The organism is Gemmatimonadales bacterium, assembly GCA_030697825.1.
In the GTDB taxonomy this organism is placed as follows: domain Bacteria; phylum Gemmatimonadota; class Gemmatimonadetes; order Gemmatimonadales; family JACORV01; genus JACORV01.
In genome coordinates this window covers 1-57671 of the sequence record JAUYOW010000214.1, presented here as the reverse complement: position 1 = coordinate 57671, position 57671 = coordinate 1, and the positions used below count along the sequence as shown (strand labels likewise).

The 57671-nt window shown below is 70.8% G+C and carries 50 protein-coding genes (1 of these 50 running past the window's edge); 17 read left to right on the top strand and 33 right to left on the bottom strand.

Annotated features, from left to right (window positions below; genetic code table 11):
- From fmt to Q8Q85_11355, 12 genes are all read right to left on the bottom strand, one after another.
- On the bottom strand, positions 1–184 hold the 5' portion of the coding sequence (gene fmt / locus Q8Q85_11410; protein ID MDP3774862.1) for a methionyl-tRNA formyltransferase. Its footprint begins 752 nt before the window's first position; the window shows 184 of its 936 coding nt (coding positions 1–184); its start codon is at positions 182–184; its stop codon lies beyond the left edge, outside the window.
- Positions 185–207: 23 nt separating this feature from the next.
- A complete protein-coding gene (gene def, locus Q8Q85_11405; GenBank protein ID MDP3774861.1) occupies positions 208–747 on the bottom strand; it encodes a peptide deformylase in 540 nt (179 codons plus the stop codon).
- Positions 744–1100 (bottom strand): preprotein translocase subunit YajC, encoded by a 357-nt coding sequence (yajC, locus tag Q8Q85_11400; GenBank protein ID MDP3774860.1) that lies wholly within the window; start codon positions 1098–1100, stop codon positions 744–746. The genes def and yajC overlap by 4 nt, the downstream gene beginning before the upstream one ends.
- The gene (locus tag Q8Q85_11395) at positions 1064–2296 is read right to left on the bottom strand and encodes a tRNA guanosine(34) transglycosylase Tgt (GenBank protein ID MDP3774859.1); all 1233 of its coding nucleotides are present in this window, start codon (positions 2294–2296) and stop codon (positions 1064–1066) included. Before Q8Q85_11395 ends, yajC begins: the two co-directional genes overlap by 37 nt.
- Positions 2297–2359: 63 nt before the next feature.
- Positions 2360–3421 carry a tRNA preQ1(34) S-adenosylmethionine ribosyltransferase-isomerase QueA gene (gene queA, locus Q8Q85_11390; protein ID MDP3774858.1) on the bottom strand — a complete coding sequence of 354 codons (1062 nt, stop codon included), beginning with the start codon at positions 3419–3421 and terminating at the stop codon, positions 2360–2362.
- 7 nt (positions 3422–3428) lie between these two features.
- Complete coding sequence (locus Q8Q85_11385; GenBank protein MDP3774857.1) at positions 3429–4367, bottom strand: SMP-30/gluconolactonase/LRE family protein; 939 nt, start codon at positions 4365–4367, stop codon at positions 3429–3431.
- Between the two features lie 68 nt (positions 4368–4435).
- Positions 4436–6568, bottom strand: coding sequence for a GWxTD domain-containing protein (locus tag Q8Q85_11380; protein ID MDP3774856.1), 2133 nt, complete (start codon positions 6566–6568; stop codon positions 4436–4438).
- 5 nt (positions 6569–6573) lie between these two features.
- On the bottom strand, positions 6574–8628 hold the full coding sequence (locus tag Q8Q85_11375; protein MDP3774855.1) for a GWxTD domain-containing protein: 2055 nt from the start codon (positions 8626–8628) through the stop codon (positions 6574–6576).
- Positions 8625–9656: a Holliday junction branch migration DNA helicase RuvB gene (gene ruvB / locus Q8Q85_11370; protein MDP3774854.1), complete on the bottom strand. Its 1032-nt coding sequence runs from the start codon at positions 9654–9656 to the stop codon at positions 8625–8627. Before ruvB ends, Q8Q85_11375 begins: the two co-directional genes overlap by 4 nt.
- Position 9657: 1 nt before the next feature.
- Entirely contained in the window at positions 9658–10245 is a 588-nt protein-coding gene (gene ruvA, locus Q8Q85_11365) for a Holliday junction branch migration protein RuvA (protein ID MDP3774853.1), read from the bottom strand.
- Positions 10242–10742 carry a crossover junction endodeoxyribonuclease RuvC gene (ruvC, locus tag Q8Q85_11360; GenBank protein ID MDP3774852.1) on the bottom strand — a complete coding sequence of 167 codons (501 nt, stop codon included), beginning with the start codon at positions 10740–10742 and terminating at the stop codon, positions 10242–10244. The genes ruvA and ruvC overlap by 4 nt, the downstream gene beginning before the upstream one ends.
- Entirely contained in the window at positions 10739–11482 is a 744-nt protein-coding gene (locus Q8Q85_11355; GenBank protein ID MDP3774851.1) for a YebC/PmpR family DNA-binding transcriptional regulator, read from the bottom strand. Before Q8Q85_11355 ends, ruvC begins: the two co-directional genes overlap by 4 nt.
- Before the next feature lie 235 nt (positions 11483–11717).
- On the opposite strand from Q8Q85_11355, the gene Q8Q85_11350 reads away from it, so the two are divergent.
- The gene (locus Q8Q85_11350; protein MDP3774850.1) at positions 11718–12014 is read left to right on the top strand and encodes a hypothetical protein; all 297 of its coding nucleotides are present in this window, start codon (positions 11718–11720) and stop codon (positions 12012–12014) included.
- On the opposite strand, the gene Q8Q85_11345 is transcribed toward Q8Q85_11350, so the two are convergent.
- Together Q8Q85_11345 and Q8Q85_11340 are read right to left on the bottom strand one after the other, a co-directional pair.
- Entirely contained in the window at positions 12011–12874 is an 864-nt protein-coding gene (locus tag Q8Q85_11345; protein MDP3774849.1) for a DnaB-like helicase C-terminal domain-containing protein, read from the bottom strand. The genes Q8Q85_11350 and Q8Q85_11345 overlap by 4 nt on opposite strands.
- Entirely contained in the window at positions 12874–13272 is a 399-nt protein-coding gene (locus tag Q8Q85_11340) for a hypothetical protein (GenBank protein ID MDP3774848.1), read from the bottom strand. The genes Q8Q85_11345 and Q8Q85_11340 overlap by 1 nt, the downstream gene beginning before the upstream one ends.
- A gap of 67 nt (positions 13273–13339) precedes the next feature.
- Between Q8Q85_11340 and Q8Q85_11335 the strand changes: the two genes are divergently transcribed.
- The 8 genes from Q8Q85_11335 to Q8Q85_11300 all read left to right on the top strand — a co-directional run bounded on the left by Q8Q85_11335 (position 13340) and on the right by Q8Q85_11300 (position 27490).
- The gene (locus Q8Q85_11335) at positions 13340–14911 is read left to right on the top strand and encodes a bifunctional response regulator/alkaline phosphatase family protein (GenBank protein MDP3774847.1); all 1572 of its coding nucleotides are present in this window, start codon (positions 13340–13342) and stop codon (positions 14909–14911) included.
- 1 nt (position 14912) lies between these two features.
- A complete protein-coding gene (locus Q8Q85_11330) occupies positions 14913–16748 on the top strand; it encodes an ABC transporter ATP-binding protein (protein MDP3774846.1) in 1836 nt (611 codons plus the stop codon).
- Positions 16745–17629, top strand: a complete 885-nt coding sequence (locus Q8Q85_11325; GenBank protein MDP3774845.1) for a hypothetical protein — start codon at positions 16745–16747, stop codon at positions 17627–17629. Before Q8Q85_11330 ends, Q8Q85_11325 begins: the two co-directional genes overlap by 4 nt.
- A gap of 218 nt (positions 17630–17847) precedes the next feature.
- Complete coding sequence (locus tag Q8Q85_11320; GenBank protein ID MDP3774844.1) at positions 17848–19056, top strand: hypothetical protein; 1209 nt, start codon at positions 17848–17850, stop codon at positions 19054–19056.
- Positions 19057–19129: 73 nt separating this feature from the next.
- Positions 19130–20590: an ATP-binding protein gene (locus Q8Q85_11315; GenBank protein MDP3774843.1), complete on the top strand. Its 1461-nt coding sequence runs from the start codon at positions 19130–19132 to the stop codon at positions 20588–20590.
- Positions 20590–23970 carry a sigma 54-interacting transcriptional regulator gene (locus tag Q8Q85_11310; GenBank protein ID MDP3774842.1) on the top strand — a complete coding sequence of 1127 codons (3381 nt, stop codon included), beginning with the start codon at positions 20590–20592 and terminating at the stop codon, positions 23968–23970. Before Q8Q85_11315 ends, Q8Q85_11310 begins: the two co-directional genes overlap by 1 nt.
- Positions 23964–26012, top strand: a complete 2049-nt coding sequence (locus tag Q8Q85_11305) for a hypothetical protein (GenBank protein ID MDP3774841.1) — start codon at positions 23964–23966, stop codon at positions 26010–26012. Before Q8Q85_11310 ends, Q8Q85_11305 begins: the two co-directional genes overlap by 7 nt.
- An 8-nt stretch (positions 26013–26020) precedes the next feature.
- Positions 26021–27490 carry a cytochrome c3 family protein gene (locus tag Q8Q85_11300; GenBank protein MDP3774840.1) on the top strand — a complete coding sequence of 490 codons (1470 nt, stop codon included), beginning with the start codon at positions 26021–26023 and terminating at the stop codon, positions 27488–27490.
- Here the strand turns inward: Q8Q85_11300 and Q8Q85_11295 are convergent.
- Positions 27487–28578 (bottom strand): patatin-like phospholipase family protein, encoded by a 1092-nt coding sequence (locus Q8Q85_11295; protein ID MDP3774839.1) that lies wholly within the window; start codon positions 28576–28578, stop codon positions 27487–27489. The two genes, Q8Q85_11300 and Q8Q85_11295, sit on opposite strands and share 4 nt — an antisense overlap.
- A gap of 51 nt (positions 28579–28629) precedes the next feature.
- Here Q8Q85_11295 and Q8Q85_11290 point away from each other — a divergent pair, with 51 nt between their 5' ends.
- Positions 28630–29817: an aminotransferase class V-fold PLP-dependent enzyme gene (locus Q8Q85_11290; protein ID MDP3774838.1), complete on the top strand. Its 1188-nt coding sequence runs from the start codon at positions 28630–28632 to the stop codon at positions 29815–29817.
- Between the two features lie 17 nt (positions 29818–29834).
- On the opposite strand, the gene tyrS is transcribed toward Q8Q85_11290, so the two are convergent.
- The 5 genes from tyrS to Q8Q85_11265 form a co-directional block, all read right to left on the bottom strand.
- The gene (gene tyrS / locus Q8Q85_11285; protein ID MDP3774837.1) at positions 29835–31034 is read right to left on the bottom strand and encodes a tyrosine--tRNA ligase; all 1200 of its coding nucleotides are present in this window, start codon (positions 31032–31034) and stop codon (positions 29835–29837) included.
- A gap of 103 nt (positions 31035–31137) precedes the next feature.
- Positions 31138–32070, bottom strand: coding sequence for a hypothetical protein (locus Q8Q85_11280; GenBank protein MDP3774836.1), 933 nt, complete (start codon positions 32068–32070; stop codon positions 31138–31140).
- Positions 32067–34094, bottom strand: a complete 2028-nt coding sequence (locus Q8Q85_11275) for a bifunctional serine/threonine-protein kinase/formylglycine-generating enzyme family protein (protein ID MDP3774835.1) — start codon at positions 34092–34094, stop codon at positions 32067–32069. Before Q8Q85_11275 ends, Q8Q85_11280 begins: the two co-directional genes overlap by 4 nt.
- Before the next feature lie 105 nt (positions 34095–34199).
- Positions 34200–34610, bottom strand: a complete 411-nt coding sequence (locus Q8Q85_11270) for a PIN domain-containing protein (protein ID MDP3774834.1) — start codon at positions 34608–34610, stop codon at positions 34200–34202.
- Positions 34607–34828 carry a DUF6364 family protein gene (locus Q8Q85_11265; GenBank protein ID MDP3774833.1) on the bottom strand — a complete coding sequence of 74 codons (222 nt, stop codon included), beginning with the start codon at positions 34826–34828 and terminating at the stop codon, positions 34607–34609. Before Q8Q85_11265 ends, Q8Q85_11270 begins: the two co-directional genes overlap by 4 nt.
- Before the next feature lie 234 nt (positions 34829–35062).
- On the opposite strand from Q8Q85_11265, the gene Q8Q85_11260 reads away from it, so the two are divergent.
- Together Q8Q85_11260 and Q8Q85_11255 are read left to right on the top strand one after the other, a co-directional pair.
- Positions 35063–37249 (top strand): PBP1A family penicillin-binding protein, encoded by a 2187-nt coding sequence (locus Q8Q85_11260; protein ID MDP3774832.1) that lies wholly within the window; start codon positions 35063–35065, stop codon positions 37247–37249.
- Between the two features lie 4 nt (positions 37250–37253).
- Positions 37254–38576, top strand: coding sequence for an amidohydrolase family protein (locus tag Q8Q85_11255; GenBank protein ID MDP3774831.1), 1323 nt, complete (start codon positions 37254–37256; stop codon positions 38574–38576).
- Here the strand turns inward: Q8Q85_11255 and Q8Q85_11250 are convergent.
- Positions 38573–39544, bottom strand: a complete 972-nt coding sequence (locus tag Q8Q85_11250; GenBank protein MDP3774830.1) for a hypothetical protein — start codon at positions 39542–39544, stop codon at positions 38573–38575. The genes Q8Q85_11255 and Q8Q85_11250 overlap by 4 nt on opposite strands.
- A gap of 44 nt (positions 39545–39588) precedes the next feature.
- Between Q8Q85_11250 and Q8Q85_11245 the strand changes: the two genes are divergently transcribed.
- The 5 genes from Q8Q85_11245 (at position 39589) to Q8Q85_11225 (ending at position 44317) form a co-directional block, all read left to right on the top strand.
- A complete protein-coding gene (locus Q8Q85_11245) occupies positions 39589–40044 on the top strand; it encodes a hypothetical protein (protein MDP3774829.1) in 456 nt (151 codons plus the stop codon).
- Between the two features lie 70 nt (positions 40045–40114).
- Positions 40115–41344: an argininosuccinate synthase gene (locus tag Q8Q85_11240; protein ID MDP3774828.1), complete on the top strand. Its 1230-nt coding sequence runs from the start codon at positions 40115–40117 to the stop codon at positions 41342–41344.
- Positions 41341–42186 carry a sugar nucleotide-binding protein gene (locus Q8Q85_11235; GenBank protein MDP3774827.1) on the top strand — a complete coding sequence of 282 codons (846 nt, stop codon included), beginning with the start codon at positions 41341–41343 and terminating at the stop codon, positions 42184–42186. Before Q8Q85_11240 ends, Q8Q85_11235 begins: the two co-directional genes overlap by 4 nt.
- Positions 42179–43561 carry an argininosuccinate lyase gene (argH, locus tag Q8Q85_11230; protein MDP3774826.1) on the top strand — a complete coding sequence of 461 codons (1383 nt, stop codon included), beginning with the start codon at positions 42179–42181 and terminating at the stop codon, positions 43559–43561. Before Q8Q85_11235 ends, argH begins: the two co-directional genes overlap by 8 nt.
- 198 nt (positions 43562–43759) lie before the next feature.
- Positions 43760–44317, top strand: coding sequence for an HNH endonuclease (locus Q8Q85_11225; GenBank protein MDP3774825.1), 558 nt, complete (start codon positions 43760–43762; stop codon positions 44315–44317).
- Between the two features lie 70 nt (positions 44318–44387).
- Here the strand turns inward: Q8Q85_11225 and Q8Q85_11220 are convergent, their stop codons facing one another.
- From Q8Q85_11220 to Q8Q85_11165, 12 genes are all read right to left on the bottom strand, one after another.
- On the bottom strand, positions 44388–45047 hold the full coding sequence (locus Q8Q85_11220) for a universal stress protein (GenBank protein ID MDP3774824.1): 660 nt from the start codon (positions 45045–45047) through the stop codon (positions 44388–44390).
- 162 nt (positions 45048–45209) lie between these two features.
- Complete coding sequence (locus Q8Q85_11215; GenBank protein ID MDP3774823.1) at positions 45210–46640, bottom strand: sigma-54 dependent transcriptional regulator; 1431 nt, start codon at positions 46638–46640, stop codon at positions 45210–45212.
- A complete protein-coding gene (locus tag Q8Q85_11210; GenBank protein MDP3774822.1) occupies positions 46637–47713 on the bottom strand; it encodes a PAS domain S-box protein in 1077 nt (358 codons plus the stop codon). Before Q8Q85_11210 ends, Q8Q85_11215 begins: the two co-directional genes overlap by 4 nt.
- A gap of 65 nt (positions 47714–47778) precedes the next feature.
- On the bottom strand, positions 47779–49194 hold the full coding sequence (locus Q8Q85_11205) for a cytochrome c3 family protein (protein ID MDP3774821.1): 1416 nt from the start codon (positions 49192–49194) through the stop codon (positions 47779–47781).
- Positions 49191–50582 (bottom strand): hypothetical protein, encoded by a 1392-nt coding sequence (locus Q8Q85_11200; protein ID MDP3774820.1) that lies wholly within the window; start codon positions 50580–50582, stop codon positions 49191–49193. Before Q8Q85_11200 ends, Q8Q85_11205 begins: the two co-directional genes overlap by 4 nt.
- Positions 50579–52231, bottom strand: a complete 1653-nt coding sequence (locus Q8Q85_11195; GenBank protein ID MDP3774819.1) for a NapC/NirT family cytochrome c — start codon at positions 52229–52231, stop codon at positions 50579–50581. Before Q8Q85_11195 ends, Q8Q85_11200 begins: the two co-directional genes overlap by 4 nt.
- Positions 52232–52718: 487 nt before the next feature.
- Positions 52719–53936 carry an NrfD/PsrC family molybdoenzyme membrane anchor subunit gene (gene nrfD, locus Q8Q85_11190; GenBank protein MDP3774818.1) on the bottom strand — a complete coding sequence of 406 codons (1218 nt, stop codon included), beginning with the start codon at positions 53934–53936 and terminating at the stop codon, positions 52719–52721.
- Positions 53937–53950: 14 nt separating this feature from the next.
- On the bottom strand, positions 53951–54757 hold the full coding sequence (locus Q8Q85_11185) for a 4Fe-4S dicluster domain-containing protein (GenBank protein MDP3774817.1): 807 nt from the start codon (positions 54755–54757) through the stop codon (positions 53951–53953).
- The gene (locus Q8Q85_11180) at positions 54757–55524 is read right to left on the bottom strand and encodes a cytochrome c3 family protein (GenBank protein ID MDP3774816.1); all 768 of its coding nucleotides are present in this window, start codon (positions 55522–55524) and stop codon (positions 54757–54759) included. Before Q8Q85_11180 ends, Q8Q85_11185 begins: the two co-directional genes overlap by 1 nt.
- Before the next feature lie 16 nt (positions 55525–55540).
- Positions 55541–55885 carry a c-type cytochrome gene (locus Q8Q85_11175; GenBank protein MDP3774815.1) on the bottom strand — a complete coding sequence of 115 codons (345 nt, stop codon included), beginning with the start codon at positions 55883–55885 and terminating at the stop codon, positions 55541–55543.
- Positions 55882–57147, bottom strand: coding sequence for a cytochrome bc complex cytochrome b subunit (locus Q8Q85_11170; protein MDP3774814.1), 1266 nt, complete (start codon positions 57145–57147; stop codon positions 55882–55884). The genes Q8Q85_11175 and Q8Q85_11170 overlap by 4 nt, the downstream gene beginning before the upstream one ends.
- Positions 57148–57150: 3 nt before the next feature.
- The coding region (locus Q8Q85_11165; protein ID MDP3774813.1) for a ubiquinol-cytochrome c reductase iron-sulfur subunit at positions 57151–57671 on the bottom strand (521 nt) is incomplete at its 5' end.

Genomic DNA, 57671 nt, shown 5'->3' with positions numbered 1-57671 from the left:
GGAGCACGGGGATCTCCTCGGCGAGCGCCGCGATCTTGACCGATGATGGCGAGGCCTTCGAGCGGTGGCGGCCGGTCGGCTGGTCGGGGCGGGTCACGACGCCGACGACGTCGAACCCTTCGCCCAAGAGCGCCAAGAGCGAGGGGACGGCGAACTCCGGAGTGCCGAAAAAGAGGACCCGCACGGAAACCTCTGCGTTGGCCGGGCTCAGCCCTGCGCCGCGCCCTCGGCCGCGAGCTCCTTGATGTAGCCGGTCTGCCCCTTGCGGCCCTTCTCCCAGTCCTTGATCAGGCGCCGCCGCTTGAACGGCCCCACCCGGTCGAGGAAGAGGATGCCGTCGAGGTGGTCTATCTCGTGCTGGATCGCGCGGGCGAGGAGCCCCGTGCCCTCGATGCGCCGGCGCACGCCGTTCTCGTCCCCCGCCTCGCACACCACGCGCTCGGCCCGCTCAAGGTCGCCATAGATGTCGGGAATGGAGAGGCAGCCTTCCTCGTCCTTCACCGAGCCCTGGCGCTCGAGTATGACCGGGTTGACGAGCGCGTACGAGTGCTGCTCGTCGGTCTCCACCACCGCAACGCGCCGGGCGAGGCCGACCTGGTTGGCCGCGAGGCCGACGCCCTTGGAGAAGCGCATCGTCTCGAAGAGGTCGGCGATGAGAGTGCGCACCTCGTCGTCCACCGTGGTGATCTCGGGGGAGCGCTGCCGGAGGACCGGCGAGCCGAAGAGATGGATGTTGCGCAGGCTCACGACGCCGCCTTCTCCTCCGCCCGCGGGATAACGCGCGTCACGCGCTCGCGCTCGATCACCAGCTTCGACTCGCCGGACTTGATGGTGAGGCGGTCATCCTTGATGTGCACGATCTCGCCCACCACGCCGCCCGCGGTCACGATCTCGTCACCCTTCTTCAGCTGCTTCAGCAGCTCCGCGTGCTTCTTCTGGGTTTGGCGCTGCGGCCGGATGAGCAGGAACCAGAAGATGCCGATGAACGCCGCGATCTGGAGCACGAACACCACCATCGAGCCGCCGCCCTGCTGGCCCGATGGCTGGAACATCGCAAAAACATTCACTTCGACTCCCTGCTCGTGTATCGGGCGAGCCACGCGCGGCTCCACCCGTCGAACGTCCCTTCCACGATGGCCGACCGCGCGCGCGCCGCGAGCCGGATCAGGTATCGCACGTTGTGCAGCGACATCAGCTTGAGGCCGAGCAACTCCTCCGCCGCGAAGAGGTGGCGGAGATAGCCCCGCGAGAAGGTGGTGCACGTCTCGCAGTCGCAGCCGGCGTCGAGCGGTGCGTCGTCCTCCCGGAACCTGGCGTTTCGGATGTTGAGCGGCCCGTCGTCGGTGAAGGCGGTGCCGTTGCGTCCCATCCGGGTCGGTGCGACGCAGTCGGCCAGGTCCATCCCGCGGCCGATGGCCAGGACCACGTCTTCCGGGAATCCGACCCCCATAAGATAACGGGGAATGCCCTTGGGCAGCACGGTTTCCAGGTCTTCGAGGACTGCCTGCATTTCCTCCTTGGGCTCTCCGACGGACAAGCCGCCCACCGCGACGGCTTTCCAGTCGCCGATCCGGAGGATGCCTTCCAGGGCGCCGCGGCGGAGGTCACGGAAGATGCCGCCCTGGATGATGGGGACGAGGGTTTGAGGGAGCGGGACGTTGGGGAGCGGTACCTGGGGGAGCGGTACCTTTGGTGTGGAGTGAGACTCCGGTGCCGACCCCGCGGCTCCAAAGGTACCGCTCCCCGCTCCCCGCTCCCCCTTCACCAGTTCCTCAAACCTCCTCTGCGCCCTCACCAGCCACCGTTCCGTCCTCGCCAGGGCATCCTCGGCATCGGCGCGGCCGCTCCGGCCCGGAACGACGTGATCGAACGCCATCGCGACGTCGGGGCCCAGGGCGCACTGGATCTCGACCGCGCGTTCGGGCGTGAGGTGGCGGAGCGATCCGTCGATATGGCTGCGGAACTCGACTCCCTCTTCGCTCACCTTCCGCATCGTCTCGAGCGAAAAGACCTGGAAGCCGCCCGAGTCGGTGAGGATGGGGCGTTGCCATCCCATGAAGCGGTGCAGCCCGCCGAGTTTTGCCACGACGTCCTCGCCGGGACGGAGGAAGAGGTGGTAGGAATTGGCCAGGATGAGGCTCGCGCCGATGGATTCGAGGTCGCGGGGCGAGAGCGCGCGCACCGAGCCCTGCGTCCCGACGGGCATGAAGCACGGCGTCTCGACAATGCCGTGGGGCAGCCTCCACCGGCCGGCGCGCGCCGGGCCATCGGTCGCCGTGAGCTCAAACTCGAACACCCACCCTCCGCAACTCTGAACCCCGGTGCGCCTTGGGCTGCAACTCTGCAACTCTGCAACTCTTCAGAGGACCAACATCGCGTCACCGTACGAGTAGAACCGATACCGCTCCCGCACCGCCTCGGCGTACGCCGCGAGCACCCTCTCCCTTCCCGCGAACGCGCACACCAGCATGAGCAGCGTCGAGCGCGGCAGATGGAAGTTGGTGAGCAGCCGGTCCACGACGCGAAAGGTGTAGCCGGGGCGGATGAAGAGCGAGGTCCAGCCCGCGCCGGGCGTGACCGCCCCGTCGGACTGCGCGTTGGCCTCGAGGGTGCGGACGGCGGTCGTGCCCACGGCCCAGACGTGGCGGCCCGCGGCGCGCGCGTCGTTCACCGCTGCGGCCGTCGCTTCCGGCAGCACGTACGCCTCGGCGTCCAGATGATGTTGGGCCGGATCATCGGCCGTGACGGGCCGGAAGGTGCCCGGCCCCACGTGCAGCGTTAGGCGCGAGACAGTGGCACCCCGGACCTGGAGAGCGTCCAGCGTTTCAGGCGTGAAGTGCAGGCCGGCGGTGGGCGCGGCCACCGAACCCGGTGCGTCGGCGTACACGGTCTGGTAGCGCTCACGGTCGAGGTCGGTGGGCTCGCGCGCGATGTAAGGCGGGAGCGGGACCCGGCCGTGCCGGGCGATCACGCCATCGTCGCCGCCGTCGCCCACCAGGCGTACCAGCCGCTCGCCTTCGGCCAGCCGATCGACCACCTCGATCACGTCGCCCCCGCCGAGACTCAGCATGGCGCTCGGCTTGATGCGGGCGCCGGGCCGAACCAGCGCGCGCCAGGTGCCGTCGTCCTGACGCGCCACGAGCAGCACTTCCGCCTCGCCGCCGCCGCGCCGCTTCGCGAGCAGTCGCGCCGGGATCACCCGCGAATCGTTGATGACGACCACGTCGCCGGGTTCCACGAGCGAAGGGAAGTCGCGGAAGCGGCGGTGGCTCACCGCCGGTTCGGCCCCGGACGAATGGTCCCGCTCCCCGCTCCCCGCTCCCCTTCTCACCACCAGCATCCTGCTCCCGTCCCGTCGCTCGGCGGGGGTCTGGGCGATCAGCTCGGGGGGGAGGCGATAGTCGAAATCGGCGGTCTTCAGGACGGTCTTACCGCCGCATCGTCTCCGCCCCCTCCATGATCGGGAGCGGCCGGATCTCGATGCGATTCCCCAGGAAGCTCGGGATGAGCAGACGGTGGCGCCGGGAGTCGTAGCCGATGTCGGCCGGTGACGCCACTCCGTGCACGGTCATCATGTACGTGTCGTTAGGCGGCGTCACGGACATGACGGACGAGTCCTCCCAGCTCGAGACGTAGAACGGGCCGCCCGGCACCTGCACGATGCCGTCGAGCTGGCCGTGCGGCGGCTTGGGGAAGGAAGAGCGCCGGCCGTTCGCGTCGAGGTGGTACGCCTCGCCCGTGCCGGAGGTGACGACGAACGCTCCCGACCCGTCCACCACGATGCCGTTCGGCCTCCCGAGGCTGTCGCCCCGGATGATGGCGACCGCGTTTCCCGAGGCGTCGAAACGGTAGACGGCATCCGTGCCCGAGGACGCGAAGCCGCTGGTCCCCGCCTTGAGGCCGCTGTCGGTGAAGTAGACCGTGCCGTCGGGCCCAACCGCGATGTCGTTGAGGAAGGTCGCGCCGCGCACCGCGCGCGAGCCGAGTTGGCGGCCGGTTCCCAGGTCGAAGAGGCGCACCGCGTCGATGTCGGCGACGAAGAGCGTGTCGCCCTTGATCGCCATGCCCTTGGGCGCGTTGAGCGTGACGCTGTCGGAGGCGCCGTCGATCCAGTGGAGCGCGACGACTCGGCCCTCGGGCGAGACGCGCGCGATGAAACCGTTGTCGTCCTGGGCGAGCGGGCTGCCGTTGATGTTGGAGACGAGGTAGACGTCCGCCGCGGAATCGTAGAGCACCGACTCGGGCGTCTTGAAGCTATCCACGACGCTCATCGCCGAGTCGGATGCCGCCGCGGCCGACTGCTCCCGCTTCTGGCACGCCGTGAGGATGGCCAGCGTGATAGCCAGTCCTGCGGTGGTCCGCTTCATGGTCCGCTCCCGGTTTCAACGTCTTTTTCTCTTCAACCCTCAACGTCTTCTATTCTTCAACCGTTGCTTCAGTCCTGCAGCCGTTTGGGAATGTCCTCCGGCCTCGTCGTGACGATGAACTGGCGACGCGAGGTCGCGGTCTGCCCGCTGACGAGGTCCGTCACGGTGAGCGCGACGCCGTACGTCCCCTCCGGCGCATCGCCCAACTGTACCTGGAGGTACTCCGGGAACGCGGTCCGGCCGCGGACCGGCGCCTGCCGCTCGAAGCTGATCGTGGCGAGGGAGTCGCCGCGGGCCGAGAGGCCGACCGCGTCCGCGACGCCGCCGACGATCCGCGCGCCGATGCCGCGGCGTTCGAGCGCCCTGCTGTAGACGGCGAGCTCCACGCGGTAGCGGCCCACGCCGGAGCTGTCGGCCGTCAGGTTGTACGTCTCCCAGAGGAACGCGACCGGCTCGCCTCTCCGGATGCGGCCCACCGACGGATCGATGAGGAAGTCGGTCCAGCGGCGCGGCGACGAGTCGCGCGGGGCGACCCGATCGGCGACGACGAGGTCCGAGAGTGCCAGCACGCCGGGGCCGAAGCGCCGGACCTCCAGGCCCATGATCGCGCGGGCCGAACGCCCGGTGGCCTGCTGCCGCGCCTCGAGGCGCAGCAGGTATTCCCGCGCCGGGAAGAGGTCGAAGCGCCAGGTCTGGGTAGCGAGCTGCGACGAGTCGCCCAGCGTAAGAGTCTGCGTGGCGACGCGGCGCGACACGTCGCGCAACCGCCCATCCTGCACGAACGCCGCCAGCTCGACGGGGACCGACTGGAGCTGGACGCCGGCGAACATCCGGCCCGCGGGCACGAAGCCGTAGACTGCGAGCGTGGTGCCGCCCGAGGGGCCGCGGAACTGCGCGATCTGCGCCAGGATGGTGTCCATCGCCGCGATGCCGGGTACGTTGTCGAAGCGCACCGGCGCCATCTCGCGCACCTCGCGAGCGAACAGCGAGAACTCGCTCGCGTAGCTCGCCGCCGTGTAGCCGCGCTGATTCTGGAAAATGAAGCGCGCATGGCTCTGCCGGTACAGCCAGACCGTCGTGACCCGGCCGCCGGCGAGCGGCGTGAGGTCCTCCGCGTCCATGGTGAGCTCGCTCCCGGCGGCCAGCGGACCGAGCGTCGCCCACACGTCGGGCGGACCGTACCGCAGGTATGTGAGCCCGCGGTCGGTCTCCCAGCCCGCGACGCCCTCGTCCGGCGCGGTCCAGCGCAGGTCCACGTACGTCGTGCGGGCGTAGAACTCGAGCAGCACGCGGTTGACGGAGTCCAGCGCTAGCGGCTTCGCCACCGCCCAGTACATCAGTCTCAGCTCCGCGCGCTGCTCGGCGTTGAGCGAGTCGTAGTGGGCGGCACCGGCGCGCCGCAGCAGCAGGCCGAGGTTCTCATACGGGCGACGGCGCACCGAGTCCATCCGCGCCAGCGCCTGCTCGAACGCGACGGCCGCCTCGCTCAACCTGCCGGTGCGCTGGAGCGCCAGCCCCAGGATCCGGTAGCCGTCGGGCTCACGCGGGAACGCCCGGATGGCGGCCCGCGCCGGCGCCTCCAGCTCCTCCCACCGGTCCTGGTCGCCGAGGATGGTCGCGAGGAGGCCGGTCGCGACGAGGTGTCCGGTCACGACCGCGAGCGCGGCGCGGGCGTGGTCCTCCGCGGCGCGGAAGTCCCCCGCGCCGATGCCGGTGTTCGCGAACGCGTACGTCCGGAAGAAGTGCTCGACGTACTGCCAGTCGTTGATGGCGCGCATGGGATCGATGGACGTCACGTCGCCCAGCAGGGTGTAGCGGTGCCCGAGCTGCTCGTAGCGGATGAATGCGGTGCGGCCCAGCTCCGTCTCGGCGTCGGCCTCGACGCGGCGGTTGCCCTGCGCGCGGGCCATGGTGAGGGCTTCGCGGAAGTAGCGATCCGCGCGGGCGCGCATGAAGGCGTAATGGTGACGGCGGTACCATCGCCCGACCTCCACGCGCAGCGCGGCGTTGGAAGGCTCGCGGCGCAGGAAACCCTCGATGGCCGCTTCGGTGAGCAGGGTATCGCGGCGGGCCACGGCGGATTCCGCCGCGGCGGGGATCTGCGCGGCGGCGGGCGTCACGACGAGCCCGAGCGCGAGCGCGGCTGGGGCCACGACGGTGCGGACCATGCGTTCCATTCCGGGGGCGCTCTCCCAGTGCATGGTGCTCAGTCCTCGCGGTCTCTCGGCCGGTCGCCGGGCCGGGTCGTGACGACGAAATCCCGCCTTCGCTGCGCTGCCTGCCCCGTCCGCAGGTCGGTCACCGTGACCGTCGCGGTGTAGTCCCCATCGGGGGCACCCCGCAGCTCCACGTCCACCTGGGTCGGGAGGCCCGCGCGTCCCCGCACGTTCGTTTCCCGCTCGAACGATAGCGCCACGAGCGTGTCGCCGAGGGCGGTGACGCCGACCGCGTCCGCCACTCCGCCGACGATCCGCGCCGCGAAGCCGAGCCGCTCGATGGCCCGCACGGCGATGCCCAGCTCCACCCGATAGCGCCCGACTCCCGCCGAGTCGCCCGTCAGGTTGTACAGCTCCCACAGGAAGGCGATCGGCGCGCCGTGGCGCACCCGTCCCGCCGAGGGATCGATGAGGTAGTCGGTCCAGCGCAAGGGCGCGCTGTCGCGCGGCTCGATCCGGTCGGCCAGCACCACGTCCGAGAGCGCCAGCGCACCGGCGCCGAACCGCTCGACCGTGAGCTCGGTCATCCCCCGCGCGGCGCGTTGCGTGGCCGGAGGGCGCGCTTCCAGGCGGAGCAGGTACGTGTCGGGCGCAAGATCCAGCCGCCAAGTCCGGGTTTCGAGCTGGGCGCTGTCGCCGACGTGCAATCGTTCCGTGCGTACCCTGCGCACCACGTCGCGCATCCGCTGATCCTTCACGATGGCGCCGATCTGAAAGTCGGCGGTCGCGAGGTCCACGCCTCGGAGCATGCGCCCCACCGGCACGAAGCCGAAGACCGCGAGCGTGGTGGCACCCGCGGGACCGCGGAACTGCGCCAGCTGCGCCACGATCGTGTCCATCTCCACCACGGCCGGCACGTTGTCGAAACGCACCGGGGCCGCGGCCCGCGCCTCGTCGGCGTACCAGGCGTAGTCCTGTGAGAACGTCGACCGCGCGTAGCTGGCCATGCCCTGGAAGACGAAGCGGCTGCGGCGCTTCGGATACACCCAGATCGTGAGGAAGTTGCTCTCGCTCATGCCGCCCGGGAGTGTGGCCCAGATCTCCGGCGGCCCATAGCGCAACCAGATCACGCCGCGGTCGCTCTGCCAGCCCACCAGCTGCTCCTCGGGCACCGTCCACCTGAGGTCCACGTAGGTCGCGCGCGCGTAGTACTCGACCTGTGCGGGATTGACGGAGTCCAGCGCCAGCGGCTGCGCGACCGCCCAGTAGAGCTGTCGCAGCTCCGCCTGCTGGTCGGGGGGGAGGGAGTCGTAGTGTGCCTGATCCGCGCGGCGCAGGATGGCGCCGAGGTTTTCGTACGGTCGGCGCTGGTCCGCCGTCATGCGCGCGAGGGCGTTCGCGAAAGCGCGCGCCGCCCCGGCGATATGGCCCCCGTGCTGGAGCGCTAGGCCCAGGACGCGGTACCCGTCCGGTTCCGCGGGGTGCGCCCGGATCGCGGCGCGCGCCCGGGTCACGATCTCCTCCCAGCGGCCGTGGTCGCCGAGGATCACCGCGAGCAGGGCGGTCGCGCCGAGATGACCCGGCTGCGCGGCGAGGGCGGCGCTCGCGTGCTCTTCCGCCGTGGCGTACTCCATCTCGCCGCGGTCGGGCCGGAGCGGCTGCGCCCGGTTCGCGAAAAACTCCTCCACGTAGCGCCACCTGGCGAGGCTCTCGGGGATGTTGAAGGCGGTCGTGGTACCGATCAGTTGATACGTCCGTCCGAACCGCTCGTAGGAGACCCAAGCGGCCTTCGCGATCTCGGTTTCGGCATCGGCCACCAGCCCGTGATCGCCCGTTTGGGTCGCGAGCCGGATCGCTTCGCGGAACTGAGGGGTCGCCTGCATGCGCATCCACGGCGTCGGCTCGCGCCGGTACCAGCGGCCGAACTCGAGGTGCAGTCTCGCGTTGCCCGGGTCCCGCTGGATCGCGATCCGGTAGCGAGTGTCGGGCAGGACCGCGTCGCGACGCGAGCGCCGGTCGGCGCGGGCGCTGTCCTGGGCGGCGGCGCGACCGGCGAGCGCCACGGCGGCGAGCAGCGCGGTGCCGGTGCGGGCGAGGCGGGTCACGACCCGAAGAGGGTGGACTGCGCGCCGGGCGGGACGGCGAACCCGAAGTGCCGGTACGCGGCCGCGGTGGCCATCCGGCCGCGGGGAGTGCGCTGGAGGAACCCCTGCTGGATGAGGAACGGCTCGTACACCTCTTCCAGCGTACCCGCGTCCTCGCCCACCGCGACGGCGACCGTGCCCAGGCCCACGGGCCCGCCCTCGAACTTCTCGATGATGGTGGTGAGGATGCGCGCGTCCATGTCGTCGAGGCCGAACTCGTCCACGTCGAGGCGCGCCAGCGCCTGCTTCGCGACGTCGCAGGTGATGACGCCGTCCGCGCGCACCAGGGCGTAGTCGCGCACCCGGCGGAGCAGGCGGTTGGCCACCCGCGGAGTGCCGCGGCTGCGCCGCGCGATCTCCGAGGCGCCGTCGGCGTCGGTCGTGACTCCCATGATCCCCGCCGAGCGCGTCACGATCGTCGTGAGGTCCTCCGGCGGGTAGAAGCTGAGCCGCTCCACCATGCCGAACCGCGCCCGCATCGGCGGGGTGAGCAGCCCGTAGCGCGTCGTCGCGCCGATCAGCGTGAAGGGCTCCAGCGCCATCGGGATCGTCTCGGCGTGTGGGCCCTCGCTGATGCGCACGTCGACGCGCCAGTCCTCCATCGCCGGATAGAGGAACTCCTCTAGCGTCGGCCGGAGGCGGTGGATCTCGTCGATGAAGAGGATGTCGCCCTTGCGGAGGTTGGTGAGGAGACCGACCAGGTCGCCGGGCCGCTCGAGCACCGGGCCGGACGACGTCCGCAGGTTGACGCCCATCTCCTTGGCGAGCAGGATGGCGAGCGTCGTCTTGCCGAGGCCGGGCGGGCCGAAGAAGAGCGCGTGGTCGAGCGGCTCCTTGCGGTGCCGCGCCGCGTCGATCGCGATCTGGAGGTTCTCGCGCACCTTGGGCTGGCCGACGAACTCGTCGAGCCGCGACGGCCGGAGCGAGGCCTCAGCCCCGTGCTCCTCGGGCAGGATGTCCGGCGTGGTGATCTGCGATCGCGCCGGCACGTCAGCCTCCCGCCAGGTAGGCGAGCGCCGCCTTGATTATCTCGGCGGTGTCGCGCTTGCCGTCGGCGACCAGCGCGCGGCGGACCGCGTCGTCGGCTTCCGCGGCGCGGTAGCCCAGCCGCACCAGGGCCTTGGTCGCGGCGTCGCTCGCGGTCGTCATCGGCGCGCCGGCCTCCGCGACCAGGTCGTCGGTTTTGTCGGCCAGCTCCAGCGCCAGCCGCTCGGCGGTCTTCTTCCCCACGCCCGGCACGCTCACCAGCGCGGCGATGTCCTTCTCGCGGATGGCCCGCACGATGCGCTCACTCGACAGCGCCGACAGCATGCCGAGCGCGAGCCTCGGCCCGACGCCGCTCGCCTGCATGAGGCGCTGGAAGACGCGCCGCTCCTCCGGTGTCACGAAGCCGTAGAGGGTCTGGCTGTCCTCGCGCACCACCAGGTGCGTGTGGATCTCCACCGGATGCCCCGGGGAGGGCAGGGTCTGGAGCGCGCGCGTCGGCACGAAGACCTCATACCCCACCCCGGAGGCCGTGCGCACCACGATGCGGTCCGCCTCCTTGAGGGCGAGCGTTCCCGTAAGGAGCGCGATCATCCGACCACGGCGCGGCGGAAGCGCCGGCCGGCCCGGAGGGAGTGGGTCAGTGCGACGGCGACGCCATCCGCCGCGTCCGATGGCGATGGCGCGGTCTTGAGCCGGAGGAGCTGCGTGATCATCCGTTGCACCTGCTCCTTGGTCGCGGCGCCGGCGCCCACGACGGCCTTCTTGATGACGGCGGGCGGGTACGTCGCGACGGGCACGCCGGCGCGGGCCGCCGCCAGGAGGATCACGCCGCGCGCGTGGCCGAGTACGAGGGCGCTGCGCACGTTCTTCGCCACGAAGACGTCCTCGATGGCCATGGCGTCCGGCCGGTGACGGGCGATGAGGTCGGTCAGGGCTTCGAAGATCGCGGCGAGGCGCTGCTCCAGGGGAGCGCGCGCCGGGGCGCGGACGACGCCGCATTCGATGAGGCGATGCGGGCCGGGACCGGTGCGTTCGATCACGCCGTAGCCGGTGGCGGTGGTGCCCGGGTCCACCCCGAGCACGATCACACTTCGGCCAGCGCCTCGAGGTCGACGTCGAAGTTCGAGGAGACCCTGGACACGTCGTCGTGCTCCTCGAGCGCCTCCATCAGCTTCACGAGCCTCCCGGCGTCACCGCCCTCCACCTTCACCGTGGACTTCGGCACCATGACGATCTCCGCCGATTCCCACCCGATCTTCTTCCGCCGCAGCCCTTCCTGCACCGCGTGAAAGTCGGAGACGTTCGTCGTGATGACGAATTGGTCGCCCTCGCGGGTCAGGTCTAGCGCGCCGGCCTCGAGCGCCGCCTCCATCGCGGCGTCCTCGTCGCTGCGCGTGGCGTCCAGGTAGATCTGGCCGCGCTTGTCGAACATCCACGCCACCGAGCCACTGGTGCCGAGGTTGCCGCCGTGCCGCGCGAAGAGGTGGCGGATGTCGGCCACGCTGCGGTTGGCGTTGTCGGTGGTGACCTCGATGAAGATCGCCGCGCCGCCGGGGCCGTAGCCCTCGTAGGTGACTTCCTCGTAACGGACGCCCTCGAGATCGCCGGTGCCCTTCTTGACCGCGCGGTCGATGTTCTCGGCGGGCATGTTGGCGGCGCGTGCCGTCTCGATGGCGAAGCGCAGGCGGGCGTTGCCGGCGGGGTCGCCGCCGCCCTGCCTCGCCGCCACGGTGATTTCCTTGATGAGCTTAGTGAAGTGCGCGCCGCGCCGTTGGTCGGTGACGGCCTTCTTGCGCTTGATCTGCTTCCATTTGCTGTGGCCTGCCACGCCGTGCCTCCGCGGATGCGGGAAAATCTAGCCCGCGCCCCCAAGCCGAGCAACGCAGCGCGCTTGACCCGCCACGACGTGCCCGTGATACTTCGCGCCCATGACCACCAGGACGTGCGCCGCCGCTCTTCTGATCACATCGCTTGCCGCCTGCGGCGGGGCGGAATCCCCCGGTGCACGGCCCGCCCCCGATGAACGGCCCGCCCCCGGTGCGCGGCCCGCCGTGCTCCGGGACGTGCCGGTCGTTGCAGGCTCGCAATTAGTCGACTCGACGGGGACCGACGAGACGCTGAGCGTGAGGTTCCTCGTGAACGTGCCCCGCGACTCGGTGGCGGGTTTCTACCGGCGCGGGCTGGCCGAGCGCGGCTGGCGGATCGTCGGGGACGCGATGAACGGCGAGATGGTTCAACTGTATGCCGAGCGTGACGGCCCGCCGTTGTGGATCCAGATCCGGAGCGCCGGCCCCGGCGTGACGCATTACACGCTGATCGGCGCGCAGGCGCAGGACTCCTCGGCGGGGCGGCCGCGCTAGCGGTCGGGGTCCACCATGTCCTCGAAGCGCATCCAGTCCTGGTAGAAGTACAGGTCCACGAACCCGGTGGCGCCGTGGCGGTTCTTGGCCACGATCAGTTCCGTCGCGCCTTCCACGCCCCTGGTCGTCTGATACATCTCCTCGCGGTACAGCCCCAGCACCACGTCCGCGTGGTACTTCACCGCGCCCAGCGCCCCGAAGTCGTCGAGCGAGGGCCGCGGGTCGCGCCGCTTGGGGTTGTGCCGCGGCAGCTGCGCCACGACCAGCAGCGCCGTATCGGCTTCGAGCGCGACTTCCTTGAGGCGGCGCACCGCCGCGGCCGTTTCCTCCGCCAGGTCGCGAGCGGCGCGCCGCGGCGGCAGGAGCTGGAGGTAGTCCACGATGGTGAGTGGCGCGCCGGCGGCGTTGATGCGCGCGGCCACTTCGTCGAAGCTGTCGGCGGCGGTCGGCACGAAGATCAGCGGACGGTCCCTCAGCCGCACCGCGGCGGCGCCCAGCGCCGCGCGCCTCTCGTCGGAGAGCTTGCCGCGCCGGATGTCGTCCACCCGCGTCCGGCTCTCGATGCCGAGCGCGCGCTCCCAGAGCCGTTCCTCGTCCATCTCGCCCGAAACGACGACGGCCCGCTCCCCGCGCTCCGCCACCCGGAGCGCGATGGCGAGCGCGAACGACGACTTGCCGACGCCGACGTCCCCGCCCAGCACGACGAGGTCGCGACGCCTGAAGCCGCCGCCCAGAATGCGGTCCACGCTGGGAAAGCCGCTGGAGACCGTCTCGGCGTTGCTCGGCGCGCCGGTGAGCTGCTGGTCCACGCGGCTCACGACGGCGGCGGCGGGGTTGGTGCGCCGCGGGATGTCGGGCATCAGGCGGGCGCGGCGCGCGCGACGGCCGGCACGGGCCGGGCGGCCTTGGCCGCGGCGGAGACGGCGTCTGCGACCTTGCGGCTCAGGCACTCCGCCGACGGTGCGACGAGGTGCGAGAGCACGACGGCGGGAGCGACGCGCGGCGCGCTGAGATCGGCGATGGCGGCGGTGAGCGACCGCCGGAGCGGGGCGGGGGCGTTGAGGCTCTTCAGTCTCGCCGACAGGGCGCGCAGGCGTTCGGGCTGGCGCGCCGCCGGCGCCGCGGGCGGCGCGGCGCCGAGGGCGGCGCGCACCACCAGCCATAGCGCGAAGACACCGTCACGCTCCGGTCCGCGGGCGCTATCAGAGAGGAACGTCGCGAAGGCGGCGTCGGTGCTGGACAGGGCGGGATGGCTCATGTCGGCAGTGGTGGGATCCCCACTCGGGAATGTAGCGGCGGCGCGGAGAACCGGCTAGGTTGGCCGGATGGCGACGCGGCCCAAGAGCATCCTCTGGGTGGACGACGAGATCGAGAGTCTCGAGTCCCACCGTCGCTTCCTCACCGACCACGGTTACGCGGTCGAGGCGGCGGCGCACGGGGACGACGCGCTGGAGCTTCTCCGCCGCCAGCCCTACGGCGTGGTGCTCGTGGACGAGCAGATGCCGGGGCAGCGCGGCCTGGAGCTGTTCGGGGCGATCCGGTCCCTCGATCCATCCATCCCGGTGGTCATGGTGACGAAGTCGGAGGACTCGGCCACCATGCACGAGGCGATCGGCCTGGCGGTCGACGACTACCTCGTGAAGCCGGTACAGCCGCGCCAGGTCCTCTCGGTCGTGACCCGGCTGCTCGACGGCGACCGCATCCGCCAGCAACACCTCTCGCGCGAGTTCGTGAGCCGCTTTCGCGAGCTGGACGAGCGTCGCGCCACGGCCCTCGGCTGGCGCGAATGGATCGACCTGGTCCGCGAGCTCGCCGTGTGGGACATCCGACTCTCGGAGGCGAACGAGCCCGGCCTGCTCGAGGCCCTGCGGGCCATGACGAGCGGCCTGCGCCGCGACTTCGCCGCCTTCATCACCCGCCACTACGCCGGGTGGATCAGCCACCCCGAAGCGGACCGGCCCGCGCTCTCGCACGACGTCGTGGAGGAGATGGTCCTCCCGGTGTTGAAGGAGCACGGCAAGGCGCTGTTCGTCATCGTGGACTGCCTGCGCCTCGACCAGTGGGAGGCGATCCAGCCGCTCATCGCGCCGTACTTCGAGATCGAGACGTCCTACTACTACAGCATCCTGCCGACCGCGACACCCTACAGCCGTAACGCGCTCTTCGCGGGCCTGCTGCCGCGGGACATCGCCGCGCAGCATCCCGCCTGGTGGACCGAGAAGGAGGAGGAGAGCCTCAACGCGCACGAACCCGAGCTGCTGGCGCGGCAGCTGGAGCGGCTCACCGGCCGTCCCGTGCCGGTGCGGTACGAGAAGCTGTTCGGCGGCTCGGACGCCGATGAGCTGGCGCGCAAGCTGCCGGCCTACCTGTCGCAGGGCGGCGTGACAGCGCTGGTCTTCAACTTCGTGGACCAGCTCACCCACTCGCGCTCCGAGAGCGCCATCCTGTTCGAGGTCGCGAAGGACGAGGCGGCGCTCCGCGCGCTCACCTGCGCCTGGTTCGAGCGCTCCTCTCTGAAAGCCGCCCTGCTCGAGGCCGAGCGGCGGAACGTGCGGGTCGTGCTCACCACCGACCACGGTTCGATCCACTGCCACACGCCGGCCACGGTGTTCGCCAAGCGCGACGCCACGAACAACCTCCGCTTCAAGTTCGGCGAGGATCTGCGGGCGGAGGACGCCAACGCCGCGATCTCCGTGGACGACCCCGAGCGCTACGGGCTGCCGCGCCGCGGCATGGGGGTGCGCGCCCTGTTCGCCGTCGGGGACCGGTTCTTCGTCTACCCGACCAAGCTGCGCGAATACCAGGCGCGGTATCGCGGCGCCTTCCTCCACGGCGGAGCCTCGCCCGAGGAGATGGTCCTGCCCATCGCGCTCCTGACGCCGCGGACGGGCCGCTAGGGTGAAGCGCTACCGCCGTCTGCTGCGGTTCGCCCGGCCGTACTTCCCGCTCCTCCTCGCCTGTTTCGGCGCCGCCGCCGTCGGCTCGGTGCTCGACGGCTTCACCTTCGCATTGATCATCCCGTTCCTCCGCGCCGTGTTCGGGGAGACGTCGCTATTGCCGGCCGCTGGACAGAACGGTGTCGAGCGCGCGCTCGACTGGCTGGTGGGCGGGCTCATCAGTCGAAGCGACCCGGAGGCCGCATTCCGCAACGTCGCGGTCATGATCCTCGCTTCGGTGCTGGTGAAGAACTTCCTGGTCTACGGGTCGCGCCTGGGCAGCGCCACGGTCCAGGAGAAGGTCGTCCGCGACCTCAGGAACGGGTTGTACCAGCATCTCCAGGGGATGCGGCTCGACTACTTCCAACGCACCCGCGGCGGCCAGCTGCTCACCCGCATGCTCGCTGACACGGACCAGGCGAAGGGCATCCTCGGCGACCAGGCCAACGCGCTCCTCCAGGCGGGCGCCCTGATCACGGTCTACCTGGTCATCCTCCTCGGGCTCTCCTGGCGGCTCTCGGTGCTGGCGCTGATCCTCGCGCCGCTCGTCACCCTCGCGCTCAGGCCGGTCGTCAAGCGGCTGGGCCGTCGCCTGCGCCGCACCCTCGACGACCGTGGCGAGCTGACCAGCCTCATGCAGGAGACGGTCGCCGGGGCGCGGCTCGTGAAGGCGTACGCCGCCGAAGGCTACGAGCGCCGCCGCTTCTCCGAGGCGGCGACTCGCTACATGCGGGGCGCGATCCGCGTCCAGGGCCTCGCCCTCGCCACCCAGCCCATCAACGAGACCTTCGGCGCGCTGGTGACGGTGCTGCTCCTGTGGGTGGGTACGCGGCTCGCGACCGGGCCCGGCGCGGAGCTCCGGCCGGAGAGCTTCATCCTTTTCCTGTTCGTCGCGCTCCGGCTGCTCGTGCCGCTCAAGACCATGGCCAACTTCCCTGCCGTTTTCGCCCAGGCGATGGGCGCCGGTGACCGAGTGCTGGAGGTGCTCGACCAGCCGGCGGACGAGGCGACCGCGCCCGGCCGCGAGACGGTGCGCGGGTTCGATAGGGCCATCGAGTTCAAGGGCGTGGGGTTCGCGTACGAGGGCGGCCCGTGGGTGCTGAGCGACATCGTTCTCGAGGCGAAGAAGGCCGACATCATCGCGATCGTTGGCGCGAGCGGGGCGGGGAAGAGCACCCTGGTGGACCTGCTGCCCCGGTTCATCGAGCCCACCCGCGGCGCGATCACGCTCGACGGCGCCGACCTGCGCGAGTTCACGCTGCCAAGCCTGCGCGGACTGATGGGGATCGTGAGCCAGGAGACCGTGCTCTTCAACGACACGGCGCGCGCGAACATCGCCTACGGCGCGACCGACCGGTACGACGCCGCGGCGATCGAGGCCGCGGCCCGGGCCGCCAACGCGCACGACTTCGTCGCCGCGCTGCCCCAGGGCTACGACACCGTGCTCGGCGAGCGCGGCGCGCGGCTCAGCGGCGGCGAGCGGCAGCGAATCGCGATCGCGCGCGCGCTGCTGCGCGACCCGCCCATCCTCATCCTCGATGAGGCGACGAGCGCGCTCGACACGGAGTCGGAGCGGCTGGTGCAGGAGGCGATCGACCGGCTCTTGAGGGGGCGCACGGTGTTCGTCATCGCGCACCGGCTCTCGACCGTGCAGCACGCCACCCAGATCCTGGTGCTCGACCGCGGGCGCATCGTCGAGCGCGGACGCCACGACGAGCTGCTGGAGAAGGGCGGCCTGTACCGCCGTCTCTACCTGCTCCAGTTCGGCGCCGACCCGAGGCCCGTCCTCACCACTTGACCCGCCGCAGCGACGCCGCCGTCGGGCTCGCGCTCGGTGCCGCCCTCGCGGCAGCGCGCGTGTTGCCTCGTTCCCTGGCGCGCGGCCTCGGCGCGGCGCTCGGCAGGCTGGCGCGCGATCCCCTGGCGCTGAGGCGCGCCGTCGCCGACCAGAACCTCGCCATCGCCTTCCCGGAGCTCGCGCCCGACGGGCGCGCGGCCCTGGGCCGACGGATGTACGCGCATTTTGGTCGGATGGCGGCCGACGTCCTCCGCTTCGCCGCCACGGGACCCGCGGCGTTCCTGCCACTGGTGGACGACACCGAGGGCCGGCGGCTCCTCGGCGATCTACTCGCGCGCGGGCGCGGCCTCATCGTCCTCACCGGGCATCTCGGCAACTGGGAGCTGGCCGGCGCATGGCTGGGGTCGCGCGGCCAGGCCGCCGCGGTGGTGAAACTGCCGGCCAGCCGGCTGGCGGCGCGCTACGCCGAAGCGACCCGCCGCCGGCTCGGGATCGAAACGATCCCGATGACCGAAGCGCGCTCGGGGGTGCTCGCAGCGCTGGCCGAAGCCCGGCCGGTCGCCCTGGTCGCGGACCAGAGCCCCATCCACGGCAGCACCTGGGTCCCGTTCTTCGGCCGGCCGACCAAGACCCCGGAGGGGCCGGGGCTCTTCGCCGCGCGCTCGGGTGCGCCGGTGGTCTTCGGCGCGATGATCGCCGAGCCGGGCGGGCGCTTTCGGCTCTCGGTGGACGTGCTGGACGAGGAGCCGCGCGGGGAGACGCGTGAGGTGATCGAGAGGATCGCTACCCGTTATCGCGCGCGGCTCGAGCAGGAGATAAGAAAGGCGCCGGAGCAGTACCTGTGGACCCACCGCCTGTGGAGACGCAAGCCGCCGGCCTGAATCTGCCCTCCCGCCTGTTCCGCTTCACACAGTTGCTGGCCCGATCGGCGCAACCGCGCCTTCGCCACAGCGACCCGCTCGATCCTCCTCCTACCCGCAAGTCGCGGGCGCCAAGTGCGATAGCCATTGTCGCGCGCTGCCCGCGTCTCCTGGCACCGCCCATGCCTCTCCTTGCCATCGGAAGCGCAGATGAAGGTGTACCGAGGCAGGAGGTGGTTATGACGACCAACGCGGATCTCCAGGCTGGCGCGACGGGCACCCACGTTCCGCAGCGCGAAGTGGAGCTGCCGGCGGCGGTGCTCATCGCGTGGTCCCTCGCTGGCGGGCTGCTGCTGGGTGGCGTGGCCGTGGTCGGCCTGCTGGCGACCGACCGGCTGAGCGCACACGCGTTCCTGATGATGAGCGTGCTGCTCTACGCGATCGGCGCGGCGCTCGGGCTGCTGCACGGGCTGGTCCTCGGCATCTTCGGGCGGCCGGATGGCACGACGCCGCGCGTGGCCGCCGGCCAGATGGCGCACGGCCTGATCTATCTGGTGCCTGCTCTGCTGCTCGGATGGCTCACGGCGGGGTGGGTGGCCACCCTGCCGATAGCGCTCCACAGTCACAAGGTGTTCGCGACCGCGGTGTCGGTGCTCGCGTGGCTGCTGACCTTCGGCGTCCTCGCGTTCGCCGCGGGCGCGGGCCTCGACGCCGCGAAGCTCGCTTACCGGCGCTGGCCGGACCGGGTGCCGGGCACGCTCCTCGTCGGCGCCACCTTCGTCGCGCTGGCCGTGACCGTGGCGATCCGCCGTCCGACCATCTGGTTCACCGACGTGCGGCTCACTGGCATCGGGGCGGCCGTGTTCGTGATCGCCGCCACCTTCTGGTTCTACGGGCCGATCATCACCACCGGACTGGCGCTGCTGCGGAAGGTCCGGCCGCTGCTCCCGGTCGCCCGCTTCGGTCCGGCGCGCGGGTGGCGTGACCTGCTCGGGCGCGCGGGACTGGCGGGCGCGGCGGGCGTCGTGGTGGCGCTCCTGGCGGTGCCGTTCAGCGAGGGAGTGCTCGGCATCCCCACCGACGCTTCGCGGCTCGGCGTGACGCGCGCCGTCGTCCTCGCGGTGGCCGACGCGGTCGCCGATGAGCTGGCGCTGAGGCTCTTCCTCTTCACAGTCGCCTTCGTCCTGGTGATGCGGTTCGTTCCACCCCGGCGCGAGTGGGCCGTGGGTGTCGCGGTGGTGGTCGCGACCCTTGCCGACATGCTGGTCCACTGGCCCATGGTTCCGGCCCTCGGCCTTCCGGGCGTCGCCGTCACCGTCTCCTACGTGGTGGCCCGCATGGCCATCCCGGCCGTCCTGTTCGGATATCTGTTCTGGCGTCGCGGCCTGGGGACGGCCATCGCCGCGCACGCATCTGCCGGCGCGGTGCTCGGGCTTCTGGCGATCTAGGTCCCCGGCTCGGTTCACTGAGGTGCGGTCCGCTTGCTTAACGGCACGCGGATTGCGCCTTTTCGCACAGTGGATGAGGCTGCAAGACCTGTCGGTCCGCGCCAAGGTCCTCGTGACCGGGCTGGGCGCCCTGCTCGTGGTGCTGGGCACGGCGACGCTGCTGTCGTTCCGCTACTGGGAGCGTGAGCAGTTCACCCTCACCGCGGACCACGCGCTGATGGCCGCCCGCGCCATTCGGCCCTCGATCGAGGGCGCTCTGGCTCACGGACAGGTGGGACTGGTGCGCGAGCGGCTCGATTCGCTCACCAACCGTCCCCCCGCCGAGGGCTACCGGATCGTCGCGTTCGACGGCCGTGTTCTCCTCTCCAGCAGTCCTGCCGAGGAAGGCGCCAAGAGGATCGGCGCCGCGCTGCCGGACCCGCGGGACATTCCGCCCGAAGGGCTGGTAGTGAGCGGTGCCGGCGCGCCCATCGTCAGCGCCGTGGTTGCGCTTTCGGGCGTCGGAGGCCCGGGAGGGCGCGCCACGCTGGAGTTCCTGCTCAACGAGAAGAAAATAGGAGACACGATCCGTCGGGGACGCACCTACGGCGTGGTGCTCACCGTACTGCTAGGGCTCGGTTATGCCGTGGTGCTGGGCGCGATGCTCGAGCGCGAGATTGTCGCGCCGCTGGGACAGCTGCGCGCGGGATTGGCGCGGGCCAGGGCGGGCGAGCAGGGCGCGCGGGTGGGAATGGAGCGCCGCGACGAATTCGGCCGGCTGGGCGCATCGGTGGATGCGCTGATCGCCAGGGAGCAGCAGGCCGAGCGTCTCGCTCAGACCCGCGGGCGCACTCTCGTGGAGCAGGCGGGGTTCGCGGAGGTCGGGGCGCTGGCGGCGGAGGTCGGGCACGAGATCAAGCGTCCCCTCGCCGGCATCAAGAGCGCCATCGAGCTGATCGCGCAGGAGTATGCGATGAGCGACGGAGAGAAGGCGCTGCTACGGCGCGTGGACCTCGAGCTGGTGCAGCTCGATCAGACGCTGCGCGACCTCCTGAGCCTCGCCAAGCCGGTGGGCCTGAACGCGCAGCCCACGAAGCTGCACGAGGTGATAGACGCGGCGCTGGTGCGGCTCTCCGGCGTGCCGGGGTCCGAGCGGGTGACCGTGGTGCGCGACTACGGCCCCGCCGTCCCGGTCATCGATGGTGACTCGGCGCGGCTGGAGCAGGCGATGCACAACCTGCTGGTCAACGCGGTCGAAGCCATGCCGGGCGGGGGCACGCTCACCGTCACGACCCGCTCCGGCGGCGAGGATGTCGCGGTGGACGTGGCTGACACGGGAGTCGGGATCGCGCCCGAGAACATCGACCGCATCCTCAAGCCCTTCTTCTCCACCAAGCCGTACGGTACCGGCCTCGGTCTCGCGCTGGTGGCGCGCGTGGTCGCGTCGCACGGCGGTCGCGTGTGGGTCGAGAGCGAGGTCGGCCGGGGCACGGTCTTCCACCTGCGATTCCCGGTGCGCGCCGCGGCGGCCGCGGCGGAGATGGCGGAGGCCTGATGGCCGGAGAGCGTCTCCTCATCGTGGAAGACGATGCCCTGCTGCGCAGCGTGCTCGCCGAGCGGTTGCAGCACGAAGGCATCGAGGTGGCGGCCGCCGGTACCCTGCGTGAGGCGCGCGCCGGGCTGGACACCGCTGCGCCGGATGTCGTGCTGCTCGACCTCCGCCTGCCGGACGGCGAAGGGCTCGATCTGCTCCGCGAGGCGGCGCACGGCGGCGACAGCGTGTGGGTCGTGATGACCGCGCACGCCACGGTCAGCCTGGCCGTGGAAGCGCTGAAGCTCGGCGCGCACGATTTCCTGGAAAAGCCGTTCTCGCTGGATCGCGCGGTCGCGACCGTGCGGCAGGCGCTGGCGGTGACGGCGCTGCGCCGCGAGGTCGCGGCGCTGCGGGACCGCAGCTCGCTGGCCGGCACGACGGTGATCGGCACCGGACCGGCAATGGAGCGCGTCTTCGAGCTGGTCGCGCGCCTGGCCGCGGCGGATGCGACCACCGTACTGATCGAGGGCGAGAGCGGCACCGGCAAGGGCGCGATCGCGCAGGCGATACACCGGCTCGGCCCGAGGGCCGCGCGGCCGTTCATGAACGTGACCTGCTCCGCGCTCCCCGAGACGCTCATGGAATCGGAGCTGTTCGGGCACGAGCGCGGCGCTTTCACCGACGCCCACGCGGCCAAGCGCGGACTGGTCGAGATGGCCGACGGCGGCACCCTCTTCCTCGACGAGATCGGCGAGCTGACCCCGGGTGTCCAGGCCAAGCTCCTCCGGTTCATCGAGGAGAAGACGTTCCGCCGCCTCGGCGCCACCCGCGATCTGAAGGTGGACGTGCGGATCATGGCCGCCACCAACCGGTCGCTCGCCGAGGAGGTCGATGCCGGACGGTTCCGCGCCGACCTCTTCTACCGGCTGCGGGTCATCCCCATCACCATGCCGCCGCTGCGCGAGCGACCCGAGGACATCGAGCCGCTGGCCAAGCACTTCGTGGCCCAGTTCAACCGCGAGCTCGGCAAGAGAGTGCGCGGGGTCGAGCCGGGCGCACTGGCCGTGCTGGCCCGCTATCCCTGGCCCGGCAACGTGCGGGAGCTCAAGAACGTCATCGAGCGCGCGGTGCTCCTCGCCGACGGCGAGACGCTCGGCACCCGTGAGCTGCCGCCCGAGCTGGCGGCGCCGCAGGCAAGCGCCGCCGTCTCTGGCGGGACGACGCTGGAGGAGGTCGAGCGCCGGCTCCTCGTCGCGGCGCTCGAGCACGCCCGAGGCAACCAGTCCCGCGCCGCGGAGGCGCTCGGCATCAGCCGGCATCAGGTGCGCACCCGGATGAAACGGTACGGCCTTCTCGCGGCCGCCTTGCTTGCCGTGGCGCCGCTCCTCCGGGCGCAGACGGCCGCGGAGCGGCGGACGAGCGCGCAGTGCGAGATCTGCCACGCCGACCGCGAGTTCCTCCACCGGCGGGCGCCGGCCGGCTACCATGCCGACTCGCTCTTCGTTTCGCGCGACGAGCTGAGCGGCACCGTCCACGCGTCCGTGCCCTGCGTGCGCTGCCACCCCATCCCCGGCCTCCTGCCGCACCCGGAGGAAGGGCGCGCGGTGGTGCCGTGCGGGACGTGCCACACCGAGGCGGATTCGCTGTGGCGGGCCGGTCCCCACGGGGGCCGCCGCGGCCGGGAGGAGGCGGGATGCGCGAGCTGTCACGGCACGCACGACGTGCGACCAAGCCGGGAGCTCGAGCGCGGCGCGGGCGCGATAGCGCTCTCGGCGCGCTGCGTGGCGTGTCACGCGGACCGGCCCTTCCCGCCGGGCGACGTGCACAAGGACCGGGTGAGCTGCGCCACGTGCCACGGGGCACACATGATCCAGCCGGTGCGCGATCCTGCCACGCGCGGCGTCCCCATCGCCATCTCGGAGCGGTGCGCGGGCTGCCACGACTCGGTGGCGACGGTCGCGTTCCGCGACGTCCACGGGATCGCGGCGCGCGCGCAGGTCGCGGGAGCGGCCCCGCTTCACGCCGACACCGCTGCCACCTGCGTTGCCTGCCACGGCGGCCACGGAATGAAGCCTGCACACGCCCTCGATCGCGAAGTGGCCCTGGTCGAGCGGTGCGGGGCCTGCCACCGGCGCGAGGGGGAGTCCTACGCCGACACCTACCACGGACGCGCGACGCGCGTCGGCTACTACCGCGCTGCGCGCTGCGTGGACTGCCACGGCTCTCACGAGATCTTCCCCTCCAGCGATCCCCGCGCGTCCACGTCCGCCGGGCGGAGGGTAGAGACTTGCGCCGCGTGCCACGGGTCGGCCGCGCGGCCCAGCTTCGTCTCCTACCGGGCCCACGTCCGTGCCCGCGATCCCTCCGACAGCCCGCCGGTCTTCGCCGCATGGCTGTTGATGAACGTGCTGCTCTTCTCGGTGTTCGCGGTGTTCGGGCTGCACACCGTGCTGTGGCTGGCGCGGCTGCTTGAGATCCGGTGGGCCGAGCGGCGGCGGCGGAAGGCGCTGGGGTTGCCCCCGCGGCCGAAGGAGCGCACGCCCATGGACAGCGCCGACCGGGGGAAAGGGCCGTACGTCTGGCGCTTCAAGCTCTTCCATCGCCTGGTGCACGGCGTCTCGGTCGTCAGCTTCTTCGCGCTCGTCATCACCGGCCTGCCGCTCCGCTTCTCGTGCGCGGTGTGGGCGGTGGACATGATGCGCCTCCTCGGCGGCACCCGTGTCGCCGGCCTGGTGCACCGCGGCGCCGGCGCCGTCACCGTGCTGTACTTCACCGCGCACGTCGTCTACACCACGGTGCTGCTCCTGCGCTCCACCAACCGGCGGGCGATGTTGTGGGGTCCCGACTCGGTGGTCCCGCAGCCCCAGGACTTCCGCGACTTCGTGCAGATGTTCAAGTGGTTCTTCGGCAGGGCGCCGTATCCGCGCTTCGGCCGGTACGGCTACAACGAGAAGTTCCACTACTTCGGCGCGTTCTGGGGGATCGTGCTGCTAGGTGGCACGGGACTGATCCGCTGGTTCCCGGGCATCTTCACGAGGATCCTGCCCGGCTGGGCGTTCAACGTCGCGGCGGTCATCCACTCCGAGGAGGCGATGCTCGCCGCCGGCTTCATGTTCCTCATCCACTTCTTCAACGTGCACCTCAGGCCGGACAAGTTCCCGCTGGACGGCGTGATGTTCACCGGCCGCGCCACGGCGGAGTCACTCGAGGCGGATCACCCGCTCACCGCCGAAACCTGGGGTGACCTGGCCTCGCGTCCGGTCAGCCCTCGCGCCGTCCCCGACGCGCCGGCGCCGCCGCCGCCGCGCTGGATGACGATCGCGGCTGCGACTCTGGGCCTGCTGGCTCTCGCCGTCGGACTGGTCATCGTCGGCATGATCATGTGGGTGCAACTATGCTAGCGCGCACCTCGGTCGTCACCGCGCTCGCCGCCGTGTTCGCCGCCCTCCCGGCCCGGCCCGCGCGCGCCCAGCGGTCCCCCGAGTGCGAGCGCTGCCACGCGAGCCGGGAGTTCCTGCTCGGGGCGGCCTCCGATCGGAACGTCGGAGCGGGCCTCGTCGTGACGCGCGCCGCGCTCTCGGGCGGGCCGCACGCGAGCGTGGCGTGCGCCGCCTGCCACACCGGCGTCGAGCGCTATCCGCACCAGCCGGCGGCGGCGCTGCGGGTGGTGTGCGGTCGCTGCCACGCCGAACAGGACTCCCGCTGGCGGGCGGGGGTCCATGCCAGGGCGCGCGGGGACGCGCCGGCCGCGACCTGCGTCGCTTGCCACGGCGGGCACGACGTCGCGCGGTCCGGCTTCCTGCCGACGGCCGCCGGCCGCGCGCACATGCGCGAGGCGTGCCGGCGCTGCCACCCGGGGCAGGTGCGGAGCGCCGCCCGCGACGTGCACGGGGACTCGATCGCGTGCACCCGCTGCCACGGCACGCACGACATGCGTCCCGTGCCCGATGAGGCCACGCGGAAGATCGACCTGGCGCTCGCCCGCGCGTGCAGCGCGTGCCACACGAAGGAGAGCGCGACGTACTGGGGCGACGTCCACGGGCGCACCGCGGCGCGCCAGGCTTCGGGGGTGGAGCCGATCGGCGCCGACACCGCGGCGACCTGCATCTCCTGCCACGGCGAGCACGGGATCCGTCGCGCCAGCGATCCCACCTGGCGGTTCGCGTCGACGCTCGCGTGCACGCGGTGCCACGAGGAGTATGGCTCGACCTTCCGCGACACCTATCACGGCCAGGCCGCGGCCCTGGGCTCCGTTCGGGCCGCCGAGTGCGCCGACTGCCACACGGCGCATGCCGTGTTCCGGACGACGGACCCGGCCTCGACCGTCTCCGCCGGGAACCGGATCGCGACTTGCCGGCACTGCCACGAGGGCGCGAGCGGAGGGTTCGCCGGGTATCGGCCCCACGCCAACCCCAGGAGCCGCGCGCAGAACCCGGGGATCTTCTACATCTGGTTCTTCATGAACGTCGTGCTGTACGGCACGATGATCGGGTGGGGTACGCACGCGGCCCTGTGGTACGCGCGCACGATGATCGACCGGCGGCGGCAACCCGCGGCGGCGCACGCGGCGCCGGCCGAACCGCTTGACGCCGCGTTGCGGGGCGGCCCACCCTACGTGTGGCGTTTCAACCTCGTCTTCCGGGTCATCCACGCGCTGATCGTGGCCAGCTTCTACCTGCTGGTCCTCACCGGGCTGCCCCTGAGGTACAGCTGCACCGCGTGGGCGCCGGCGCTGGCACGGCTGTTGGGCGGCGGGATACTCGCGGGTCGGATCCATCGCGTTGCCGGCGTGATGGTCTTCGGTTACTTCGGGCTCTACGCGGCGTACCTGGCGTACCGGGTGTGGAGGGCGCGGGACAAGCGCGGCCTGCTGCTCGGATCCGAGTCGATCGCCTTCCGGTGGCAGGACGCGCGCGATGCGGTGGCGATGGTGAAGTGGTTCTTCGGGCGCGGGCCGAAGCCGCAGTTCGGCCGGTATAGCTACCTGGAGAAGTTCGACTACTTCGCGGAGCTGTGGGGCGTCGGCATCATCAGCGCGACCGGCATCGTGCTCTGGCAGCCGGTGTTCTTCGCGCGGATCTTCCCCGGCATCGTGTTCAACGTCGCCATCATCATCCACTCGTACGAGGCGATGATCGCGACCGCCTTCATCTTCATCATCCACTTCTTCAACGTCCATCTCCGGCCCGACAAGTGGCCGCTCGACGCGGTCATGTTCACTGGCCGCGCCTCGCTCCGGTACATGGAGGAGGAGCATCCGCTGATCGCCGGGGCGTTGCGGGCTAAGGTGGAAGGGAAGGAACCCAGCCGCCGGGCGATCATCGACGAGGCGGCTCCGCCGCCGCCCGGATGGATGAACATGGTCGCGGCCGTGAGCGGCTTGCTGCTCCTCGGTGTCGGCCTCCTCCTGATCGGCCTCGTGCTCTGGGGAACGCTGTGCTAGTAGGGCGCTTGGGCGTCGCCGTCGGGTTGGTCGCCGCGCTCTGCGGCTGTGGGCGCGAGGAGGGCGGGGCACGGCGACTCGCGCACCAGCGCGTGGCGTGTCTCGGCTGCCACCGGGAGGGCGCCGTGGAGGCCGGGCGCGTCGGTGTGCCGGACGGGGCTTGCTCCACGCAGCGCTGCCACCCGACCGGCGGCCCGGCGCGGGCGCGCGTGGCGATGGTGGAGTTCGCGCACGACAGCCACCCGGCGGGCGACGGCCGCGTCGTCCCGTGCGCGGCCTGCCACTCTCACGCGCCGGACTCGATGTCTCTCGCCGCGGACGCGTCGGCCTGCGTGCTGTGCCACTTCACGCAAATCGCCGGGCGCAGCGACACCGGCTGCGCCGGCTGCCACCCAGCTCCTCGACACACGCGGCAGACCAGCCAGGGCCTGCAGCTGCCACATCCCTCGCTTCAGAGCGCCCAGGTGCCGTGCACGCGCTGCCACTACCAGCTCGTGGAGGGCGATACGGCGGTAGCTGTCGCGCGTTGCACCGACTGCCACCGGGGTGACCGCGCCCGCCCGGCCGAGACGATCGATACGACGATCAACGCCGCGCGGGCGCACACCACGCACGGTGACTTCGCCTGCCGGGCCTGCCACACGCAGCCGGCGCACCGGGTGGTCGCGATGAGCTCGTCCATCGTGCTACGGTGCCTGGACTGTCACGCGTCCCGGCACCGGCGGCCCATCCCCGCCGACACGTCGCGGACCGCGGCCTGCGCCGACTGCCATGAAAGCGTGCACTCGGAGCAGCAGCGACTCATGCTCGGCCTGATGCCGGGCGAGGAGCTCCGCCCCAACTCGATGTTCATGGCCGGGGTCACCTGCCGCTCCTGTCACGCGGCGCCGGGCCAGGCGCCGCCCCGCCCCGGACGGTCGTTGCGCACCACGCCCGCGGCGTGCACCGGCTGCCACGGCGGCGAATGGAGCGGCATCCTGCAAAGGTGGCGTCGCGGATACGCGCGTCGGCGCGATTGGGTGAGCGGCTATTTGCGCGACGCGGAAGCGGCGCTCGGCGACAGCGCGGCCCCCCGCGCCGCGAAGGTCAGGCTCCGTCAGGCAGGAAGCCAGCTCGCGTTCGTGGACCGCGCGGGGCCGATGCACAACCTGCCGGTGGTGGACCAGGTGATGCGGCGCGCCCTCGCTCTGACCGTGGAGGCGTACCAGCTGGCGTCGCGCACCCCACCGCCGCGGCCGGAGCTGGGGCCCCCGGTCGCCGACGGCGGCTGTACCTACTGTCACTACGGGATCGAGGAGGCGCGGGCGGGAGGCGATACTGTTTCGGGAAGGCCTCTGACCCACGCCGGGCACGTTCTCGAGGCCGGTCTCTCGTGCGACAACTGTCACGCGGCGGGCCGGGCGCCTCCCGGCATCCCGGACAGTCTATGGATAGACACGACGCGCACGGACCGGGGCCCGCGGCGGAGGGTCAGTTAGGCGGATGGCGAGGCGGCCGGCACGGGCCGCGCCGTGATCGCGAAGGTCGGGCAGTGCCGGATCACGTCGCCGTCTATCGGCGACCACTCGCACGGGCCATCGGGCCCGACTGCCTTCCCATTCTCCATCCTGAACATCCCGGGCGCCGAGTAGCTGAGGCAGGCGCCGCAGCCTATGCACCGCTCCTCGTTGACGCGGATCTGCACCAGCCGCCGGGGGAAGATCCCCTCGGTCGCGGCCTGGATCGCGTTCCCCGTCCGCTCGAGCGCCACCCGCGTCGCGCGGTGACCCTCGTCCATCAACTCGCGCGTGTGGTCGAAAGACATCATGGGAAGTTGCTGCACGCTGGGCTGCACCAGGAGCAACGGTGGCTTGGCCCAGGAGCGCAGGTGCCACTCCATCGCCTGCTGGAATACGATCTCGGAGCCGCGCGCGTAGACCGCCGCGAACCCCGCCTCCTGCGTGTCGGCGCGAAGGAGGCTCGACGCCCCCACGTTCACCGCCACCACCGCGTCCATGCCGCGCGCCGCGGCGATGCGCACCGGAAGGTTGTCCACGATCGCGCCGTCCACGTAGAAGCGGCCGCCGATCTCGTGGGGCGCGAAGAACCCGGGCAGCGCGCACGAGGCGAACACCGCGTCCGCCACCCGCATGTCCCCGAGGCCCGGCAGCCCCCAGAACATCTGGGTGCCGCTGTTGATGTCGACGGAATTGATGATGAGGGTACGCTTGAGCTCCCGGAACTTCACGTCTCCGACGAGGCGCTGGATGAGCGCGGCGAGGGGCTCGGAACGGTAGAGGGCGGGCGAGCGCATCCGCTTGAACGCCATGTCGCCGTGCGCGATCTGGAAGATGTCGCGACGGGTGAGATCGAGCGAGATCTGCTCCATCTCGGCGATGGTGTACCGGCCGGTGGCCCAGACCGCTCCCAGCAGCGACCCGATGCTGGTGCCGACGATCTCGGCGGGGATCCAGCCGCGCTCCTCGAGCGCGCGCAGCACACCCACGTGCGCGAGACCGCGCATGCCGCCGCCGCCCAGGACGAGACCGAAACGCCAGGTGGGATTCACCGCCGCTTGCCGTGCCATCGCATCGGGGGTTAACGTAGCGGCGGTCACCATGCCAGCGCCACTCCGCCCATGACGCACGTCGCCGCCGCGCCGCGGCTGCGCGAACTCGTACGGGAGCTGCGCGACCGCGAGTTCCCCTGGACCGCGGCGACCACCTACCTCAACAACGCATCCGTCGGACCGATCCCCGAGCGCACCCGCCTCGCGCTCGAGGCGTTCAACGCCAAGCGCACCGCGCCACACCTGTTGCCCGACCGCGAGCTCATGGCCCATCTCGCTTCAGCGCGCGCGGCCGCGGCCCGGCTCATCAACGCGACGCCGGAAGAGATCGCGCTCGGGCCCAACACGACGTACGGGATCAACGTCGCCGCGGGAGCGCTGCCGCTGGCGCGCGGCGAGACCGTGCTGCTCAGCGACCGCGAGTTCCCGGCCAACGTGTATCCGTGGCTGGCGCTCCGGAAACGTGGCGTCGAGGTCGAGCTCGCGCCCGTCAACGCCGAGGGGTTCCCCGACGAGGACTACCTCGTCGAGCGCCTGAGCGACCCCAGGGTGCGCGTGCTCGCGGTGTCGTTCGTGCAGTTCAGCAACGGTTTCAGGGCCGACCTCGCGCGCCTTTCGGCGGCGTGCCGCGCCAACGGCGCGTACCTGGTCGTGGACGCGATACAGGGACTTGGCAACTCGCCGCTCGACGTGCGCGAGACGCCGGTGGACGTGCTTGCCTGCGGCGGGCAGAAGTGGTTGCTCTCGCCGTGGGGCTCCGGTTTCTGCTACGTGCGGCGCGAGCTGATCCCCACGGTGGAGCCCGCGAGCGTGGGGTGGATGGCGTTCGAGGGGACCGAGGACTTCACCAACCTGGTGAACTACGGCGACCGGCTTCGCGACGACGCGCGACGCTTCGAGGTGCACACCGTCGCCTTCCAGGACCAGCTCGGCATGGCGACGTCCCTGGGGCTGCTGATGGAGCTGGGCGTCGACGCGATCGGCGGGTACGTGCGCTCGCTGGCGGAGCCGGTGCTGGAGTGGTCGCGCCGCCGCGGGGTGCGCATCGTCTCACCGGCCGACGACCTCCACCGGTCGGGGATCGTGTGCGTGGCGCCCGAGGATGCGCGCGAAGCGCATCGGAGGCTCAAGCAGGCGGGAGTGATCTGCGCCTTCCGGGAGGGGGCGATTCGGCTCAGCCCACACTGCTACAATACGATTGACGAGATGGAGAAGGTGGTGGATGTGTTGGAAACGGTGATGAGTGTCAGGCGATAAACTGCTCCTATCACGCTTCATTCAATAACGACGTCCGCGAACTTCAGCTTACCATACTTCACGACGTAGGCCCCCGCCATCAACTCGGTGTTCGCGCCCGCCACCTTCGCGCCGTCGATCTGCACTCCTCCCTGCGTGACCATCCGCCGCGCCTCGGATATCGATTTCGCGAAGCCGATGTCCTTGAGTACGACGGCAAGGCTCGCCGGCGCGTGCGTGAAGCGCGGCCGCTCCGTCGGCGCCTCCTTCGCCTTGAACAGCTTGTCGAAGTGCGCCGAGGCCCGCTCCGCCGCTTCCGCGCCGTGGAACTGCGTCACGATGTCGCGTGCGAGCCGGCGCTTGGCCTCGTACGGCTTCTTCCGGCACTTCTCGAGCGCGGCCGGCAGGTCGGGCGCGCCTAGCGAGGAGACGAGTGTGGTCCACTCCGCGAGCAGGGTGTCCGGGATGGACATCGTCTTCCCGTACTGGTCTTCCGGCGTCTCGGTGATGCCGATGAAGTTGTCGTAGCTCTGCGACATCTTGCGCTCGCCGTCGGTGCCGCGCAGCAGCGGCATTATCACGCACACCTGCGGCTCCAGCCCGTAGCGCTCCATCAGGGTGCGCCCGACCAGGAGGTTGAACTTCTGGTCCGTGCCTCCCACTTCCACGTCCGACTTCAGCGCGACCGAGTCGTACCCCTGTAGCAGCGGATAGAGCAGCTCGAGGATCGAGATCGGCGTTCGAGCGTCGAACCGCTTGGCGAAATCGTCGCGCTCCAGCAGGCGCGCCAGCGTGTAGTGCGCCGCGAGGGTCAGCACGTCCGTGAGCTTCAGCTCGCCGTGCCAACGGCTGTTCCGGTCGAGGATCGTGTGCTTCGGGTCGAGCACCTTGAACACCTGCTCGCGGTAAGTCGCCGCGTTCTGCTGCACCTCTTCTTCGGTGAGCCGGGGCCGGGTCTCGCTGCGGCCGCTGGGGTCGCCCACCAGCGCGGTGAAGTCGCCTATTAGGAAAACGACGCGGTGCCCCAGGTCCTGAAACGTTCGGAGCTTTCGTATCGACACCATGTAGCCGAGGTGCAGGTGCGGGCGCGTGGGGTCGAAGCCCTGCTTCACGACCAGCGGCTCGCCGGTGTTGAGCGAGCGCTCGATCTTCTTCGCGAGCAGGTCTTCGGGAATGACTTCGACCGAGCCGCGTCGGATCGCGTCCATCTGCTCGTTGAGAGGCGGAAAGTCGGGCATGGCGGCGTACGCTAGCGGAGCCGGGGCGTTGCACGCAAGTTGGTGCCCGTGGGAGATCTAGTCGCTCCTTCGTCACCGGCAGGCCGCCGCTGCGTCTGTCAGCCTACCGCAGGTGCTCCCGCAGCCACTCCAGCATCGCTCCCTGGTGCTCGGGGGAGGGTACCCCCCGATGGCCGGCCTCCTCCCACACGATCTCGCGTGGAGACCGCGCCAGACGGTACAGCGGTTCCACGGACGCGGCGCGCACGAAGTCGTTGTCCTGCGTGCCGTTGATCATGAGGAGTGGTCGCGGGCTGATCCGCCCGATGTAGTTGGCCGGGCAAGCCGCCGGCAGGTGCCCGTTCTCCATAGCGTCGAAGTGGCCGCCGTAGGACAACACGACGGCGGCGAGCCGGCGGTCCGCGCCGCCCGCGATGGAGGCCAGCACGGCGCCACGGCTCACGCCGACGATCCCGATCCGCCTGGCGTCCACTCCACGCTCGGCGACCAGCCAGTCTACGGATCGCCCCACGTCCTTAACGATCTGGGTGACCCAGGCGAGGTAGGCGGGCGGCTGATTGTAAAGGCGGTCGTGCTTCTCGGCTTCCGCGAACGTCGTGAAGAGGCCGTCACTCCGCTCGCCATAGTGCGGCATGTCAATTGAGAGGACGTCGATGCCCGCCCGGGCGATCAGCTCCGCGATGAACCTGACACCGGCCCCATCCTTTCCCCCCGCACCGCCGCCGTGGAGCAGGACGACACCCGACCCGAGGCGTCCGCCCTCCGCCGCGCGGTAGTAGAAAGCGGTGACGCGGGTCCCTGCCGTGCTCCGGAACGAAACGTGCTCGCGCCGTGCGCCGCCGAGCTGCACCGTATCCCCGGCGTCGGTGTCGAACGGCAGTCGCTGGTCGTAGCCGAAGAACTCCAGGTAGGTGCGGAAGGTGCGGTCGTCCACCGGCCGCCTGAGCCAGGCGTCCCCGGTCGGCGCGACCTGGCCGGACGCTCGCCCTGAAAGCAGCGTCGCCGCCACCAGCGCGAGCACTATTGTCTTCGTCATCGGTCACTGCCTCGCTTGGGAGTCGCGCCAGCCGCCACGGCCACGCGGAAGCCGATGGCGGCGCTGCTGTACCCCGGGTCGAACGCCTCGGCGTGGCCCGGCTCGAACATGTATGGTGGATCCTGCCACGATCCGCCCGCCACGAGCCGTTGGTCCCGTGGCGTGGAGTCGGCCAGCCATTCCCTGGCGTTACCGGCCATGTCGTCGCATCCGAAGGGGCTCACGCCGAGCGGGAACGAACCCACTGGCCGGCTGCCGGCGAAGCCGAAGTTGGCCCGGGCTTCCGCCGTCACGGCGTCGTTTCCCCACGGATAGACGCCGTCTCCGTCGCCAACGGCGGCACGGTACCACTGGGCCATTTTCGGGAGCGTCTGGTGCGCCCACCGTGCGTAGGCCGCCGCCTCGTACCATGATACTCCCACCACGGGGTGATCGGCCTCGCCCTCTGGGAACGTGCCGCCGGACCACAGGCGCGGGCCTGGTCGGCCGGTGCGATCGACGAACTCACGCAGTGCCGCATCTCGTGGAACGCGCCGACCGCCGACCAGCATGACGTCAGGCCAGAACGAGGAGTCGCGATACGCTCCAGACGCGGCAAAAGCGCGGAATTGCGAGTTGGTGACTTCGTGACGGCCGATGAGGAACGACGGCACGGGGCCCGGCGTCGGGACCGCCGCGGTGGTGCCGGAATCCACGAGCACCATGCCGGCCAGCGCGGTGTCAGCCGCAGGCACGAGGCCCCGGACGATGCGACGCACCGTGCCGACGTCGATGGTGACGATGAGGCTCAACACCTGCCGTCCTTCGCCACGGAGCTTGATGAGGTAGTCGCCGGCGACGAGCGCCCGGGTCGTGATCGGGGTGCGTCCGAGGTTGAGCGGCGGCCGCGCCTCGAAGCCGGCGATCGGGTGGACGCGGATCGCCTCCACTGTGGCGCCGGCCGGGTCGGTGGTGATGGACACGGTGCCCGCGGCCGCGGGAAGGAGACCCGCAAGGCGGCGGTCCGTGACGTCGAGACCGGCCACGCTCAGCCGCTCGTATACGTCGTCGAACCGGTGCGCCGCGGCCGCCGCCGTGGCGGCCGCCAGTGTCTCGCGGACCCGCGCCGAACGCCCGCGCGCGCCGAGCATGGCGACTGCACCTACGAGCGCAACCAAGCCGACCGCGACCAGGCCGGCGGCTACAGCCCAGATCCTGCGCCGGGAGACGCGAGCAGCGCCCTGAGGCGCAGTTCGCGCTGCCGGGACCGCGCCCAGCGACTCGGCGAACAGCGCCACCGGGTTGAACCGGTCAGCCGGCGTCTTGGCCAGCGCCCGGCTCAAGGCCGCCGCCACCTCGGCCGGCACCGCGGGCCGCAGGCTCGTGATCGGATGTGGGTCCATCGTGAGGTGCTGATGTACCACGCTCTCCACCGTCGGTCCCGTGAACGGCGGCTGGCCGGCCAGCATCTCGTACAGCACGCAGCCTAACGAGTACAAGTCGCTCCGGCCGTCCAGGTCCTTGCTCCCCGCCGCCTGCTCCGGGCTCATGTAGGCCGGCGTCCCGATCGCCATCCCCGTGCCCGTCAGCGTCTCCCCGCCCGCTGCCGTTATCGCCCGCGCGATCCCGAAGTCCGCCACCACCGCGTGCCCCGACTCCAGCAGGATGTTCTCGGGCTTGATGTCCCGGTGCACCACGTCGTGGCTGTGCGCATAGCTCAAGGCGTCGGCCACCTCGCGCGCGATCTGGAGCGCATCATCGAGCGGAAGCTGCTTCTCGCGCTCCAGCCGGTCGCGCAGCGACTCGCCCTCGGCGTAAGGCATGACGTAGTAGAGCAGGCCGTCAGCCTCGCCCGAGTCGTAGAGCGGGAGGATGTGCGGATGGTGCAGTCGCGCGGCGATCTCGATCTCGCGCAGGAACCGCTCGGCGCCCAAGGCGGCGGCGAGCTCGGGCGAGAGGAGCTTGATGGCGACGGGGCGGTGGTGCTTGACGTCTTCGGCGAGGAAGACCGTGGCCATGCCGCCGCGGCCAAGCTCGCGCTCGATCGCGTAGCGGCCGGCCAGCGCGGCACGAAGACGACTCGGGAGTTCCGTAATGCGTCCCCTGAGAGGATGCGCGAATACTACGACGGCCTGCTTGCCGGTGCGAGCCTAGGCCAGCTCGGCCAACAGCGCGCGCGGCGTGGTCACCCTGATCGGCGCCTTCGCATAGTCGCGGATGTTTCGCGTGGCGATGACCTCGGCGCCGCACGCCTCGGCGGCGGCAACCTGCATCGCGTCCTCGAAGTCTTTCATCTCGAGTCTGGCCGCCTTCCGCAAGCTGTCGGTCACGGTGGGGGCGACCTCCACGAACCGCAACAGGTCGAGCACGAAAGCCCGCGTCGCCTGGCCGCCGCGCGACGGCGCCACCAGGTAGTAGAAGTTGGCGATCGTGTGCCACGCTACGTACCCGGACCCTGGCCGGCGCTCGACGGCATCGAGCAGGCTCGCCGCGGCTTCGGCATGCGGGGCGCGGTCCAGGGCAACGTCAATGAGGACATCGGTGTCCAGCAGAATGATCACAGGTACTTGGCGGCCAGTGCCCGGTACCGTTCGCCGGTGCGCGAGGCCGGCCGGAACTTGCCCCGCCACCGCTGCGCGAAGGACGTACTCTCGCCGGCGCTCATCTCGCGCAGGGCGACCTCAATGAGGTGGGACAGGGAGACGCCCCGCGCCCGGGCGTAGCGCTTCGCCCTCGGCACGAGGTCCCGCTCGATGGTGACCGTGACTTTGGTCTTCATGGCAACGCCGTATACGTATCCATAGATGTAGTATACGTGCTTGGACTCCCGAGTCAAGCGCCGGGCCTAGCGGCGCCGCTCCGCCTGTGCCAGAGCCGCCTGCGATGCCACTGGGGGTCCAATGGTAGTGTGGTACGAGCGAACCAACGGTGCGGAATCGAGGCGTTGCGGTGCGGATTCTTGCGGCCGCCGCCGCTGGCAGGCACTCGGACCCCCGGCTAACTTGCCACGGCTATGGCCGAACAACCGAAACAGCCGAAGCAGCGCGGCATCACGCGCTTCTTCACCCCCGATCGGGCGCGTCGCACGGTGTTCGTGCTGCTGCTCGTCTTCGGGTTCGGGGTCGGCATCGTCTACGGCAGCTGGACCCGGGTCTGCGCCGGCCGCGCGTGCCCCTCCATCGCCATCCTCGACGACTATAGGCCCCAGCAGACCTCGAAGGTGTACGCGGTGGACGGCCGCCTCATCACCGAGCTGGGCCTTGAGCGCCGCACCCTCATCCGCCTCGCCGACATGCCGCGGCATCTCAAGGCGGCGTTCATCGCCGTCGAGGACAAGCGCTTCTACCAGCACCACGGCATCGACTACTCGCGCGTCTTCGGCGCGGTGCGCGCCAACGTCTTCTCACTGTCGTGGGGGCAGGGCTTCTCGACCATCACGATGCAGCTGGCGCGTAACGTCTTCCCCGATCGCATCACCCGGGAGAAGAAGCTCAGCCGCAAGCTCAAGGAAGTCTGGGTAGCGCGGGAGCTGGAGCAGACCTACACCAAGGACCGCATCCTGGAGCTCTACCTCAACCAGATCTACCTCGGCAACGGCGCCTACGGCGTAGAGACCGCCGCGCTTCGCTACTTCGGGAAGTCGGCCCGGGACCTCAACATCGCGGAGTCGGCGCTCCTGGCCGCGCTGCCGCAGCGGCCGGAGAGCTACAACCCGCGCCGCTACCCGGCGCGCGCGGTGCGGCGGCGCAACCTGGTCATCGAGCTGATGCGCCGGCAGGGTTACCTCACCGCCGAGCAGGCCGAGGAGGCGAAGGCCTACCCGCTGGGCCTCTCGGCGCGCCAGGACTATGGCGAGCTGGCGCCGTACTTCGTCGAGTGGCTCCGGCAAACGCTCGATGCGCGCTTCGGCCGCGACCTGTACGAGAAGGGCCTCCGCGTCTACACCACGCTGGACATAGACATGCAGCAGGCCGCCGAGCGCGCTCTCGAGGGGCAGATCGAGGCGATAGAGAACGGCGCGTACGGCCGGTTCCCCCACCGGACCTTCGCGCAGTACCTGGCCTCGAGCCCCGACCACGGCGACGGGCCGCGCTCCGGCACCACGCCCTACCTCCAGGGCGCGATGATCGCGATGGATGCCGAGACCGGCGAGATCCGCGCCATGGTGGGCGGGCGCGACTTCGACGACTCGAAGTTCAATCGCGCCACGCAGGCGATGCGCCAGGCCGGCTCCACCTTCAAACTCTTCGTGTACTCCGCCGCCATCCGCACCGGCCATTCGCCTAACGAGATGCTCGATGACGCGCCCATCTCGCTCCCCATGAGCGACGGCACGGTCTGGGAACCGCAGAACTTCGAAGTGGGCGAATTCCACGGCCCGATGACGTTGCGGCGCGGGCTCGCGTCGTCCGTCAACCTGGTCGCGATCCGTCTCGGCTTGGAGCTGGGAGTGGAGACGGTCGTGGACGAGGCGCGGCGCTACGGAATCACGACTCCCGTGCCCGCCGTCCCCTCGATCTTCATCGGGTCGGCGGACGTACTGGCGCTGGAGCTGGTCTCGGCCTTCACCGCTCCCGCCTCGCTGGGCGTGCGCGCCTCGCCGATCGGCATCCGCCGCGTGGAGGACGCCGAAGGCACCGTCCTCTGGCAGCCGCAGATCCGGCGCCAGCGCGTCATGTCACCCGATCAGGCGTTCGTGCTGACCGACATGCTGCGCGACGTGGTCCGTGGCGGCACCGCGATGTCCGCGGTCCGCGGCGCGGGCTTCACCGTCCCCGCCGGGGGCAAGACCGGCACCACGAACGACTACACCGATGTCTGGTTCGTCGGGTTCACGAGGGAGCTGGTCGCGGGATTCTGGATGGGGTTCGACCGCCCGCAGACCATCAAGCCCGGCGCCCAGGGCGGCCGGCTCGCGGCGCCGGCGTGGACGGCGTTCATGCGCGAGGTGTACGAGCGCCGACCCAACCCCGGCGAGTGGTCCCGCCCGACCGGAGTCGTGACCCGCGAGATAGACGTGGAGTCCGGGAAGCTCGCGACGCCGAACTGTCCTGCTCGCTCTCGCCGGTGGGAGGTGTTCTCGCCCGGCGCGGCGCCGGTCGAGTCATGCCCGCTGCACCCGGGACCGGGTGCACCCGCCCTGTCCGCGCCCCGTGGCGACGACGTCAGGCCCCCACCGCGCCCGCCGGGCGGCCACTAGCTTCGTGCCGGCCATCCGTCTCAGTGCGCGCTGGGTGCTGCCGATGGTGGTGCCGCCGATCGAAGGCGGCGCCGTGCTCGTCGGCGAGGACGGCCGCATCGCGGCCGTCGGCCGGGACGCGGAGGTCCCCCGTCCCTCAGAGGTCGAGGAGTGGCAGTTAGGCGACGCGGTCCTGATGCCCGGGCTGGTGAACACCCACGCGCATCTCGAGCTGACCGCGCTGCGCGGGCTGGTTCGCGACCGGCCGTTCTCCCGGTGGATCGCGTCGGTCAGAGGGATCAAGGAAGCCCTCACCGCGGCCGACTTCCGCGCTTCCGCCCGATGGGGCGTGCTCGAGAGCTTCGCGGCGGGCATCACGACGACCGGCGACACCGGCTCCTCCGGTGAGGCCGCGATCGCCCTGGCGGAGCTCGGCGCGCGCGGCGTCGCCTACCAGGAGGTGTTCGGGCCCGATCCTGCGCAGTGCGAGGCGGCGCTGGCCGAGCTGGAGCGCGCGCTCGACCGGCTCTGGCCCTTCACGTCGGCCCGCGTCGAGGTCGGTGTCTCGCCCCACGCACCCTACACCGTCTCCACCGTCCTGCTCCGCAACGTCGCCGCTTTCGCGCGCGCCCGCGGCTGCAAGGTCGCAATGCACGTCGCGGAGTCGCCCGACGAATCCCTTTTCGTGGAGCGGGGCGAAGGCCCCTTCGCCGAAGCCCTGCGCGCCCGCGGCATCGTGGTCGGGCCGCAGCAATGCAGTCCGGTCGCGTGGGTCGCGCGCTCGGGGCTCATGGAGCTCCGTCCCCTGCTCATCCACTGCGTCACGGCCGGCGAGGAGGATTTCCGCTACCTGGCTCGGCATGGCGCCGCGGTCGCCCACTGCCCGTGGTCGAACGCGGTCCTCGGTCATGGCCGTGCCGACCTCGCCCTCATGCGGACGCTCAAGGTGACGGTCGGATTGGGCACTGATTCCGTGACGGCGGGCGGCGGGGTCGACCTGTTCCACGAGGCCCGAGTGGCCGCGGTCGGAACGGACCTCACCCCCCGGGAGCTGCTGCGCCTGGTCACGATGGACGGCGCGGCGGCGCTGGGTCTCGACGGCCTCGGCATGCTGGTGCCGAGCGCATGGGGCGACCTCGTCGCCGTCTCGCTGGGCGCGCCGGCGCTCGCCGGAGCGGCCGATCCGGAAGAGGCGCTGGCTCTCTCGGCGACCGCCGCCGACGTGCATCATGCCTGGGTAGCGGGACGGATGGTGTACCAGCGCGGCTTCTGGCCCGGAGTGGACGCGCCACTGGAGCGGGCCGCGCTGGAGCGGGCCGCGAAGAACGCCCGCGCCGCGCGGGGCTAGTTCAGCAGGTGGGGGTACTGCAGGAATTGCGACGAGTCGGCCAGCACCCGGTAAACGCGCCGTCCGCCTTTCGCGGCGGCCCAGAGCCCGTGGTACCGGAGCGCCGTGTCCGGGAATGCCGCCAGGACGACCTGCGATCCGTCGCGCGACAGCGAGAAGGTGGACTGGCCGCCGATCACCAGATCCGGCCCGCCGGAGTCGGGCGCCTGGAGCACGGTGAAGAGCCTGCGCGCGCCGCCCTCGGCGTTGTCGGGATCGAACGCCTCGACCGCGAGGGTGTCGGGCCCCGGGGTCGTGAGTCCGCGCCGCGCCAGGAACATGAATCCTTGCTCTTGCGTCCAACGCGGCCAGCCGAACACCGGCAGGTTGAGGAAGCGCGAGGCGCCGAGGGGCTGGGTGGTCGGGTACAGATCGCTCATGCGCACGCGGATCACGAACAGCCCGAGGTCGGTCTCGCCGATGCCCACGAGCTGCGCTCCATCAGGAGAGAACGCGGGCCCCATCGAGAAGCCCGGACTGCCGACGATCACGGTATCCCACCGCTGGAGGTCCTGGTCGTAGAGCAGGACGGCGGGGCCGCCGCCGGGCACGAAGCACGGGACAGCCAGCCGCCGGCCGTCGTCGGAGAACGCGCCGGGGCCGATCGCCGGCGGCAGTTGGGTGTAGATGGCCCGTCGCGAGGAGAGGTCTTCGAGCGGCGCCAGCGCGATCTGGTTCCCCACGATGAGAGCGACCGTGCGTCCGTCGAGGCTGACCGCGAGCGGCGTGAACGAGGGCAACCCCGCCGGCCCGACCGGCCGGTTGTTCGTGCCGTCGGTCCCTATGAGGTGGAGGCTGCCATTCGGGTAGCGAAAGAGAACGTCCCGAACGGGCGGCACCGGGGGCTGACCCGGGGCGAGCGAAGGCTCGTTGCAGGCCAGCATGGCCAGGAGACTGGCGATCGCGAGGGCCCGCGGGTCGCGCGACATCCACGTCAAGCATATTTTGCGGCAGGAGCCGCGTCAATGAGCCAGTGAAAGCCAAACGACACGCCGCCATCCTTCGCCTGGTGCGCGAGCACCCGATCCCGAGCCAGGAACGCCTCCGCGAGCTCCTGGTGCGGGCCGGCTTCGACGTCACCCAGGCCACCCTCTCCCGCGACATCCGCGAGCTCGGACTCTCCCGGACGCCGGACGCCGACGGCACCCCCGTCTACGCCGCCTCGCGGGAGGAGATCCTGCCGTCGCCCGCGCTCAGCACCTTCCTCCCGTCGCTCCTCCTCAAGAGCGAGGGTGTGGGGCCGCTGCTGGTATTGCGGACTCCGACCGGCAGCGCGAGCGCGCTGGCCGCGGCGCTCGACCACGAGGAATGGCCGGAAGTGCTCGGGACCATCGCCGGTGACGATACGCTCCTCATCATCGCGCGCACCATCGCCGACCGGAAGCTGCTGGCGCGCCGCGTGGCGGAGCTCGCCGGGCCCCGCCATTGACCCCCCGCCCGCCGGCTGTATTTTTATGCGCTGCCTTGCATAAACTCTCATTCCGTGGGGCGGGGGCGAGATGGCGCATACGGTGATGCTGGCGTATTCGGGCGGGCTCGACACTTCGGCGATCGTGCCGTGGCTGCGCGAGCACTACGACGCGAGGGTCGTCTGCGTGGCCGCGGACGTGGGCCAGGGCGCGGGCGAGCTCGAGGGGCTCGAGGAGAAGGCCCGGCGCTCGGGCGCCGACGCCTGCGTCGTCGAGGACGTCCGCGAGCGCTTGGTCCGGGAGTTCATCTGGCCGACCTTGAAAGCGGGCGCGGTCTATGCCCGCACCTACCTCCTGGGCACCGCCATGGCGCGCCCGCTCATCGCCGAGCGGCAGGTGGTCGCGGCACGCCGCTTCGGCGCGACCGCTCTGGCGCACGGCTGCACCGGGAAGGGCAACGACCAGGTGCGATTCGAGCTCACCTACGCCGCCTTCGCGCCCGACCTCGCCGTGATCGCACCGTGGCGCGAATGGGAGTTCCGCGGCCGCGAGGACCTGCTCGCCTACCTGGTTCGCGTAGGCGTCCCCAGCACCGCGACGGCCGAGCAGCCGTACAGCCGCGACCGCAACCTTTGGCACCTCTCCCACGAGGGCGGCGTGCTGGAGGACCCGTGGTGCGAGCCGCCGGCCGACCTCTACCTCCTGACGAACGATCCAGCGGACGCGCCGAACACGCCGGCCGTCGTGGCCATCGGTTTCGAGCAGGGCGAGCCGGTGGCGCTCGACGGTGAGCCGATGGACCCGGTAACGCTGATCGAGACGCTCAACGCGCTGGCGGGTGAGCACGGGGTGGGCCGGGCGGACATCGTCGAGGACCGGCTCGTGGGCATCAAGTCGCGCGGCGTATACGAGACGCCCGCCGGCACGGTGCTCTTCCAGGCGCACCGGGAGCTCGAGCAGCTGGTGCTCGACCGGCGCACCCTGTCTCTGGCCGACGACGTGGGCCGGCGTTATGCGGACCTGGTCTACGACGGACGCTGGTGGACGCCGGAGCGCGAAGCGCTCGACGCGCTTGTGAACTCGACCCAGCGCCACGTCACCGGCACGGTGAAGATGAAGCTCTTCAAAGGCGCCGCGCGGGTGGCCGGCCGGTCGTCGCCGCACTCCCTCTACCACGAGGGCCTCGCGACATTCGGCGCCGACGACGTCTACAAACAGAGCGATTCCGAAGGCTTCATCCGGCTCTACGGCCTGGCGGTGCGCACCGCCGCCGACCGCGAGCGGCGGCTCGGGGCCCGGCTCGCGGAGGCGGCCGACTGAGCCCACGGCCCGGCCGCGCGCTGGTCATCGGCGCTTCGGGCTTTCTGGGCTCGCGCCTCCTCGCCCTGGCGCCCCGCGACGTCGAGCTGACCGGCACCGGATGGCGCCGGCCGGTCCGTCCCGGCAATTGGCGCGAGATCACCCTCGACGTGACCTCGCCCTCGGCGCTCGCGGCCGTGGTCGAGCGCGAGCGGCCGGCCGCCGTTTTCTTCTGCTCCGCCGACAAGTCCGACCGCGCCATCACTGTGGACGCGCCGCGCCAGGCCGCCCGCCTCGCCGCCCGCCAGCAGGCGCGGTTCGTCTTCTTCTCGACGGACCTGGTCTTCGACGGAGCGCGCGGCAACTACACGGAAGACTCACCGGTCGGCCCCATAATGCCGCACGGCTCCATGAAGGCGGAAGCGGAGGCCCAGCTCCGTATCGAAAATCCCGAAGCGCTCGTCATCCGCCCGTCGCTCCTGGTGGGGGAGAGCGGGATCATGCTGCGCCCCGACCACGAGTGCGGCCACCTGATGCGAGGCCAGCCGGTGACGCTCTACAAGGACGAGTGGCGGAGCCCCGTTCAGGTGGACGACGTGGCCCGGGCCGCCTGGGAGCTTTGCAGCACCGATGTCGCCGGCGCATACCATGTGGCGGGCCCGGAGCGGATGACGCGGCTCGAGCTGGGCAGGATACTGTGCACCCTCTACCGCTTCAACACCGGGCTGCTTCGAGAAGGCGCGAGGCCCGAGGAGCGACCGCGCGATACTTCGCTCGACTCCGCCAAGGTCGCGGCGCTGCTGGGGTGGGCGCCGGGGCCGCTCCGCGCTCGCGCGCATCCGCCGGCCGCCGCCGGTGTCTGACGCCCCGCATGTGATGTGGGGCGGGCGCTTCGCCCAGCCCATGGACCCGCGGCTCGACAAGATGAACCGCAGCCTGCCGGTGGACCGCCGGCTGTGGCGGGAGGATATCGAGACGAACCGAGCCTGGGTCCACGCGCTCGAGGGCGTCGGTGTCCTGACGGCCGACGAGCGCGCGCGTCTACTGGAAGGGCTCGACGCCGTCGAAGCGCGGCTCGCGGGGGGCGTCGCCGAGGGCGCTGAGGACGAGGACATCCACTCGCTGATCGAGCGGCTCCTCGGCGAAGTCATCGGCCCGCTGGCCGGCAAGCTCCACACCGGCCGTTCCCGGAACGACCAGTGCGCGACGGACCTGCGGCTGTGGACGATTCGCGCGCTGGGGCGGCTCGACGGCGCGCTCGCGTCGCTGGCTCGCGCCCTGATCGCTCAGGCCGGCGCCGGCCTGGACGTGCTGATGCCGTCCTACACCCACACCCAGCGGGCGCAGCCCGTCCGTTACGCGCACTGGGCGCTGGCGCACGTGTGGGCGCTCCACCGGGACCGCGGCCGGGTGGCCGATGCGCGCGGCCGAGCATCGGTCCTTCCCCTCGGCTCCGGAGCGATCGCGGGCTCGGGCTTCGCGGTGGATCGGGACGACCTGGCCCAGCGGCTCGGCTTCAGGGCGGTGTCGCGCAACTCGATCGACGCGGTCGGCGACCGCGACTTCGCGATCGAGGCGGCCTTCGTCGCCACTCTCGTCGGCACGCACCTCTCCCGCCTCGCCGAAGACCTCGTGCTCTTCTCGTCGGCCGAATTCGGGTTCGCCGTGCTCGCCGAGTCGTTCACGACCGGCAGCAGCCTGATGCCGCAGAAGCGCAACCCCGATTCGCTCGAGCTGGTGCGCGGCAGGTCGGCACAGCTCCTCGGCCGCCTCGTGGCGATGATGGCGACGATGAAAGCCATGCCGTCCGGCTACCAGAAGGACATGCAGGAGAACAACGCCGCGCTGTTCGACACGCTGGACGGCGCGGGTGCCGCGGTGGAGCTGATGGAGGGCGTCGTGGCGGGGCTCACGGTTGTTCCGGAGCGGATGGCCGCGGCGCTGGACGCCGGGACCCTCGCGACGGATCTCGCGGACCTTCTCGTGCAGTCGGGCCGGCCGTTCCGCGAGGCGCACGGCCTGGTGGGCGCCCTGGTGCGGAAAGCCGAAGAATTGGGTGCGCCCATCGACCGGATGCCGGCCGCTGAGGCGGCCGGTATCGACCCCGAACTTCCCGCCCTCCTCGCCCGCTTGGGTGGCGCCGAGGCCGCGGTGGAGCGGCGCCGCGTGGCGGGTGGGACCTCCCGTGCGGCGGTCCTGGCGCAGCTGGACGCCGCGACCTCCGCCTTCAAACCCTAGGCCCCGCCTCGCGGTTCCCCTCGGGCGAGCTTGCCCCGGGAGGCTCCCGCGGCTAGTATCTCTGGCTGGGGTGCCTTGCTGTTATGGGACGAAGGTCGAGAGCGACATCCGTAAGGGGCATCCCGCTACGCCCGTCCCGTTCCATAGAGCGCGGCGGGTTTTTTTGCGGGTGAAGCGCCCGCGTGGAGGAGTCCGGAGGTGGTACGCTGTCTGGCGCTCAATGCGTCTTTCGAGCCGCTCACCATGGTGCCCGTCAGGCGGGCGCTCAGGCTGGTCATCGACGGGAAGGCCGAGATCGTGGAGGCCGACGCGGATCGCGTCGTCCGCTCCGAGCGGCTCGCGCTGCCGCGTCCCGCGGTCATCCGCCTGAACAAGTACGTCCACGTGCCGAGGCGGTTCCGCCGCCAGGTGACGAACACCTTCCTCTTCGCGCGTGACGACTACCGGTGCCAGTTCTGCGGCCGGACCCAGGCCACGCTCAAGCACCGCGAGTGCCTGACGCGCGACCACCTCGTTCCATTCTCGCGGGGCGGTACCGACGCGTGGACCAACGTCGTCACCGCGTGCTCCACCTGCAACGCGCGCAAGGGCAACCACCTCCCCGAGGAGCTGGGGATGTTCCCGCTCACCCCGCCCACCGAGCCGCACTTCGTGCATCTGGCTTGGGCGGTGCGGCGCCTCACGCCCACCCAGGCCCGTTACATCGGCCTGTTCTACGGGCAGCAGGTCCTCGCCCAACTCGCCGCGCACGCCTGAACGCGCCAGCGGCGGCCGAAGCCGCCGCTGTTCCAGAACCTACGGTAGGGCTCGGGGTGCTCGCCCCATGCTAGGCGTGAATTGCGTCGGCATGGGCGGGAATAACGAGCACCGGGCAGGGTGCGTCGAACAGCAACTCTTCCAGACGGCCGCCGGCCGGCGAACGCCCGGTGACCAGCAGCGAAGCGCCCGGCGGGGATCCGCCGCCGGGCTCGAGGGTCGCGGAATGGAGCGCCGTTGGAACGAGCGTACGCGCCTGGGAATCGAGCCACGGTTCCTGCGCCCGCCCCTCGACCAAGATCGGTCGATCGAACAGCCCGGGATCGCTCTCGGTCCGGGGGCGCGGAAGGACCAGCAGCGGAGCCGGAGACTCGCCGAGGAGACGCCTGAGGAGAGATCCTACCGAGCGCGCCTTCCCGCGCAGCGAGCAGTGAGGGCCCAGCACCACCAGCTGGCACCCGCGCAAGGCGACGAGAGAGACCAGCCACCGGAACCTGTCCCCGCGCTTGAACGAGAGCTCGACCTCGACCGACTTCGCCGATAGCTGCACGGCGAGCCGGTCCAGCCTCGGCCGCAGGTCGTCCAGCTCCGCCGCGACATCGGGTCCCACGGCCTCGATCGCGTGGAACAGCGTGACGCGCCGGACCCCGGCCCGCAGCAGGTCAGGAAGCCAGCCGCCGACTCGGTCGGCGAACGGTGCGGCGTCTACCGCGATGAGAAGTGACTCCACCATGCTCCAAGGACACACTGCGTAACGCGTACCAACCGATCGGGTCCCCGCCGAGTCCTGGTAAGTCGTTGCAGCAATGATGGATAGGGATAGTCATCTTGCTGACGGCGTCGCCGTCGGCGCGGGCGGTGGGACTTCCTGTCCCGCGAAAGGGCGGAGCCCTTAGGACTGGGCCGCCTCGGCCTCGGGAACCGTGCCCTCGACGCTGGCATCAGTCTCCCCGCCATACAGCTTCAGCTTCCGGTAGAGGGTGCGGCGGTCGATGCCGAGGACATCGGCGGCCTTGCCCTGGTGACCGCCTGCTTCCTCGAGCACGGAAAGGATGTACTCGCGCTCGAGGCGTTCCAGGTTCCACCGTTCCGCGCGGGCCGTCTTCAGCAGGTCGTGCTCCTGGCGGCGGTGCAGGCCCTCGCTGGGATCGAAGGGGATCGTCTTGGCGCCCGCGTGCATGATCACCGAGCGCTCGACGAAATTCTCGAGCTCGCGGACGTTGCCCGGCCAGTCGTAGTCCAGCAACCGCTGCATGGTGGCCGGCGGGATCGCCGGCGCCTCCACCCCGTGCTCGGAAGCGGCGCGCCGGAGGAAGTACGAGGCGAGGACCGGGATGTCGTCGCGCCGCTCCCGCAGCGACGGCACGTGGATCGGGAAAACGCTCACCCGGTAGAAGAGGTCCTCGCGGAACCGTCCTTCGCGCACTTCCTCCGCGAGATCGAGGTTGGTGGCGGCGATCAGGCGGATGTCTATCGGCACCGGCTCGCGGCCGCCGACCCGCAGGATGGTGCGCTCCTGGAGCGTGCGCAGCAGCTTGACCTGAATGTTCGCCGAGATGGCGCCGACCTCGTCGAGGAAGAGCGAGCCGCCGGACGCCTCCTCCAGCAGGCCGCGCTTGTTCGCGATCGCTCCGGTGAACGCGCCCTTCATGTGGCCGAACAGCTCGGACTCGATCAGCGTCTCGGGGATCGCGGCGCAGTTCACGGCTACGAAGGCATGCTCGGCGCGGCCCGACAGGGCGTGGATCGAGCGGGCGACGAGCTCCTTGCCGGTCCCCGTGTCCCCGCTGATGAGCACCGTGGCGCGGCTGGGCGCGACCCGCGCGATTAGGTCGCGGACGCGCTCGATGCCCGCGCTCTTGCCCACCATGCGGACGCCGGGCCCCTCCTCTTTCACCCGGCGCCTCAGCTGCGCCACCTCCCGCCGGAGTACCGTCTCCTCGTGGGCGCGGCGCAGCGTGAGGAGGAGCTCGTCGGTGCGGAACGGCTTGCTCACGTAGTCGAACGCGCCGTTCTTCATGGCCTCGACGGCCGTATCGACCGAGCCGAACGCCGTCATCACGATGAAAGGCGTATCGGTCTGGAGGGTCGGGCCCACCGCCAGCACGTCCATACCCTGTATGCCGGGAAGGTTGAGGTCGAGGAGCACGGCATCGAAGAGGTGGCGGCCGAGCTCGGTGAGCGCCTCCTCGCCGGAAGCGGCGCCCACGGTCTCGTACCCCTCGTCGGTGAGGACCTTCTCGAGCAGGCGGCGCACCACGGCGTCATCCTCGACCACCAGGACGCGGCGCACCGGAGCGACGGGAACGTCGGGCTCGGTCATGCGTCCGCCGTGGGAAGCCGGATGATGAACTGTGCTCCGCCGCCCTCCGGCGAGGCCGCTTCGATGGTGCCGTGGTGCGCGCGCACTATCTGGGCGGCCAGGGCCAGGCCGAGGCCCGTCCCGCCGGAACGGGAGAAGAACGGCGTGAAGATGTGCGGAAGGTCCGATGCCTCGATGCCGTGGCCGTCATCGGAAACGACTATCTCGATGGTCCTGGCGTCCGCGCGCCCGGTCTCGATCCTCACCCTCCCCCCCCTGGCCTCGAGGGCGTGCTGCGCGTTGAGCAGCAGGTTGACGAACACCTGCTGGATCTGGGCCTCATCGCCGAGCACGGCCGGCAGCTCGGGATCGAGGTCCAGGGTGACCAGTACGGCGTGACGGTGGAGCTGCGCCTGGATCAGGCCTGACGTCTGCGCGATGACGTCGTTGACGTTTACCGGGGCCAGCAAGAGGCCGGCCGGCTTGGCGAGGTTGACGAGCTGGCGCGCCAGCTTGGCGATCCGGTCGGTCTGCGACTGGAGGATCCGCATCTCCTCGGCGCCTTCGCAGACCGCACAGCGCGAGCGCAGCATGTGGTCCACCGCTATGGCGATCGCGGTCAGCGGTGCCCCTATCTCGTGGGCGACTCCGGCCGCGACCTGTCCGGCGGTCGCGAGGCGCTCGGACTGCGCGAGCTGGCGCTCGAGGCGCTTGCGGTCGGAGACGTCGCGCAGGATGGCGGAGAATCCCAGCAGGTCGCCGTTGGGTGCGCGCACCGCGGTACGGGTCAGGCTCACGTCGAAAACGGTGCCGTCCCTGCGCCTGCGCCGGGTCTCGTAGTTGCGGATCGCGCCTTCAGCCAGAGTGGTTCTGTGGATCCACTCCAGCTCGCCGCGCGCGATGGCCTCGTCCGGCAGCAGAACAGTGAACGGTCTTCCGACTATTTCCTCTGCCGTCCACCCGAACATCTCCCGGGCGCCCTGGTTCCACGACATCACGACCTCGTCGGGCGAAACGGTGAGGATGGCGTCGGCCGAGAGGTCGATGATCGCGGCGACGAGCGCCGGATCGATGGCGGTGGTGGCAGCGCTCATGGTCTCGCCTGCAAGGTGGTGGCCGTCGGCGCGTTCGGCAACGTGGGTATCAGGCATTGCGGCTCCTATCGGGGCGGGCCGCCGGGGTGGCAGCGGCGGCACATGGCGGGATTCCGGTCGCCAAGTCCGCTGTCGAAGCTCCGCCCGTGCGGGTTCACGCGCCAGCCGACCGACGCCGAGTGGCATTGGAGGCAGTCGGCCTGGGCGTGACAGCTGGCGCAGTTCTCGATGGCCCGCCGGGCGACCCCGCCGTGCCCGAAGATCCACGCCGGCTGCGCGTCGTGGAACCGGCCGATCGGCGCCTGGGAGGCGGCGCGGCCGGTGGCCCGGTGGCACTGGACGCAGAACGCCTCAGGCTGGTGGCAGGCGGCGCAATCGTTCTCGCGCGTGTAGGCGTTCTCCGAGTGCCGCTCGACGAAGTCGGGCCCATGGAAGCCGGGGGCTGCGGCACCGGCGTGGCAGCTGGCGCAGTAGGACGGGCTGTGGCACCGGCTGCAAACGGCGTCCCCGACGGCGGCGGCGGTGCGGTGCCGGAGCTGGAAGTCGGGCGAATGATCCGGCGGCCTGATGTCCCGCAAATCCACCCCCCGCGCCCCCCCGCGGGTGCGCCGCGGCAGCAGCGCCACCGGTCCGACGCGCTCCTCCTCACGGTGACAGGTGAGGCACGACTCGCGCGCGTGGCAATTGCCACACGTAGCCGCGCTCTCGCGCGCCAGCAGCCCATGGGAGCGGACGAAGCTGGCGCTGCGATGGGACGATGGCTCCCGGTAAGTCACGTGCCGAGCGCGTGCCAGTGCGGCGACGCGCTCGTCGGTGGGCAGCGCGCGCACCGCCTCCACGCCGGCCGCGTTGACGTGGCAGGAGGCGCAGAACTCTCGGGCGTGACAAGTGGCACACGTGGGGCCCGCCGCCGCGCGCCTATGGGTGAAGACCCATCCGGAATCGTGGGACGGCGGCTTGGGGAAGCGCGCGATGTCGGCCGCCGTCAGCGCCCTGGCTTCCGTCAGGACCCGGTGGCACTGGGTGCAGCTCTCCTGCTCCAGGTGGCTTGCCGCCTCCGGGGCGTGACACATCAGGCAGCGCTCGGGGCGCGCTCTCCCCACCTCCATGAAGGCGGCCGTATCGCTGGCGGCGTGGCACATGGCGCAATCGATCTCTGGGTGCGCGCGGTGCGAGAAGCTCAAGTTGGTGGGTCGCCGCGGTCCCGGCCCCGCCCAATCGATTCGGCGCACCAAGGCGCCGTCATGGCATGGGACGCATACGTCCGCCGCGGGAAAGAAGGCCGTGGAGTCTTCGCCCGCGAGTCCGGAGTGGCAGGTAGTGCAAGAGGTGAAAAGGCGCGCGTGCCGCGGATGGGGGAACGAGTCGGCCGCGAGAACCGGCGTCGCCGGAGCCCGGGGCGGCGCATCGGCCGGCTGCCGCGTGGCGGCGAGTGCCGAGGCGACCGCCGCGACGAGCCCGATCCACACGCCCGGTATCACCGGTACGCCCCAGGCCGGTCGGGGTTGGCCCCGATCCAGAACTCGAAGCCGAGCAGGGCCCGCGTCTGCGACCAGTTCACCGCGCTCTGTCCTGTGGGCCGATGCAGGTAGCGCATCAGCTCGGCGCGCAGCCTGGCGCGATCGCCCAGCCGTCCACTCGCGTCGAGGCCGACGCCGTACACCGTGCCATCGGCGACCCGGAACGCCTCCTCCTGCTGGAAGGCAGTCCCGCGGAGCCCGGCGCGCCAGCCATCCGGCGGCGCCCAGGCCAGCGCCGCGTCGCCGCCGCTCTGGGCGCCGCCGAAGCCGAACTGCAGGCGATAGGTTCCTTCCACGACCACGTCGCCGATGGCGTAGCGCGCACCGGCCGTGAGCTGCTGCGCCTCGTCGTCCACGTCGAGGAGGAACGGCGTCCCGCGGGTCAAAGGCTCGTAGCGCCGGTAGATGTACGACGTCGACAGTGCTACGCTCCGGGTCGGGGCCAGGCGCGCGCTGACGGCAACGCCGCGGTGCGCTTCCGGTGAGAACACGCCCCAGATGGTGGTGAGATCCAGCAGTGGCTTGTAGCGGAACCCTTCGATCTCCAGGAAGCTGCGCCGGCCCAGCCTCACCAGGGCGCTCGCCCGCGCCCGGCCCCAAGTCTCGAGAGCCAGGTCCGCGTCCGCCGCGGCCGTCAGCACCAGCCGCGAGCCGACACCGATCCGCGCGTCGATGGCGGCGCGTTCCGACACCAGACCGCTCCGGTCGCTGAGAATCTCGCGCTGGTAGATCGCCGTTACGGCGCTGGCGGACGTCGGCGCCGCCCACAGGGATGCGCCCAGAAGGATGGTGCTCTGTTCGGGACGCAGGGGATCGAGCGACCGCAGGGCCCCGCTGCCCAGCGGCTCGAGGAACCCTCGGGTGAAGCCGCGCCCGCCGTACCATTCGGTGCGCACGGTGGGGCGCGGACGCCAGGTGGCGCTCACCCCGTCGAACGCATACCAGCCGAGACCCGACGCCCGATGCTGCCGTCCGGCGCGGATCCGGTACAGCGGACGCTCCAGTTCAACGAAGGCCTCCAGCGCGTCGAAACGGTCGTCGGACCTCGGCCACACCAGCTCTGAGCCCAGCGCCGCGCGGCCGCGGAGCAGGGCGTATGCCCGGAGCCCCGGAACGCCGAGCCCCCACACCGACAGCTCGACGTCCTGGGTGATGGGCGCCGCGTAGGTGACGGGAAGCGGCAGGAAGGCGCCGGAATCGGTGTCGTAACGGATAGGCTGAAGCTGGACGTAGCGGGCGGTGGTCGAGGATCGGACGCGAACCGATTGGCCGTCGGCCGAACTCGCCGCGACCACCAGGGCGCCGAGCGCCATGCTGACCAGCCGAGCCCGCGGCGCACGCATCGTCATCGGCTGCCCGCCGCCGTGACCCGGTGGCATTGCTCGCAGTTGCGGCCCGGCAAGTGCCGGGTCTGGCCGGTGTGGCACATCAGACAGGCCTCGCGCGACGCGGGAAGCGCCGCGGCGCGCTCACCGTGGCACGACGCCGTGGCGCAGGTCGCGTGGTCAGCCGCGCGGTGCGACGCGAGCGGATTGGCCCCGGCGTGGCAGGCGACGCAGTTGGCGGCGGACCGGTGGTGGCTGGCATGGCATGAGGCGCAGTCGGCACTCTCTGGCGCCCGGCTCATCGGGTTCGAGTGGCATTGGGCGCACATGACCGCCGTGTGCCGCTGATGGTCGAACGGGAGACGTCGGGTGACGGTCGCGCGGCTCGCCAACAGGCGGAAGGACCGTGGCTCCGCGGCGGCCACCCGGCGGAGGTCCATCGGCGCGTGGCAGCTCGCGCACTGCTGCCGGTCCGGACCGGCGTGGTGGCAGCGCTGGCAGTCGGCGGTGGCGCGCACCATCAGCTCGCCGTGCCGCACCCGGCTGGAGTGGCAGCTGGCGCAGGTCTGGCCGCGGTGATCACCGTGGGAGAAGCGTGGCAAGTCGCGCGCGCCGCCTTGCGCCAGTTGAAGCATGGCGAACACCGACGCGGGATCCGCCGCCGAGGCCAGGTCCAGGACCGCCCCCCTCACCCGCAGCGCCGAACGCCGGGCCGGCGCGGCGCGCGGCCGGCTCGGCGATTGGCGCCCGATGTCGGCATGGCACCTCAGGCAGTTCTGCCCTTCGACCCGCCACGAGTGAGGCAGGTGGCAGGTCGTGCAGCGCTCGGGGTGCGCCACCCCCACGTGGAATCCCAGGGAGCGCCAGTCCGCGTGGCAGCTCGCGCTCGCGCAAGTCACTTGCCGCGGCGACGTCTGGGTGTGGGGGTTGTGGCAGTCACCGCACACTCCTCCATGGGGATCGCGCGCCACGTCCAGGTTGACCATCCGCTCCTGCATGGAGTGGCAGGAAAGGCACTGCGCCGCGGCCGGCGTCAACGGCTGGCCGAGCGAGTCCACCTCCACCGTGCGGGCCTCGGCGAGGAAGTTGTGACAGGTCGTGCAGTGCAGCTCGCTCGCCTGGCCCATTCCGCCCAGCCGAATCAGGTTGGCGGCGTGGCACCCGGACTGGCCGCACGTCCGGTCCACCGACGCGAACTCGTGCACGGTCACGCCGTGGCAGGCGACGCACCGCATGCCGCGCAGCGCGGGAGCCTTCGACTCCAGGTGCACGCGGTGACCGGCGGTCGTGGCGATGATCCGCCACCGGGTGGAGTCGCCCCTGATGTGGCAGGCCGCGCACACCTTGTTCGGCACGTCGGCGTGTCCGCCGATGGACGTCGGGCGCTCGACCATCGTGAGGTAGAGCTGGCGCATCTGCGCTTTCAGCGTCGCCTTGTGGCAGCTGTGGCACTCGAGCTGCGCGTGGGCGCTCCGGTTGAAGCGCTCGAAGGGATCCTGCATCAAGTGGCACGACGTGCAGAAACGGTTGTCGTGCTGCATGTAGTTCCACTGGCGGTAGCCGGCCGCCGACGAGCCGATGAGCGTCGCCGAGAGCAGGAGCACCAGAGTGACCCGCCACCGTAGCGCGGTCCGCCGCCACTGTTGCAGGGCCCAGGAGAGGAGTCGCACCATACGCGAATCTAACAATTGGGTTCCAGTCCGGGCGATCGGCCGGGATGCGGCCGCCGCCGAGCGGGTGCGTCAGCCGCCCGACGCTACCGTGACGGCGGAGGCGGCGTGCCCGGCTCATGGCACATCCGGCAGATGGATACGTCATAGGAGGCGTGCGACGCCGGGGGAGTTGGGACGCCCGGCGGCGCGTCGGGGACGTGGCAGGTGCGGCAATCCGTCATCGCTTCCTCGAGGGGGTGCGGGATGTTCGGCGGCGGCGTCTCGCTCGGTCGATGGCACATCGGGCATGCCGTCGCGCCGTACGGATGGTTGGCCGGCGTGCTCCGGACGTGCTGGTTCGCTCCGGGCCCGTGACACGTCAGGCACTGCTCCTTGCCGGCGGGCCGGTGTGGCATCCTAGGCGGCTGAGGCCGCTGGGCGCTCGCCGGCCCGGTTCCGCACGCGAGGATCAGAGCGGCGAGCGCGAGGCTGCGCTGCGCGAGCGAAGTCATGATGCCTGAGCCATCGGCTGCGCCTCCGCTCCCTGCGCCGGCATGGCTGCCTCCGCTTCGGGCCACGGAGGCAGCAGCTTGATCAGCACATAGAGGATGACGAACGGCAGCAGGAGGATTGCCGTCGCCATCAGGATGCCATCCAGGCCGAGGAGCTCGACCTTGTACACCGTGAGACCCCGCAGGCTCTTGGAGAACAACTGTCCGCCGATCACCACGTTCCAGCGGGTGCTGAAGATGCCGATCTGGATGAGCACGCCCACCATGAAGTAGATCAGCCGCCGCAGCTCCTCCGGCGTCTTCACCAGTCCCTCTTTCCTCACGGTCGGAGCCACCGCGGCCAGCGCCACCAAGGGCACGATCGTGCCGAGGGACACCTGGAGCACGATCAGGCTGAGCACCAGGCGGCTCTTAAGCATGCTCGCCAGAATCGTGATCGATTCCTCCGCCTCGTACAGCCGCTGGGTGAAGTCGAGCATCTCCAGGGAGAAGTCCACGATGAGGGCATAGAACAGCAGACTCGCGAGCTTGTCCGCGCAACGCATGTCCACCGGCTTGGAGCGCAGCATGCTCGTCACCATGAAGAGCAGCAGCATGAGCGCGATGCCGGAGACCATCGCCGAGAACAGGAACACCACCGGCATCAGCACGCTGCTCCACCACGGATTGGCCTTCACCGACCCGAAGATGAACCCTACGTAGCCGTGCAGCAGAAACGCCGACGGGATGCCGATAATCGTGATGAGCTTGCCCGCCGAACGGTCGAAGCGCAGGGCACGGTCCGACAAGTCGCTCGCGCCTAGGGTCATCACGCGCCGGACCAGGGCCAGGACGCCGGACGCCCCCCGGGACCAGACGACGAGGTCCTTGCGGTAGTCGAACCAGATCTCGAGCAGCAGGACCACCATCAGATACCAGGCGTACACGAAGCCGAACATGGCCATCGCCGAGCGGACGTTCGGGGTGAGGAAGATCTCGAACGAGCGCTCCGGGTGCCCGAGGTGGGCGAGCAGGGGCAGCGGGGCGGCGATCAGCCAGGCGAGCGCCGCAAGCAGCGAGAGTCGGTACGTGGGCTGCACTTCGGTCATGTTGAACACCCTCGCCAACGACGCGAGGATGAACGCCCCGGCCACCAGACCCGTCAGGTAGGGGTAGACGGCGACCAGGAGGCCCCAGTGCAGCTCGTACTCGTTCGGATAGATGTAGCCCTGCAATCGGCCTCCCCTCGCTACCGCACTTCTCCGTCCAGGTTGGCGTAGAACACTTTGGGCTTGGTGTTCAGGTACGGCTTGAGCACCTGGATCTCGTTGAAGCGCATGAAGCGCCCCAGCGGGGTGCTGAGCCGCTGGACCTCCCCGAAGATCCGCGCTCCGGTAGGGCACACCTCGACGCAGGCCGGCAATAGGCCCTGCACGATCCGGTGGTAGCAGAAGGTGCACTTTTGGGCGACGCGCCTGGTGGGGTGCAGGAACCGCGCCCCGTACGGGCACGCCTGGATGCAGTACCGGCACCCGATGCACCAGTCCTCGTCCACCAGCACCACGCCGTCCTCGGTGGTGAACGTCGCGCCCACCGGGCACACCTGGACGCAGGGCGGATTGGCGCAGTGGTTGCACAGCTTCGGCACGAAGAAGGTCCGCAGCGCATCGTGCTCGCCGACCTCGCCTGAGAAGCCCTCGATCCCGCCGTTCGGGCTTTCCACCACAGCCTCGCCGTCAGCAGTGATGACGTAGCGCTCCACCCAGGTGCGGAAATGGTGCCCGTCGCGCGGCACGTCGTTCTCGGCCGCGCACGCCTCCACGCAGCGGCCGCACCCGATGCACTTGTTCACGTCGATGCCCATGCCGTAGTAGTGCTGGCGGGAATCGTACGGGACCGGGCCTTCCTCCTGCTGGGTTCCCGCCTCGCTTCCCTGCCCGAGCCCGAGCAGCACCGTCGGCACCGCCGCCGCCGCGGCCTTGAGAAAGCCGCGCCGGTCCGGAGCGGCGGGCCCGGCCACCGGCACTTGGTCCAGAGTGAGGGGTCGTCCGGGCATCACCGCGCCTCGGGGTGGTGCGGATAGTGGCATTGCCAGCACACGTAGCCGCGGTTGTGCGTCTCCAGGTCTATGCGAGGGATCTCCGGCGCACTCGCGGCGCCCTGCGCATGGCACTGGCCGCAGAACTCGCGGGTGCTCGGTTTGGTCGGTCGCACCTGCCGCGGCGATACCACGTGACGCGGGTCAGCCTCGTGGCACTGCGTGCACGGCAACTGAGCGTGGTAGGACACGGCCTTGGTGCGGGCGATCTGCCCGTGGCAGGCCGCGCAGCTCTCCGGAGGACGGGGCGGCGTCGGGTCGTGCGGGTCGTGACACGTGATGCACGGCCGCACCGGGTTGTGGAGTGCCGGGTCGATCTGCGGGAAGCCGGTTGGGCGAGACGGGTTGTAGCCGTGGCACAGCGGGCAATACGCACGGGTGCGCGGCGCGGGTGGCTTGTTGTCGAGCGGCGCGGACACGTGGGCTGCCTGGGGGCCGTGGCACACCTCGCAGGCCACGCCGCGATGGTACGACTGGCTCTTCTTCTCGGCGACGGGAGCGTGACACGTCTCACACGCCTCATGGCCCGCGTAGCGGATCTCGCTGGCCAGGATCGTGTCCACCGCGGAGGCGCGATAGTGCCCCCGCTCTCCGAAGGTCGCGGGAACGAAGAGCCGCCGTGCGGTCAGGAACGCGACCGCCACCAGTGCGAACGCGACGGCCAGGCGCCGGACCTGCTGTGGGACCGCGCGCCAACCCCGCCATTCCCGAGACCGGCCGAACACCTCTCACTCCTCGCAGCTACGGGGACGGTCGCCGGCTCAGGGTGCGCAGATGCGTCACGATGGCCCGGATCTGCTCTCCCGTCAGGCGCGTGCCGTAGGCGGGCATCTTGCGGCCGACTCCGTTCGCGACCGCGCCGATCAAGGAGCTGTCCGCCTTCGCAGCCATGGCGCGAGCGTCGCTGAGGTCCGGGATGGCGCCGAGCGACCGCACCATGACCGGGTTCGGTACGCCGGTGGCCCCGTGGCAGGTCACGCAATTGCGGGTGTAGAGCGCAGCGCCATCGGGCGCCTGAGCGGCGAGCTTGCCGGCGCCGAACGCCAGTGCCGCGACGGCCGTGGTAATGACAACCAGTCGGTTCATCTATCCCTCCCTGAGTGAGACGATGCGTCGGCCGCGTGCCGGCGCTTAGCCAGCACGTAAGTGGCACAGCCGACCGCGAGTGGTGCAACCACGGCGACGATCCACAGCACCGGGGTGCTCAGCTTGAGCTCGCCACTGAACCCCGCGAGCGTAAGCGCGAGGAACAGCGTGATGCCGCCGAGCCCGAAGGCCAGCCGTCCGGGGCTCCGGAGCGGGCTCTCGGCGTAGTACAGCGAGGACGGCGCGCGATCGAGCCATGGCACCAGCACGATGATCGTGGCCAGGATGCCGGGCACCAGCATCGCTCCGATAGCCTCCGACCCGATCGTGGTTCCCAGCACGTGAATGCTGATGTCGCCCGGAATCATCCGCAGCGCGCCATAGACCCACATGAGGTACCAGTCCGGCTTGACCTCGGGCGTCACCGGCTGGGGCGGCCCGAAGTAGGCGGTCGGATGAACCGGGAGGAAGCCGGACAGGGTGGCCAGCGCCGCCAGCAGCATCAGGAACAGGACCACCATCAGCACCGTCTGCCCGGGCCACGCGGGCACCCCGGCGATCAGGCCGGCATCCTTGGGCGGCGGTTCGGCGCCGACCCTCGGCCACTCGGTGTGCTTTTGCTTGAGCACGATCACCAGGTGCAGACCGATCAGCGCGCTGAGCACCAGCGGCGCGAAGACCACGTGGTAGCCGTAGAAGCGCGGGACCGTGCTCGGCGAGGGGAACTGCCCGGCGAACAGGAAGTCGGCGATCGTCCCCCCTACCCACGGCGCCGAGCGCGCGATGCCGTAGCCGATCGCGGTGGCCGTCACCGAGAACTGGTCGTACGGCAGCAGGTAGCCCGCGAATGACGTCCCTATGGTCCCGGCGAACAGCGCCAGGCCCAGCAGCCAGTTCACCTCGCGCGGCTTGCGGTACGCCGCGGTGAAGAACACCCGCGCCAAGTGCAGACCCACCGACGCGATCATCAGGTGCGCGGCCCAGTGATGGATGCGCCTGATCAACACCCCGAGCGGGTGAGCGTCGATGAGCAGCACGCTCACGTACGCGGCAGGCGCCGTGACGGTGCCGGAAGTCACCATCTCCGTCGACGGCTCGTAGAACAGCGCGAGGTACAGCCCGGTCAGCACCAGCACCACGAAGCTGAACAGGGCGATTTCGCCGAGGAAGAACGTCGGGTGGACCGGGAACGGCTTCCCGAGGTACTTGGCCCGGAACTTGTCCAGGGCGAGCCGCTCCGTGAACCAGGTGGCGACGGACACTACCTAGACCTTCACGCCGATCGGCCCGGAGAACGGCCCCGCGACGATGATCTCACCGTTGTCGTTCTTGCGCAGCGGCAACTGCGGCAGCGCCCGCGGGGCGGGTCCGCCCAGCACCATCGCGCCCTTGTGCGGGTCGAACGACGCCGAGTGGCAGGGGCAGTGGATGTGCGGGAACGGCGCCATGTCCATCGGCTCCTCGGAGAACCGCACTGTGCACCCCAGGTGGGTGCAGATGGCGCTGTAGGCGACGATCCCGGCGACGGCGCCGGTCAGGTCGGTCGGCTCGGCCATCATCGCCGGGTTGAGCTTGCAGATCAGCACGAGGTTGTCGTGGTTGTCCGCCTTGCCCTCGGGAAACGCCAGGACCGCCTCGTTCTGCGTGAAGCTCCCCTCGGTGACCGGTTGGTTCGCGTTCTGCCCCAGCGCGAACACGAGGCGGTCGCCCTCGGCCACTACGCGGTTGGCCGACGCACGGGTGCGCCCGCGCAGCGTGACGAGTCCCGGAATCGCCGACGCGACGG

Excerpts from the sequence above, each read along its gene's own strand:
- Q8Q85_11385 (MDP3774857.1), bottom strand. The coding sequence starts at position 4,367 with ATGAAGCGGACCACCGCAGGACTGGCTATCACGCTGGCCATCCTCACG.
- Q8Q85_11380 (MDP3774856.1), bottom strand. The coding sequence starts at position 6,568 with ATGCACTGGGAGAGCGCCCCCGGAATGGAACGCATGGTCCGCACCGTC.
- ruvA (MDP3774853.1), bottom strand. The coding sequence starts at position 10,245 with ATGATCGCGCTCCTTACGGGAACGCTCGCCCTCAAGGAGGCGGACCGC.
- Q8Q85_11345 (MDP3774849.1), bottom strand. The coding sequence starts at position 12,874 with ATGCCCGACATCCCGCGGCGCACCAACCCCGCCGCCGCCGTCGTGAGC.
- Q8Q85_11340 (MDP3774848.1), bottom strand. The coding sequence starts at position 13,272 with ATGAGCCATCCCGCCCTGTCCAGCACCGACGCCGCCTTCGCGACGTTC.
- Q8Q85_11335 (MDP3774847.1), top strand. The coding sequence starts at position 13,340 with ATGGCGACGCGGCCCAAGAGCATCCTCTGGGTGGACGACGAGATCGAG.
- Q8Q85_11320 (MDP3774844.1), top strand. The coding sequence starts at position 17,848 with ATGACGACCAACGCGGATCTCCAGGCTGGCGCGACGGGCACCCACGTT.
- Q8Q85_11315 (MDP3774843.1), top strand. The coding sequence starts at position 19,130 with ATGAGGCTGCAAGACCTGTCGGTCCGCGCCAAGGTCCTCGTGACCGGG.
- Q8Q85_11310 (MDP3774842.1), top strand. The coding sequence starts at position 20,590 with ATGGCCGGAGAGCGTCTCCTCATCGTGGAAGACGATGCCCTGCTGCGC.
- Q8Q85_11305 (MDP3774841.1), top strand. The coding sequence starts at position 23,964 with ATGCTAGCGCGCACCTCGGTCGTCACCGCGCTCGCCGCCGTGTTCGCC.
- Q8Q85_11295 (MDP3774839.1), bottom strand. The coding sequence starts at position 28,578 with ATGGCACGGCAAGCGGCGGTGAATCCCACCTGGCGTTTCGGTCTCGTC.
- Q8Q85_11290 (MDP3774838.1), top strand. The coding sequence starts at position 28,630 with ATGACGCACGTCGCCGCCGCGCCGCGGCTGCGCGAACTCGTACGGGAG.
- tyrS (MDP3774837.1), bottom strand. The coding sequence starts at position 31,034 with ATGCCCGACTTTCCGCCTCTCAACGAGCAGATGGACGCGATCCGACGC.
- Q8Q85_11280 (MDP3774836.1), bottom strand. The coding sequence starts at position 32,070 with ATGACGAAGACAATAGTGCTCGCGCTGGTGGCGGCGACGCTGCTTTCA.
- Q8Q85_11265 (MDP3774833.1), bottom strand. The coding sequence starts at position 34,828 with ATGAAGACCAAAGTCACGGTCACCATCGAGCGGGACCTCGTGCCGAGG.
- Q8Q85_11260 (MDP3774832.1), top strand. The coding sequence starts at position 35,063 with ATGGCCGAACAACCGAAACAGCCGAAGCAGCGCGGCATCACGCGCTTC.
- Q8Q85_11250 (MDP3774830.1), bottom strand. The coding sequence starts at position 39,544 with ATGTCGCGCGACCCGCGGGCCCTCGCGATCGCCAGTCTCCTGGCCATG.
- Q8Q85_11240 (MDP3774828.1), top strand. The coding sequence starts at position 40,115 with ATGGCGCATACGGTGATGCTGGCGTATTCGGGCGGGCTCGACACTTCG.
- Q8Q85_11215 (MDP3774823.1), bottom strand. The coding sequence starts at position 46,640 with ATGACCGAGCCCGACGTTCCCGTCGCTCCGGTGCGCCGCGTCCTGGTG.
- Q8Q85_11210 (MDP3774822.1), bottom strand. The coding sequence starts at position 47,713 with ATGAGCGCTGCCACCACCGCCATCGATCCGGCGCTCGTCGCCGCGATC.
- Q8Q85_11200 (MDP3774820.1), bottom strand. The coding sequence starts at position 50,582 with ATGACGATGCGTGCGCCGCGGGCTCGGCTGGTCAGCATGGCGCTCGGC.
- Q8Q85_11195 (MDP3774819.1), bottom strand. The coding sequence starts at position 52,231 with ATGGTGCGACTCCTCTCCTGGGCCCTGCAACAGTGGCGGCGGACCGCG.
- Q8Q85_11185 (MDP3774817.1), bottom strand. The coding sequence starts at position 54,757 with ATGCCCGGACGACCCCTCACTCTGGACCAAGTGCCGGTGGCCGGGCCC.
- Q8Q85_11175 (MDP3774815.1), bottom strand. The coding sequence starts at position 55,885 with ATGAACCGACTGGTTGTCATTACCACGGCCGTCGCGGCACTGGCGTTC.